The sequence below is a fragment of the Limnohabitans sp. INBF003 genome, assembly GCF_055396645.1.
Window position 1 is genome coordinate 1 of the sequence record NZ_AP029222.1, and the last position, 53,684, is coordinate 53,684.

Here is a 53,684-nt window from a genome sequence, read left to right on the forward strand (position 1 = left end):
GATGGCCATTCGAATGCGTTCCGGCATGTGGATAAGCTCTTGATAAGCCCAATCTCACTACCGTAGTTCTTGTCAACTGTCCACAAAAAATAAATACAACATGTCCGAGGGATTTCCCCCAGAATTTCAGGCCGAAGAAGGCCACTCCTTGTGGCAGGCGTGCGTGGATGAGCTGTCCCGCGAGCTGCCCGAGCAGCAGTTCAACACCTGGATCAAACCCCTGACCGCGCAGATCTCGGAAGACCAGCAGCGCCTCACTTTGTTTGTGGCCAACCGCTTCAAGCTCGACTGGATCCGGGCCCAATATGCGGGCCGTCTGGCCGCCATGCTGGAAAGCCTGCAAGGCCATCCAGTTCAAATAGAGTTAGTGATCACTCCTCGCGATAGCGCCGTCAGGCCTGCACGGCAGTCCACACCATCGTCGATGGAAAACGCGCCTGAGCCGATGGATTTGCCCGATGAACCCGCAGCCAACACCTTCCGCAGCCGACTCAACACCGCCCTGACTTTTGACAACCTGGTCGAGGGCACGGCCAACCGCATGGCGCGTGCGGCGGCCATGCACGTGTCGGGCTCGCCGGGGCACTTGTACAACCCGCTTTTCATCTATGGCGGTGTCGGTCTGGGCAAGACCCACTTGATGCACGCCATCGGCAACAAGCTGCTGGCCGACCGCCCCGAATCCAAGGTTCTCTACATCCATGCAGAACAGTTTGTGTCGGATGTGGTTAAAGCCTACCAGCGCAAGACTTTTGACGAGTTCAAACACCACTACCATTCGCTCGATTTGCTGCTGATTGACGATGTGCAGTTCTTTGCCAACAAAGACCGCACCCAAGAAGAATTCTTCAATGCCTTTGAGGCCTTGCTGGCCAAAAAGTCGCACATCGTGATGACCAGCGATACCTATCCCAAGGGCCTGGCCGACATACACGAGCGCTTGGTTTCCCGCTTTGATTCGGGCCTGACCGTGGCCATGGAGCCGCCCGAACTCGAAATGCGCGTGGCCATTCTGATCAACAAGGCCATCAGCGAAGGCAGCGAAATGCCCGAAGAAGTGGCGTTTTTCGTGGCCAAAAACGTGCGTTCCAACGTGCGTGAACTCGAAGGCGCGCTGCGCAAAATTCTGGCCTATTCGCGTTTCAACCAGAAGGAAATCTCCATCCAGCTGGCCCGCGATGCGCTGCGCGATCTGCTGTCCATTCAAAACCGGCAGATCAGCGTCGAGAACATCCAGAAAACGGTGGCCGACTATTACAAGATCAAGGTCGCCGACATGTACAGCAAAAAGCGCCCCGCCAGCATTGCCCGGCCGCGCCAGATTGCCATGTACCTGGCCAAGGAAATGACCCAAAAGAGCCTGCCCGAGATCGGCGAGCTGTTTGGCGGGCGTGACCACACCACCGTGCTGCATGCCGTGCGCAAAATCAACGCCGAGCGCCTGCAGCTGACCGAACTCAACCAGCAGCTGCACGTGCTGGAACAGACGCTCAAGGGCTGATGACAAGCCGTTTTCCCCCTGTGGGAGCTCGCCCCTGCGGCCGAATGGCAAATTTGGCCACTGGCCAGCACCAAGGCATTTGGTCGGGCGGGCATTCGCGAGCGGGGGCTCGCTCCCACACAGACCCCGCTTATCCCCGGCAAAAGAATGCCCAATCAGGGGTTTTGGGCAAAAAATCAGCCGAAAAACGGCGAAAATGTACCCTGTTTGCATCCATCAGCCCATCTTGGGCTGACGCCTCAAAAGAACCACCAAAGGTAGACAAATGATCGTCCTGAAGGCCACCCAAGACAAATTGCTGTCGGTCCTGCAATCCGTGTCCGGCATCGTCGAGCGCCGCCACACCCTGCCCGTGCTGGCCAACGTGCTGATCCGCAAAACCGGTCATGCCGTGCAGCTGACCACCAGCGATCTGGAAATCCAGATCCGCACCACCGCCGAGATGGACGGCGACCCAGGCGACTTCACCACCACCGTGGGCGCCCGCAAACTCATCGACATCCTGCGCACCATGCCCGCCGACCAAACGGTGAGCCTGGAGTCCTCGCAAGCCAAGCTGATCCTCAAAGGTGGCAAGTCCAAGTTCACCTTGCAGACCTTGCCTGCAGAAGACTTTCCGCTGGTGCAAGAAGCCGCCAGCTTCGGCCCCGTGTTCAGCGTGCCGCAAAAAACCCTCAAGACCCTGCTCGGTCAGGTTTCGTTTGCGATGGCCGTGCACGACATCCGTTATTACCTGAACGGCATCCTGTTCGTGGCCGAAGGCAACCGACTGAGTTTGGTTGCCACCGATGGTCACCGCCTGGCCTTCACGGCCGCCACGCTCGACGTGGAAGTGCCCACCAAACAAGAAGTCATCTTGCCGCGCAAGACCGTGCTCGAGCTGCAGCGCTTGCTGTCGGACGCCGACGGCGCGATCGAGATGCAATTCGCCAACAACCAGGCCAAGTTCAGTTTTGACGGCATGGAGTTCGTGACCAAGCTGGTCGAGGGCAAGTTCCCCGACTACAACCGCGTGATCCCCAAAGGCCACAGCAACAACCTGACCCTGGGCCGTCAAGCCCTGCTGTCTTGCTTGCAGCGCACCGCCATCCTGACCAGCGACAAGTTCAAGGGCGTGCGCCTGAACCTCGACCCCGGCAGCTTGCGCGTGGCCTCCACCAACGCCGAACAAGAAGAAGCCGTGGACGAACTCGACATCGACTACGGTGGCGACAGCATCGAAATCGGCTTCAACGTCACCTACATCATCGACGTGCTCAGCAACATGGGCCAGGACATGGTCCGCATCGATCTGGCCGACGCCAACAGCTCGGCGCTGATCACGATCCCCGAGAACGACAACTTCAAATATGTGGTGATGCCAATGCGCATTTAAGGCGAAAGCCCACAAGGCCCACCTTATCGAAACCCGCGACCTCTCGCGGGTTTCGGCCATTCAAGCGACAGAGAAAATTGAACATGACCGACGAAATCAACCCCAGCGAAGAAGCGTTCACCACCGCTCAACCCAAGATCGACGCCCACCAGGCGGGCGCATCCGAGGGCTACGGCGAAGGCTCCATCCAGATTCTGGAAGGCCTGGAAGCGGTGCGCAAACGCCCTGGCATGTACATCGGCGACACGTCCGATGGCACGGGTTTGCACCATCTGGTTTTTGAGGTCGTGGACAACTCGATCGACGAAGCGCTGGCCGGCCACTGCGACGACATCGTCGTCACCATCCACAGCGACAACTCCATCAGCGTCACCGACAACGGCCGCGGCATCCCCACGGGCGTGAAGATGGACGACAAGCACGAGCCCAAGCGCAGTGCGTCAGAGATCGCCTTGACCGAACTGCACGCAGGCGGCAAGTTCAACCAAAACAGCTACAAGGTCTCCGGCGGTTTGCACGGCGTGGGCGTGTCGTGTGTGAACGCGCTCAGCAAGTGGCTGCGCCTCACGGTGCGTCGCGAGGGCAAAGTCCATCAGATCGACTTTGCCAAAGGCTTTGTGCAAAACCGTTTGCTCGAAACCGTCGATAGCGTTGAAGTCTCGCCCATGCGCGTCACGGGTGCCACCGACAAGCGCGGCACCGAAGTGCACTTCCTGCCCGATACCGAAATCTTCACGCAGAACACGGATTTCCATTACGAAATCTTGGCCAAGCGTTTGCGCGAGTTGTCATTCTTGAATAACGGCGTGCGCATTCGCCTGAAAGACGAACGCAGCGGCAAAGAGGATGACTTCTCGGGCGCCGGTGGCGTCAAGGGCTTTGTCGACTTCATCAACGCCAACAAAAAAGTGTTGCACCCCAACGCCTTCCACGCCAACGGCGAACGCCCGGCCGACAGCTACGGCGGCATCCCCGGCACCAGCATCGGAGTCGAAGTGGCCATGCAATGGAACGACGGCTACAACGAATCGGTGCTCTGCTTCACCAACAACATCCCGCAGCGTGACGGTGGCACCCACCTGACCGGTCTGCGTGCGGCGATGACCCGCGTCATCAGCAAGTACATCGAGAAAAACGAGATCGCCAAAAAGCAAAAAGTCGAAGTCAGCGGCGACGACATGCGCGAAGGCCTGTGCTGCGTGCTGAGCGTGAAAGTGCCTGAGCCCAAATTCTCGAGCCAGACCAAAGACAAGCTGGTCTCCAGCGAAGTGCGTGCCCCGGTCGAAGACATCGTGGCCAAAGCGCTGACCGACTTTTTGGAAGAGCGCCCTAACGACGCGAAGATCATTTGCGGCAAGATCGTTGAAGCCGCTCGTGCCCGCGAAGCTGCTCGCAAAGCCCGCGAAATGACACGCCGCAAAGGCGTGCTCGACGGCATGGGCCTGCCCGGCAAACTGGCCGACTGCCAGGAAAAAGACCCAGCCCTGTGCGAAATCTACATCGTCGAGGGTGACTCCGCCGGCGGCTCGGCCAAGCAAGGCCGCGACCGTAAATTCCAGGCCATCCTGCCTCTGCGCGGCAAGATCCTGAACGTCGAAAAAGCCCGCTACGAAAAACTGCTCACCAGCAACGAAATCGTCACGCTCATCACCGCCTTGGGCACCGGCATCGGCAAAGCCACCGCCGAATCCGGCAAGAGCGGCACCGACGACTTCAACGTCGACAAACTGCGCTACCACCGCATCATCATCATGACCGACGCCGACGTGGACGGCGCGCACATCCGTACCCTGCTGCTGACCTTCTTCTACCGCCAGATGCCCGATCTGGTGGAGCGTGGCCACATCTACATTGCCCAGCCACCGCTGTACAAAGTCAAGGCCGGCAAAGAAGAGCTCTACCTCAAAGACGGCCCGGCGCTCGACGGCTTCTTGCTGCGCATCGCGCTCAAAGACGCCAGCATCAGCACCGGTGGCGCTGCGCCGCAAGTGCTGACAGGCGAGACTCTGGAAGCACTGGCCCGCAAACACCAAGTGGCCGAATCGGTCATTGCACGCCTGTCCAACTTCATGGACGCCGAAGCCCTGCGGGCCATGGCCGACGGCGTGTCACTCAACCTGGACACGCTGGAGCAAGCCGCCGAATGCGCCCCCGCGCTGCAAGCCAAACTGCGCGAACTCAACACCACCGGCATCCCCGCCGAAGTGGCCGCCGAGTTCGACGTGCGCACCGACAAACCCATTCTGCGCATCAGCCGCCGCCACCACGGTAACATCAAGAGCAGCATCATCACGCAAGACTTTGTGCACGGCGCTGACTACGGCGCACTGGCCGAAGCCGCCGAGACCTTCCGCGGCCTGCTCAGCGAAGGTGCCAAAGCCACACGCGGCGAAGGCGAGCGCCAAAAAGAAGAAAAAGTGAGCGACTTCCGCCAAGCCATGCATTGGCTCATCAGCGAAGCCGAACGGACCACCAGCCGCCAGCGCTACAAAGGTCTGGGCGAGATGAACCCCGCCCAACTGTGGGAAACCACCATGGACCCCACCGTGCGCCGCCTGCTGCGCGTGCAGATCGACGACGCCATCGAAGCCGACCGCGTGTTCACCATGCTCATGGGCGACGAGGTGGAGCCGCGGCGCCACTTCATCGAGAGCAACGCGCTGCGGGCGGGGAACATCGATATTTGATCAATCTTGTAGATGTGCCCATAACCTGAGAAAAAGGGGCCCATGAGTTGAGAAACTTATGGGCCCCTTGCTTTGGTCTGCCCGATTCGGCTGTTCAAGCTTCCTCAAAGTGCAGCAGAATGGATTTTTCTGCTTCCTTATAAAGAAGCAATTTATTGCAAATCACGCCCTAAGTTGGCCATCTTTCACACCCCTACCCTAGAAAGAAAGGGAAGGCTTGTGTGCGTACTGTTTTCACCCTGTCCCCGAAGACGAGGACGAATAAGCTTTCGGTGCTCTGATTGCTACAACCTCGACCAGTTTGACCTTGTTGGCATAATATGCCAATTCTGTTTCAACAAGGAGCCCTCCCATGCCCACCCGAAACGTCGTGCTGACTGATCACCAAGCTGCGCTGATCGAGCAGCTGGTCCAAAGCGGCCGCTATCAAAATGCCAGCGAAGTTCTGCGTGAGGGGCTGCGCATGGTGGAGCAGCGAGACACCGAGGACGCTTATCGACTTGCGGCTTTGCGAAAAGCAGCCCAAGAGGGCATTGCCGATATCGATGCGGGGCGTTTTAAGACTTTTGAATCCAAGCAAGGTTTGCGCGATCACATGCAGGGCATTGCAGCCAAAGTGCGCACTGTCCAATGAGTCCGGTATGGGCAGTTCGGTTGGCAGAAAAGGCCGAGCACGACTTGCTTGACGCGCTTGTTTGGACGACTGATCAGTTCGGTGCACTTCAGGCGGATGACTACCTTGAGACGCTGACGCTTGCATTGGAGGCGCTGACCGATGGCCCCAACATTGTGGGCAGCAAAGTCCGCGACGATATCGGGCTGGGTATTCGGACACTGCATGTCGCACGACTGGGCAGAAAAGGCCGCCATTTGGTGGTTTTCAGGTTGGCGGACGGTCAAGCCATTGATGTCATCCGCTTGCTTCATGACAGCATGGATTTGGCCAAGCATTTGCCGGATTGATGAGGCGGCTGTTGATATCGGGTGACGATCATGCCAACCCATCCACCACCATCACTCCCCGCAGGCCCACCCCAAAACTCTGAAAGCCTTGCGCGTCCCATTGGGCGCTGCTGTCAATGTTGTCGTGTTGGTGGCCGTGCACCGTCATGCGCACGCCCATGCGGCGGGCCAGTGAGTCCAGCTCTTTGAATCCGTGCTCGTGGTAGCCGGGCGCTTCGTGGGTGATGAGGATGTCGGCTTGCAGCGTGGCCAGTTGTTCCACCTCGTCGGGGTAGATGGTGGACCAGTGCTTGAGGTGCACGCCGCCTTGCCAGCGGTCTTGGCGCGGCGTGACTCGTGCGTGCGCTTCGCGGTTGCGAAACTTGGGGGCTTGTGCGTCTTTGGGGTACCACACCGCACCGCGAAACACGCCACCCAGCCCGGCGATGCGCGTGCCGCAGGGCAGCGTGACGACGCGGCCGTGCAGGCTCCGCACGGCCAGCTCAGGGTGCCACACGTTGGCAAAGTTGTCAGCGTGGTCGGTGTCGTGGTTGCCGTGGATGAACCAGACGCGCTCCCAAATGGCTTCCAGCTCAATGTGCAGCGGCCGTGCCGGCTCCAGATCGCCGAGCAGGATCACGGCGCGGGCGTGAGTTTGCAAGGCCGCATCGATGATGTGCTGCCATTGGCCGTGCGGGTCGCCGCAGAAGAGGATGGGGCCGGTCATGTGTGCGCAGCTTGGGGCGGTCAGTGTTGAACTGTCCAGGGGTTGATCACGGTGACGCCCGCCGCTTCAAACGGGCTGGCGTCGCGCGTGGCCACCATGAAGCCATGGCGCTTTGCCGTGGCGGCGATGTAACCGTCAGCGGTCGAGATGGCTCGGCCTTGGGTGCGAGCAGTCGAAAGAATGTCTGCATAGGCCTGAGACGCACTGGCGTCAAAAGGCAGGATTCGGTCAGCGAACAAGGGCAGGATGCGTTGCTCCAGACCCAGGTGCAGGGTCTCTTTGCGTTTGCCCGTTGGCAGTGCCGCGATGCCAAAGCGCAATTCGGCCAAGCTGATGGCGGACAGGTAAAGGGTGTCGATGGATTGCGCGTCGATCCACGCCAAAACGCCCGCATCCGCTGACAGTTTCAGTGGCTCCGAGATGACGTTGGTGTTGAGCAAGATCATTCAAACCCCATGGGTTCTGCGGGTGTTTTGTCGCGCTCCATATTCAAGTCAAAGCCGCCAGCCTCTTGGCCAATCTCGGCCAGCAGCGATCCCAGTTGGATGCGCCCTTGCGGGCGTGCGGCTTGCTCCAGAATGGCGCGCACTTCGGCCTCTGTGCTGCGGCCCGCCAACGAGGCGCGCAGGCGAAGGGCTCTGTGGGTTTCTTCGGGCAAGTTGCGGATGGTGATGGATGACATGGCAGGGTCTCCTGATTTGCGCCGAATGATATCACTTAATTAATTTTGATATCAAAGCTTGTTTTGCGAGTGGCAGCATGCTCATGGCAGTGAAAGCCGCCATTGGTGGTGTTGACCGGGTAACACCTTGGCTATACTGATGGCAACAGGAGCCTCAAAATGCCGACCTTTTCTGTCAAATTGGACGAACAATCCCGCGCCAAGGTGCAAGCTGCGGCCAGCCAACGTGGCGTGACGCCGCACGCCTTCATGGTGCAAGCCATTGAGTTGGCCGTGGCCCGCTCTGAAGAAGAGGACGCTTTGGTTCAGCGTGCGTTGCAGGCGCGGCAAAACTTGCTGCAAACAGGCCTGGTCGTGGATGGGCGGGCGATGGCCGAATACCTGAAAGACAAGGTGCGAGGCGGCACGCGCACGCGGCCAGCGGCACAAGGGCTTGAGCAGTTGCTGGCCCCGCGGTCATGACGCAGTTGGTGCATTCCCCGGAGGCGGCTAACGACCTCGAAGAGCTGGTAGATTTTTTGTTGGTGAGTCGACCTGAACACGCGGTTGAAACGGTGGACTTGGTGCTGGATGCTTTGTCAGTGTTAGAGCGCCATCCGTTGATGGGACGCCCCGTGGCACAGGGTATGCGCGAGCTTGTGATCTCACGCGGAAGATCGGGATATCTGGCGCTGTATGCTTTCGACGCCGCTGCCGATGTGGTGTTCGTGCTGGCCATCAAGCACCAGCGTGAACAAGACTATCACTGAACCCCCATGACCCCCATCGCCATCATCGACTTCGAAACCACCGGCATCTCGCCCAACATGGGCGACCGCGCCACCGAGGTGGCCATCGTCATGCTCGAAGGCGGGCAGGTGGTGGACCGCTATCAAAGCCTGATGAACGCCGGGGTGCGGGTCAACAGTTTCATCACCCAGCTCACGGGCATCACCAACGAGATGGTGCAGGCCGCGCCCCCGGCCGAGCAGGTCATGCGCGAGGCAGCCCGCTTTGTGGGCGGGCGGCCCATGGTGGCGCACAACGCGGCCTTTGACAAAAAATTCTGGCAGGCCGAGCTGGCGCGTTGCGGGCAAGACGGCTCGCACGCTTTTGCCTGCACTTTGCTGCTGTCGCGCCGCTTGTACCCGCAAGCGCCCAACCACAAGCTGGGCACGCTGGCGGCGCTGCACCATTTGCCGTCGTCAGGCCGTGCCCACCGTGCGTTGGCCGACGCCGAAATGGCCGCGCATTTGCTGGCGCAGATGCAGCACGACCTGAAAATCCGCTACGGCTGCACCCAGACAGACCACGCTTTGCTGATGGGCCTGCAGCGCACCAGCCGCCACCTGGTGGGCAACTATTTGAAGCAGCGGGCGGGGGCTTAAGCCTGCACCACGTCCAGATAAGCCTCTCGTGTTTCGGGGCTGACGGCGCTCAGGGCTTGTTCGTAGCGGGTCTGGTGTTGGGCCAGCATGCGGGCCGAGGCGATGGTTTTGGATTTGCAGAACCAGTGGCAGCTGTGCTGCATCAAAAACATCTCGCCCATCATGCGGAACGAGCGCTCTTTGGATGGCAAGCCTTGTGGGTTGCTTACCGCGAGGGTGATGCCTTGGGCGTGCACCTCGAGCATGCGGCGCATGTCGAACGTGGCTTTGGGCGAGAGCTGGTCGATGAAAGGCAGTGCCACCTTGAAGGCCCGTGTCACGGGGGCGGGCAGCTTGGCAAATTCGCGGGCCAGGTTCTGGAACTCGTTGGCCAGTTGCTGTTCGGCCGCTTCTTGCAGTTGCAAAATTTGCTGCTGCCGCTCGGGGTCACTTTCCCCCAGCGCCCGCATGTAGGCACTGGTGAGCTGTTCCATGTGTTTTTCGATTTGGTAGGGCCGTAATTGTTCGGCCAGCAGGGCGGTGCGTTTGCGCTGGCCTTGGGTGTTGAGCCAGTGGATGCCCGTGGCCAAAATGAACAGCAGACTGAGGAATTCCATAAATACAGTGTGTCTTGACCAGAATGGCCGTTGCGCCAAGTGTATGAGGTCAGGCCGCTGCCGCTGCAAAAGCACCGGATGTGCGCCTGAAACGAGCCTGAACACAAGGCGCCTGCTTGGTATGGGCGCTGACGCACACAGGCGGGCCAAAGAGGGCCAATTGGAGAGTGGACTCTAAAGTGCGGGTTTTCCCTTGTGTTGGTCCGGGTGAACTGTTCAAATTGCTGCATTGCAACAAACCTTTCCAAGGAACACACCATGAACTTCAACGCCGAACAATTCTCCGCTGCCCAACAAGCCAACCTGACTGCTGCTGCAGACCTGTCGCAAACCGCTTTCGCTGGTTTCGAGCGTCTGGTTGAGCTGAACATGGCCGCTGGCAAAGCCGCTGTGGGCGAGTCTTTCTCCAACGTGCAAGCCCTGATGGGTGCCAAGTCGCCTCAAGACCTGTTGGCTGTGCAAGCCGCTTTGGTGCAGCCTGCTTTCGAAAAGTCGGTGTCTTATGGCCGTCACCTGGCTGACATCGCCAACAGCACCAGCGCCGTGTTCACCAAAGCCGTCGAAGGCAAAATGGCCGAATCCGAAAAAGCTGTCAAAAGCTTGGTCGAAAACAGCCTGAAAAACGCACCTGCCGGTTCTGACGCTGCTGTGGCCGTGATCAAAACCGCTTTCGAAGCCAGCCAGACTGCTGCTGAAACCCTGAAAAAAGTGGCCAAGCAAGCTGCTGACACTGCCGAGTCCAACATCAAGGCTGCTACAGCCCAAGCCGAAGCTTCGGTCAAGGCCGCCATGTCCAAGGCCAAAGCCAAGGCCTGAGCTGCCGCTCAATGAGCAGGCGCTGGTCGCCTGCTTTCTACAATCAGGGTGTCTTCGGGCACCCTTTTTGTTTTGGATTGCACACATGTCACCTGCCTTGGCCCAAGCCTCTGCCCCCGTTCTCCACATCGAAGGCGGCGTGGCCACCCTCACCCTGAACCGCCCGGCCCAGCGCAACCGTCTGGAAAACGCCGACCTCAAGGCTTTGTTGGCCCATTTTGAAACCGTCAACCAGCAACCCGATGTGCGCGTGCTGGTGCTGACCGCCAACACGGCGGGCCAGCCCAAGCCGGTGTTTTGCGCGGGCTATGACATTGGCGGGTTCGACGAACCCGGCCATGGCTCGTCTTTTTTCGAAGAAATCCCCGACGCCCTGGCCGCGCTGCGCCCCGTGACCATTTGTGCCCTGAACGGCAGCGTGTACGGCGGTGCGACCGATGTGGTGTTGGCCTGTGATTTGCGCATCGGCTTGCAGGGCGTCGAGTGGCGCATGCCCGCCACGGCGCTGGGTTTGCATTACTACCCGAGCGGTTTGCAGCGTTATGTGAGCCGTTTTGGCTTGGCCGGTGCCAAACGCGCGTTTTTGACGGCCCGGCCTTTTTCTCCAGAGCAGCTGAATGCCATGGGTTTGTTTGAAGCGCTGGTGACGCCGCAAGAATGGACCGCCACGTTGCAGGCGCTGGTGCAGGACATTCTGGCCTTGGCCCCGTTGGCGGTGCAGGAAACCAAAAAGTCGCTGCGCGAGATCGAAACCGGGCAGGCCGACGTGGCCCGTTTGCGTGAGCGCGAGCACATGACCAGCTGCAGCGCCGACTTTGCCGAGGGCCGCGCTGCGTTTGCCGAACGGCGCAAGCCGGTTTTTGTGGGGCGGTGACGGGGCTATCAAGTATTGGCGATTCGAGCCGATGCTTATCTGTCATGCAATCAAATTCAATCCTCGGACGCGCCATGAAGGCGGGCCATCTGGCGGTCATCTCTTGGGGCTGGCTGGCTTTGGCCGCACCTGCCCAGGCCGGGCAATACCAGTTGTTGGCAGAGCAAGCCAACACGGTGGTGGTGGCTGCGCGCGTGCAGAACGCCGAGCAGGTGTGCAACCTTGAAATCACGGTTCAGGGGCAGACGGTCATGGAGCGCGAAGTGCAGGCGCCCTACTTTGAGGCCCGCATTGACATCACGCCGCAAGACGTTGAATCGGTCGCGGTCACTTGGCGCGGCAAGTCCAAGCGGGTCAACGATGTCGTGGTCAATGCCTGCCCCACACAGGGTGGGACGCAATACCCGGTGGTTTTTGACAATGCGCCCTTGCGTGCGGCTTGGGCCAGCTTGTTGTCGCAAATGAACCCGGCCAAGGCCGAATGCGTGCGCATGGCTTTGCAAGCAGATCGTGTGCGCTATGAGTGGTTTGATCTCAACGGCAGGCAGGTCAGCCCGGAGGATTGGCGTATCCAGCGGGCCTTGACCCAATGCGATGGGTTTGTGGAGCGCAAAAAGGCCTGGGGAGATCAAAACGCCAAAAACTTTGCCTGCGTGCTGCCCGGTGGTTTGAAAACCCGCTGCGAGGGTTATTACAGTGCCACCGAAAATGGCAAATCGCAGCCCATTTCATTGGCAACCGCAGTCCAGCGGCAACTTGAAAACCGGGCATGGAGCACAGGTGTGCGCGAAACGGCTGCAGCCAAAGGGGCACGCCAAAAAGAAGATCTGGCTGCGAAGGCCCGCATCGCCGCAGAAGAGGTTGCCAAAGTCAAAGCGGAAGAAGAAGCACGCATTCGCGAAGCCCAACTGGCGAAAGAAGCCATAGAGGCGCAAGCCCGGGAGCGCAAAGAAAAGGCCGAAGCCGATCATGTCCGGCGGTTGCAGGAACTTGAACGGCTGGAGCAAGTGCGTCTGGAAAAACGCAGCTGGTTGCTCAAGCAGCTGGAAAAGCTCAAGCGCGACCCCAAAACCGATGACAAGGCAGAAGACGCCAAATCCAAAGAAGATAAGTCCAAAGAGGCCAAAGCCGAGCCGGTCAAACCGGAAGTGGCTGCGCCCAAGGAAGTGAAACCTCAAGAAGCCAAGCCTGAAGAGGTCAAGCCAAAGTAAGCGCCGGCTCTTTGTGGGAGCGAGCCCCTGCTCGCGAATGCCCGTTAATCCCGGTTTGAGGCCGATCGCCCTGCCGACCAGGCTGTGCCCATGGACGCGGCCATCACCATCCCGATGGCTAGGCCCTGGAACGGCGTCAAGCGCTCGGACAGCACCAGCCAGCCCGCTAAGGCCCCCACAGCCGGTTCCAGGCTGAGCAAGATGCTGAAGGTGTTTTTGGGCAGGTGGTTCAGCGCAAACATCTCCAGCGCATAAGGAATCGCGCTCGACAGCAGCGCCACGGCCAGGCCTGCCAGCAGCCATTGCGGGTCAAACAGGGCGCTGCCCGCATGAAGCACGCCAATCGGTGCCACCACCAGGGCCGCCGCCAGCATGCCCAAGGGCGTGGCCATGCCCCCGTAGCGCATGGCCACGCGTTGGCCAAAGACGATGTAAAGCGCCCAGCAAATGCCTGCGGCCAGAGCAAGGCCCATGCCCAGCGGATCGAGTGCGGCGTCCGCCCCGGGCAGCGGCAACAGCAAGCCCAGGCCCAGAATGGCCAGCGCCACCCAAAGCCAGTCGCTGGCTTTTTTGGAGGTCCAGACCGCCACCGCCAGGGGGCCCGTGAATTCGATGGCAATGGCCACCCCAAAGGGGATGGTCTTGATGGCGCTGTAAAACAGCAGGTTCATGACGCCCAGCGTGACGCCGTACAAGCCCAGCGGCAGGGCGTCGGCCCAGACCCATTTCCGACGCCAGGGGCGGAACACGGCCATCAGCATCAGCATGGCAAACACGAGGCGATAAGCCGTGGTGCCCTCGGCCCCCAAGGCGGGGAACAGGCTTTTGGCAAACGAGGTGCCGATCGACAAAGACACCAGGCTGCCCAACAAGGCCAGCATGGCCCACAAACGCGAATTCAAGGGGGTGTCTCTTTCAGTGGGGCGCGGTTTGCGGGGGCATTCCGTCGGGTCAAAAGGCTTTTAGGCGGCATCATAGCGCCGCATACAATGGCGGCTTCGTCCGCGGGGCGCACATGCGCCACCCGATCAAACCCGAATTTGCCTTTTTGTGGAGCTTCCATGTTCATCTCTTCCGCTTTTGCCCAAACTGCTCCAGCTGCCGCCGCTGGTGGCGACATGCAGTCCACTTTGATGAGCATGCTGCCTTTGTTGCTGATGTTTGCGGTCTTGTATTTCGTCATGATCCGCCCCCAGATGAAAAAGCAAAAAGAGCACCGCAGCATGATCGACGCCTTGGCCAAAGGTGACGAAGTCGTGACCGCCGGTGGCCTGTTGGGCAAAGTCAGCAAAATTGGCGACGCCTACATTGGCGTGGAATTGACCGCTGGCGTCGAAGTGCAATTGCAGCGCAGCGCGGTGGTTCAGGTCTTGCCCAAAGGCAGCCTGAAGTAATTTTTCCGGGTTCATCCATGGGGCGTTGGCCGTTGCCAGCCCCGATTTTTCATCCTGCACGCGAGTCACTATGAACCGTTACCCGGTCTGGAAGTACGCGATCATCGTGATCGCCATGTTGCTGGGCGTGGTCTACACCCTGCCTAATTTTTTTGGTGAAGCCCCTGCGGTGCAGGTGTCTTCGGGCAAGGCGACCATCAAAGTCGACACCGCCACCCTGCAAAAGGTCGAGGACACGCTCAAGGCGGCTGCGCTCAATCCCCAGATGGTCACTTTGGAAGGGGGCTCGATCCGGGCCCGTTTCGAGAGCACAGACCAGCAACTGAAGGCCAAAGACGCCATTCAGAAGGCCTTGATCCCCGAGGGTGCTGACCCCCAGTTTGTGGTGGCCTTGAACCTCGTCTCGCGCTCACCGGCCTGGCTGACATCGCTGCACGCGTCCCCCATGTATTTGGGGCTGGACTTGCGCGGCGGCGTGCACTTCATGCTGCAAGTCGACATGCAGGCGGCGTTGACCCAGCGTGTGGAGTCCCTCACGGGTGACCTGCGCAGCCTGCTGCGCGAAAAAGACGTGCGCCATGGCGGCATCAGCCGCAATGGCCAGGCGATCGAAATCCGCCTGCGCGATGCGCAGCAACTCGAAGCCGCCAAACGTGTGATGTCGGCCCAGTTTGCCGACCTGCAAACCCAGGAAGTGGCCGAGGGCAGCGAATTCCGCCTGACTGCCAGCATCAAGCCCGAAGCCGCCCGCAAGGTGCAAGAGCAGGCGCTCAAGCAAAACATCACCACGCTGCACAACCGGATCAACGAACTGGGCGTGGCCGAACCGGTGATCCAGCAGCAAGGCCTGGACCGTATCGTGGTGCAGCTGCCCGGCGTGCAGGACACGGCCAAGGCCAAAGACATTTTGGGCCGCACCGCCACACTCGAAGTGCGCATGGTGGACGAAAGCACCGAAGCGCGTGGCGCTGAACAGGCTGGCGGCATCGTGCCTTTTGGCGCTGAACGCTATCTGGAGCGCGATGGCCGCCCACTGATCGTCAAAAAACAAGTGGTGCTCACGGGTGACAACCTGACCGATGCGCAACCCGGTTTTGATGGCCAGACACAAGAGCCCGTGGTCAACCTGACGCTGGACGCCAAGGGCGCCCGCATCTTCAAGGATGTGACGCGCGACAACGTTGGCAAGCGCATGGCCATCATCTTGTTTGAAAAGGGCAAGGGCGAAGTGGTGACGGCGCCTGTAATCCGCGCCGAGATCGGTGGCGGACGCGTGCAGATTTCGGGCCGCATGACCACAGCCGAAGCCAACGACACCGCCTTGCTGCTGCGTGCCGGATCGCTGGCCGCGCCGATGGAGATCATCGAAGAGCGCACCATTGGCCCGAGCCTGGGTGCCGAAAACATTGCCAAGGGCTTCAACAGCGTGACCTGGGGTTTCCTGGTGATCGTGGCCTTCATGGTGGTTTATTACGCGGTGTTTGGTTTGTTCTCTGGCATCGCGCTGGGCGTGAACCTGCTGTTTTTGGTGGCCATTTTGTCGATGCTGCAAGCCACTTTGACCCTGCCCGGCATGGCCGCGATGGCGCTCGCTTTGGGCATGGCCATTGACTCGAACGTGCTGATCAACGAGCGCGTGCGTGAAGAGCTGCGCAACGGGGCCAGCCCGCAAGCGGCCATCCATTCGGGGTATGACCGCGCCTGGGCCACCATTTTGGACTCCAACATCACCACCTTGATCGCGGGCGTGGCCTTGCTGGCCTTTGGCTCCGGCCCGGTGCGCGGCTTTGCGGTGGTGCATTGCATCGGCATTCTGACCAGCATGTTCTCTGCGGTGTTTTTCTCGCGCGGCTTGGTCAACCTTTGGTATGGCAGCAAGAAGAAACTGAAATCGGTGTCGATCGGCACGGTGTGGCGGCCTGAAGGCGGCTCGGCGGTGAAAGCCGACTAAGGGGAAAAGACCATGGAATTGTTCAAAATCAGAAAAGACATCCCGTTCATGAAGAACGCGTTGGTCTTCAACGCGATCTCCTTTGTGACCTTTGCGTTGGCCGTGTTTTTCTTGTTCAGCCGTGGCCTGCACCTGTCGGTGGAGTTCACTGGCGGCACCTTGATGGAAGTCAGCTACAGCCAGCCTGCAGACCTGCAAAAGGTGCGCGGCACGGTGGGCACGCTGGGGTTCAGCGAAGTGCAGGTGCAGAACTTTGGCACGGCCCGCGACGTGATGATCCGTCTGCCCGCGCAAAAAGGCGTGAGTTCGGCGCAGCAAAGCGAAAAGGTTTTGTCGGCCCTCAAGGCCAATGACCCGGACGTCACGCTGCGGCGCACCGAGTTTGTCGGCCCGCAAGTGGGTGACGAGCTGGCGCATGACGGACTCAAGGCCCTGGGCTTTGTGGTGTTGGGCATCATGGTTTACTTGGCCATCCGCTTCGAGTGGAAGTTCGCCGTCTCGGCCATCATCGCCAACTTGCACGACGTGATCATCATCCTGGGCTTTTTTGCCTTCTTCCAGTGGGAATTCTCATTGGCCGTGTTGGCTGCGGTGCTGGCGGTGCTGGGTTACTCGGTGAACGAGTCGGTGGTGATTTTTGACCGGATTCGCGAGAACTTCCGCCGTTACCGCAAGATGAACACGGTCGAGATCATCGACAACGCGATCACCTCCACCATCAGCCGCACAATCATCACCCACGGCTCCACGCAGATCATGGTGTTGTCGATGTTGCTGTTTGGCGGCGAGACGCTGCACTACTTCGCCATGGCCCTGACCATCGGCATCTGCTTTGGCATTTACTCCTCGGTCTTCGTGGCCGCTGCCATTGCCATGTGGCTGGGCATCCAGCGCGAAGACCTGATCAAGCCGCTCAAGAAAGACAACGACCCGGGCGACGAAAACGCGGGCGCGGTGGTCTGACCACCAGCAACGAAAGGGCCACAAGTGGCCCTTTTCTTTTTTGTGTTTGATTTTTTGGGGATTGCGCTCTTTGTGGGAGGTCGCCCCTGCGGCCGAATGACTGCATCACCCCTCCGGCTTTCGCGAGCAGGGGCTCGCTCCCACAAAAACAGGTGCAGGCAGGAGCTTCAGCTCAGGCGCTGCCTTTCGATGACTGCCTTGTCTGTGTCGAAGTCGTTGACCTAAGCGGCCCCGATGCGCTGAAACAGCCCGCCCGGCAAGCGACCGACCTGCCCCATCAGTTCCAGCTCCATCAGTTGGGCTTGCAGTCGGGCGGTGGCCCAGCCGCAACGTGCTTGCAGGGCGTCTAGGCTCACCGGGTCATGGCCGAGCGCTGCCAGCAGCTCGTCTTCGGGCAGGTCGTCAGATGCCGCAACCAAAGCCAGCGGCACTTGTGCCAATGCATCAGGCAGCCGCAATTCTTCCAGCACGTCTTGCGCCGACTCCACGAGTTTGGCCCCTTGCTTGATCAGCAGGTGGCAGCCCTTGGATTGGGCCGAGTGGATCGAGCCAGGGATGGCCATGACATCGCGGCCTTGCTCCAGTGCTTGTTTGGCCGTGATGAGCGAGCCCGATTGCAAGGCCGCCTCCACCACCAACGTGGCTTGCGACAAGCCCGAAATCAGCCGGTTGCGACGTGGGAAATTAGGCGCCAGAGGCGGCGTGCCCAGCGGGTATTCGCTGAGTATCAGCCCTCTTTGGGCAATCTGGTGCGCCAGATCGCGGTGCTGGCGCGGATAGACGCGGTCCAGCCCGGTGCCGACCACGGCGATGGTGGGCCAGGGGCCGCCGGGTGCGCTTCCGTCCTGTGCCCCCAACAGGGCACCTTCGTGGGCTGCACCATCGATGCCCAATGCCAAGCCTGAGATGACCGTCAGCCCGCTGCCGGCCAGGCTGCGGGCAAATTCACGGGCATTGATCAGGCCTTGCGGCGTCGGGTTGCGGCTGCCCACCATGGCCACGGTTTGCCCGGCTTGCAGGCCGCTCAGGGCCTTGGTTTGGCCCATGGCGTAAAGCATCAGCGGTGGATCGGGAATTTCCAGCAGTGCGCTGGGGTAGTCGGCATCGCCCAGCGTGACCACGGCACGGCCAATGCCGGTGTCGGTGCCGACTTGCAACCAGTTCCAGGTTTCGTCGGTCAGTTCGGGCCAGCCCAAGGGCGTTTCACGCAAGGCCTTGGCTTGCAGTACCGAAACAACTTGGCGCAAGGCCGTCTCGGTTTGCTCAAAGAGGGCATCGGGTTCGCCAAATGCCGCCAGCAAGCGCCTGGCGGCGTCCGGCCCGACGCCGGGTGTGAGCGCCAGGCGCAACCAAGAGCCCAACGCTTCGGGGGTGTTCACCATCATGTCTCCCTGCGCAGCCTTGGCGGCTGTCTGTGGAGCCATTGTGGGCCAAACCCGGCGTGCTGCCTAGGGTTCGGGGTGATGGTTCGGGCTTATGCGTGGCGGCTTTGCCGGTGGTGAGCCAGCCAGCCAAACAACAGGTGGTTGGCCAAAGCCACTGCCCAGCAGATGAAGCCTGTCCAGAGGGTATGGCTGGGGTAGTGCGCGCCCCTCAAGCTTTGGGTGAGCCCCAAAACCAGCCCGAGCAGCAGCACGCCGATCAGGATGCGCCGCCCGGTGCTGCGTTGAGTGGTCAGCCCCGAACCGAGCCAGGGCAGAGCCAGCCCGACAAACGCCAGGGCCGATGACGCGTGCCCACCAGGAAAGCAATGGCCCGCGCCACCGTCCAGCACGCCCCAATGCCAGTGCGAGACATAGATCGCCGCGCCGCCGAAATCCTGCAGATCCCAAGGGCAACTGGTCAGGCTGAAGCGCTTGAGCGTGCTGATGGTGATGAGCCCCAGCGTGATGCCCACCATGATTTCGGTGCGTTGCAAGCGGGTCAATTGGCGAAACGCGCCTTGCGGCCACCAGACCATGGCCAGCAGGCCGAGGTAGACCACGATGGCCAGTTGCTTGGCCCGGTTGTGCAAAATTTCTTCCATCCACCAGTTGCTGCGCAGGCTGAAGGCGCTGCCGTCGGCAATCCAGTGCATCACCGCCCTGTCGAGGCCGGAAAAATCCCAGGCCAGCAGGCACAACAGCGCGACCCAGGTGAACTGCCCCAGACGTCTGGAAGGACTGAGGTCGCCCGGTGTGGCGTAAGCGGGTGCTGGGGTCATGTGTCTTGAGGGCGTCAAAGTTGGAGCCCAGAATGTAATGGGGTTTGCTCGGTGCGTGGCAAGACAACCGGGTTTTGTCATGCCTTTGCCAGGCGCTTCAGCGCAACTTCATATGCCATGTCTAGAATCGAGCCCATTTTGTACCTTGGATCTATCTTGTGACAGACCCCATCAAGCTTCTTTCTGCGCGTTCTGCTTGGCACCCCACGGCCTTGCTGGCGGTCTTGACCGTCTGGCTGGGCACCGTGGGCAATGTCCCGTTCTGGATGGCTCTGTGGAAACTGCCCGAAACGCAAGGCTTGCGTGGGCTGACCACCACGGCCAGCCTCTGGCTGATTTTGCTGGGCTTTGTGGGCTGGTTTTTGTGCCTGTGGGTTTGGCCACGCTGGCTCAAGCCTGCGGCCGTGGTGCTGTTGCTGACGGTGACTTCCAGCAGTTATTTCATGCTGACTTATGGTGTGGTCATCGACCCCAGCATGTTGGCCAACGTGGTGCAGACCGATGTGCGTGAGGTGCGCGACCTGTTGTCGTGGCCCATGCTGGCGGCCTTGGTTGTGGGTGTGGTTCTCCCCGGCGTCTGGTTGTTGCGTCAGCCGGTTCGGGCGGTGAACGCCAAGCCGCTCATCTTGCGGCAATTGGGTGTGTCTTTGCTGGCCTTGCTGGTGGCCTTGGGCTTGTTCTGGATGTCGTTTCAGGACATTGCCTCGCTGACCCGCAACCACAAGCATTTGCGCTACATGATCAACCCGTTCAACAGCGTGTATGCGGTCACCCGTTTGTTTGTGGGGCAAGCGGCCCAGGCCAGCCAGCCTTTGCTGGCGATTGGCGATGACGCGCAAGGGGCGGCCGCTGTGGCCACGCCAGACCAAGCGCCCTTGGTGGTGTTTGTTTTGGGCGAGACGGCCAGAGCCGCCAATTTTGGTTTGAGCGGCTATGCGCGTGACACCACGCCGCAGTTGCGCAAGTTGCAAGCCCAGGGTGACCTGACCTATTTTTCGGACGTCACATCTTGTGGCACCAGCACACAGGCCTCGGTGCCCTGCATGTTCTCTCACTTGGGCAAGGCTGCGTATGAGGGCAATGGCCAGCGCTTTGAGAGCTTGCTGGATGTGTTGCAACGTGCGGGCTTGGCCGTGCTCTGGCTGGACAACCAGTCGGGCTGCAAGGGCGTGTGTGACCGGGTGCCCAATGTGGCGACCACGGCGCTGAACGTGCCCGAGTTTTGCAAAGACGGCGAATGTCTGGACGAAGTGATGCTGCACGAGCTGCCCAAGCAGCTGGCCGCGCTGGACCCTGCCAAGCGGGCCAAAGGCACGGTGGTGGTGATGCACCAGATGGGCAGCCATGGCCCGGCTTATTACAAGCGTTCGCCAGACGCGATCAAGCAGTTCCTGCCCGAGTGCAGCAGCCACGCCTTGCAAAATTGCCCACCCGAGCAGATCGTCAATGCGTACGACAACTCGATCCTCTACGCCGATCATTTCATCGCCAAAACGGTGCATTGGCTGCAAGCGCAGTCGCGCCCCACGGCGCTGATGTACATGTCTGACCACGGCGAGTCATTGGGTGAAAAAGGGCTTTACTTGCACGGCATGCCCTACAGCATGGCCCCCAAAGAGCAAACCCATGTGCCCATGGTGGTGTGGCTGTCCAAGCCCATGCAGCGCCAGCGGGGCTGGAGCATGTCGTGCTTGCAGGCGCAAAGCGGCAAGGCCTTGTCGCACGACAACCTGTTTCACTCGGTGCTGGGCTTGGCCCAGGTCAAAACCCGTCTGGCCAAGCCCGAACTGGACCTCTTTGCCGCGTGTGCAGCGGGGCACTGAGCGCGCAGGCCCCAAAAGAACGGGCCTGTCCCGGCAGGCGCATCGGAAATTGGGGACAATACAGCCCTGATTTCCTTTCCGTTTTGACCCCATGGCCCTGCTTCCCATCCTTTGCTACCCCGACCCACGCCTGCACAAGGTGGCCCAGCCCGTGCAAGCGGTGGATGACCGCATCCGCGCCTTGATCGACGACATGCTGGCCACCATGTACGACGCCAGCGGCATTGGCCTGGCGGCCACGCAGATCGACGTGCATGAGCGTTTGGTGGTGATTGACGTGTCTGAAGAGCGCAACCAGCCGCTGGTGCTGATCAACCCCGAAATCACCTGGATGAGCGACGAGCGTGTCAAGGGTGAAGAAGGTTGTTTGTCGGTGCCTGGTATTTACGACGGCGTCGAGCGGGCCACCGCCGTCAAGCTCACAGCGCTGGACCGCCACGGCAAGGCTCAAAACATCGAGGCCGAAGGCATGCTGGCCATTTGCATCCAGCACGAGTTGGACCACTTGAAGGGCAAAGTGTTCGTCGAATACCTGTCCCCCCTCAAGCAAGGCCGCATCAAGACCAAACTGGTCAAAGCCCAAAAAGCCGAGCGCTGAGCACGGCATGCGACTGATTTTTGCGGGCACGCCCGAATTTGCCCAAGTGGCCATGGCCGCCTTGCACGCCGCTGGCCACGATATCGCCTTGGTGCTGACCCAACCCGACCGGCCTGCCGGGCGCGGCATGAAGCTCCAGCCCTCGCCCGTGAAGCAATGGGCGCTAGACCACGCGGTGCCCGTGGCCCAGCCGCGCAGCCTGCGTCTGGACGGCAAATACCCCGAAGACGCCGCAACCGCCCGTGAGGCCCTGTTGGCGGCCGATGCCGACGCCATGATCGTGGCCGCTTATGGTTTGATCCTGCCGCAGTGGACGTTGGATTTTCCCCCGCGCGGCTGCCTGAACATCCACGCTTCGCTGCTGCCCCGCTGGCGCGGTGCGGCGCCCATCCACCGCGCCATCGAGGCGGGTGACACGCAGACGGGCATCACCATCATGCAGATGGACGCGGGCCTGGACACGGGCGACATGCTGCTGGTGCGCACCGAAGCCATCTTGCCGACCCACACCACCGCCGTGTTGCACGACCGTTTGGCGGCGTTGGGCGGCGAGGCGATTGTGCAGGCGCTGGCCTCGCTCGATGCTTTGCCGCACGAACCTCAACCTGTTGAAGGCGTGACCTACGCCCACAAGATCGAAAAAGCCGAAGCCGCGCTGGACTGGACCTTGAGCGCCGAGGTGCTGGCCCGGCGCATCCGTGCGTTCGACCCCTTCCCGGGCATGACGGTGCCGCTCACGACGGCATCCGGCACCGAAACCCTCAAGCTGTGGCAAGCCGTGGCTGAGCCTTTGGCCCAAGCCGCCGAGCCCGGCACCGTGCTCCGTGCCGACGCTTCGGGCGTCCGTGTGGCCTGCAGACAAGGGCAGTTATGCCTGACGCAATTGCAGCGGCCCGGTGGCAAGCGGCTGAACGCAGCCGACTTCCTGCACGGTTGTCCGTTGCAGGCCGGCCAGCGGCTGGTGGTGGCCTGATGTTTTTTCTTTCGCGCCTGTACCGTCACCCCGCTTTCTTGGTGGGCATGCGCGAGGTGTCGCCGCAGTCGCCGGGTATTGCCGCTTGGGGCCTCATGACCGGCGTGGCCATGGTCAAGTCGGGCATGAGTGTGTTCGAGGCCAGCGCCATGACGCTGCTGGTGTTTGCGGGCAGTTCGCAGTTGGCGGCGATCCCGCTCATCGTGGCGGGCGCGCCCGCCTGGGTGATTTTGGCCACCGGCTTTTGCGTCAACTTGCGCTTTGTGGTGTTCAGCCTGCACCTGCGCCAGTTCTTGATCCACCTGCCGCGCTGGCAGCGCATGGTTCATGGTTATCTGACGGCCGACATCAGCTATGTGCTCTTCGTGCGCAAATACCCCCACCCGGCCGAGACGCCGCATGGGCGGCTGGAACAAGAGGCTTATCTGGCGGGCAACGATTTCCTGAACTGGCTGTCGTGGATCGTGGCGAGTTTTGTCGGCATCGCGCTGGCCAACCTGATTCCGCCCAGCTGGGGTTTGGGGTTTGCGGGCATTTTGTGCCTGCTGGGCATTCAGTGTTCGCTGGCCAGCTCGCGCATGCGCATGCTGTCGGCCGCGGTGGCGGGTGTGGCTGCGGTGGTGGCCTACAGCCTACCGCTCAAGCTCAACATCGTGGTGGCGATTGCCGTGGCGGTGATCCTGTGCCTGACGGTGGAAAAACTCCGCCCTGCGCCCGGAGTTGCCGCATGAGCGCGAATGGAGGGGGCACCGATCTCTGGACTCTGGCCGTCATCGTGGGGCTGGCGCTGGTCACGGTGCTCACGCGCAGCTTCTTTTTCATTTCCAGCAAAAGCTGGCAGCTGCCGCACTGGGCGCAGCGCGGCCTGCAATACGCGCCCATTGCCGCCTTGTCGGCCGTGGTGGTGCCCGAAATCGTCACCGTGCAAGGGGTGTTGATCACCACCTGGCAAGACGCCCGTCTTTTTTCTGCCGTGGTCGGTGCTGCCGTTTATTTCTGGCGTCGTGATGTGCTCTTCACCATCATCGCGGGCATGGCGGTTTATTTGCCTTTGCATCTCGGCTTGGGTTGGTGATTTTGGCCCACTTCTTCGTGGGCGCAAGCGCTTGCCGATACTTTTGCCCGCGAATGCGTGCCGAGCCGCTTCAAACGTTCGGCCGCAGGGGCAGCCTCCCACACAGAGCAGGCATTGGCGCAGTGCCGGTGTTGGGTCTTTTGTGGGAGCGAGCCCCTGCTCGCGAATGTGCGCGCTGCCGCTGCTTTTAAAATCGAGTGTAATTTTTCCCGATACAGGACAAGTCCCCCATGAACGTCATCCGTTTTTCCGATCTGTGTGCCAACGGCCAAGCCGCAGGCCAACGCGTCTTCATCCGTGCCGACCTGAATGTGCCGCAAGCCGATGACGGCAGCATCACCGAAGACACCCGCGTGCGCGCCAGCGTGCCCTGCATCCAGATGGCGCTGGCCGCAGGTGCGGCCGTCATGGTGACCAGCCACCTGGGCCGCCCGACCGAGGGCGAGTTCAAGCCCGAAGACTCACTGGCTCCGGTGGCCAAGCGTTTGGGGGAGTTGCTGGGTCGTGAAGTTCCGCTGGTGGCCAACTGGGTCGATGGCGTGACCGTGGCCCCCGGCCAGGTCGTGCTGCTGGAGAACTGCCGCGTCAACAAGGGCGAGAAGAAGAACAACGAAGAGCTGGCCCGCAAGATGGCCCAGTTGTGCGACATCTATGTGAACGACGCGTTTGGCACCGCCCACCGCGCCGAAGGCACGACGTACGGCATCGCCCAGTTCGCCCCCATCGCTTGCGCGGGCCCTTTGCTGGCTGCCGAGATCGACGCCATTGGCAAGGCCCTGGCCAACCCGAAGCGCCCGCTGGCGGCCATCGTGGCGGGCAGCAAGGTCAGCACCAAGCTGACCATCTTGAAGAGCCTGTCGCAAAACGTGGACCAGTTGATTGTGGGTGGCGGCATTGCCAACACCTTCATGCTGGCGGCGGGCCTGAAGATTGGCAAGAGCTTGGCCGAAGCCGATCTGGTGAATGAGGCCAAAGCTGTGATCGAGGCCATGAAGGCGCGTGGGGCCGAAGTGCCGATCCCGACCGATGTCGTGACCGCCAAGACCTTTGCCGCCGACGCCGTGGCCACCGTCAAAAAAGCCACCGAAGTGGACGACGACGACCTGATCCTGGACATCGGCCCCGAGACCGCCGCTCAGCTGGCGGCCCAGCTCAAGCAAGCAGGCACCATTGTCTGGAACGGCCCGGTGGGTGTGTTTGAGTTCGCGGCCTTTGAAAACGGCACCAAGGTCATCGCCCAGGCGATTGCCGAGTCCAGCGCCTTCAGCATCGCAGGCGGTGGCGACACGCTGGCGGCAATCGCCAAATACGGCATCGAAAAACAGGTTGGTTACATCTCGACCGGCGGCGGCGCGTTCCTCGAAATTCTCGAAGGCAAAACCTTGCCCGCATTTGAAATCTTGGCCAAACGCGTTGCAGGCTGATCGGCTATTTCCCTTTGTGGGAGCGAGCCCCTGCTCGCGAATGCTGGCCTGAGCCACAGCATCCATTCGGCCGCAGGGGCGGCCTCCCACATGGAGGCAAGCTGATTTCCGACAACAAAAAACCCCGCACTGCGGGGTTTTTTGTTGTTGGGGGCAAAGACCCGTTCAGGCCTGCGCTGGTGGTGGCAAGTTGCCGCGCACCGGGCTGGTCATGTTGCCCTTGAAGTCGGTCCAGCACTCGCGTGTGAAGTCGTACATTTTGCAGTTCTTGGCGGTCTCGAAGTACCACTTCCACGAGAACGGCTGCACGATGATGCGGCCAGGCAGCATTTCTTCGAGCTTGGCCTGAGCCTGCTTCAAGCGGTACAAGGGGATGCTCATGTCCACATGGTGGGCGGTGTGCTCCATGATGTGGTGCATCAGCGCGCCAATGTTGAACGGGAAGGTCAGGTGCACGGTGGTCGACACGAACGGTGCGGCCTTGGTCCAGGCGGCCTTGTTGTCGTGCCAGGACACCTTGACGTGGGTGTGGTGCACATAGACCACGAAGCCGATCATGCTGTTCCAGAAGAAGAAGGGCACGGCAAAGCCCAGCAAAAGCGACAACCAGACCGATTGGCCGGTGTACACCGCAGCCGCTGCGATCGTGGCGATCCAGAACGCGGCAAACAGGCTCACCAGCATGCTGTCCTTGAAGAAGATCGGGCGGCGGGTGGGCATGTGGGTCTTGTTGGGGAAGAACTCGCGCTTCCACCAGATTTCGATCATGTAGTACAGACCGGGTGCCCAGCCGCTGCGGTAGGCGCGCTCCAGCAGCTTTTGCAGGGGATTCAAGGCTTCAAATTCGGTGGCCGTCAGCGGTGTCCAGACGAAGTCTACGCCCTTGAGGTTGGTGTAGCCGTGGTGCACCACGTTGTGGCCGGTGTCCCACAGGCTGTAGGGCGTGAGCGAGGGCAAAAACGCGATGCGGCCCAGCACCTTGTTGAGTTCGCGGTGGGGTGTCAGGCTCTGGTGGCAGGCGTCGTGGCCAATGATGAACAAACGGCCGATCACGAAACCAGCTGCCAGCGCGCACAGCACTTTGAGCCAAACGGACTCCAAGGCGATGGTGCCAGTGATCAGGCTGAAAAACAGGGCGTAGTCCACGATCAAGAGCACAAAGGCCCGGAAGGTGCTGCGCTCGGACAAGGGGATCAGCCACTCGCGCAAGGTTTTGCGGTGCGGCAGGGGCTGGTCCAGCCCAACAGGCTGGTGATCGGTCGGTGTATGCAATGCGGTCATGGTGTTTCTAGGTCAATCGCTTGGGCGTAAGTTTAGTCGCCCCGAAGCCTACTTGGGCTGACAAGGATCAATTCAGGGGGCTGAGAGGGGTCAATGGGTATATGCCGCTTGTTTGGGCATGGACCGTTGCACCCGCTAAAAGTTCCCGGCATGTAACTGATTTCGTGTGAAAATTGAAACCAAATTACATGGAGACTTCCCGAATGACACGCCGTGCCACCAAAATTGTTGCCACCTTAGGCCCTGCTTCCAGCGACCCTGCCTTGCTCGAAGCCATGATCCGCGCTGGCGTCAATGTGGTGCGCCTGAACTTCAGCCACGGCAAGGCCCAAGACCATGTGGACCGTGCCCGCCTGGTGCGCGAAGCCTCCCGGCGCGCTGGCCGTGAAGTGGCCATCATGGCCGACCTGCAAGGCCCCAAGATCCGCGTGGGCAAGTTTGCCGAGGGCAAAGTCATGCTCGAGCCGGGCGAGCCGTTTGTGCTGGACGCCTCGCGCACCGAGCCGGGCGACATTCAGGGCGTCGGCCTCGATTACAAAGAGTTGCCCCGCGACGTGAAAGCCGGTGATGTGCTCTTGCTCAACGACGGCCTGATCGTGCTCACCGTGAACGCCGTCAAAGGTGAGCAGGTGCACACCACCGTCAAGCTGGGCGGCGAGCTGTCCAACAACAAGGGCATCAACAAGCAAGGCGGCGGCCTGACCGCCCCGGCCTTGACCGCCAAGGACATGGACGACATCAAGACCGCCATGAGCTTGCTGGCCGACTATGTGGCGGTGAGCTTTCCGAAAAACGCCACCGACATGGAAATGGCCCGCCAGCTGTGCAATGTGGCGGGGGCCGAATACGGCCACAAGCCCGGCCTGATCGCCAAGATTGAACGTGCCGAAGCCATTCCGCACCTCGAAGCGATTCTCAAGGCCAGCGACGGCATCATGGTCGCCCGGGGTGACTTGGCCGTCGAAGTGGGCAACGCCGCTGTGCCTGCCCTGCAAAAACGCATGATCAAGCTGGCCAAGGTGCACGACAAGGTCGTCATCACCGCCACCCAGATGATGGAAAGCATGATCACCAACCCGGTGCCCACCCGCGCCGAGGTGTCCGACGTGGCCAACGCCGTGCTCGACGGCACCGATGCCGTGATGCTCAGCGCCGAGACCGCTGCGGGCAAATACCCGCTGGAGACGGTGGAGGAAATGGCCAAGATTTGCGCGGCGGCCGAAAGCGCTGAAGACCCGGCGCTCGATGCCGACTTCAAAGGCCAGATGTTCAGCCGCATTGACCAGTCGATCGCCATGGGCGCACTGTTCACCGCCCACCACTTGGGTGCCAAAGCCATTGTGGCCATGACCGAATCGGGCTCGACCGCCTTGTGGATGAGCCGCCACCGCGTGCACATCCCGATTTACGCCCTGACCACCAAGCTGACCTCGCAGCGCAAGATGGCGCTGTACCGCAACGTGCGTCCCCTGTTGATGGACACCAGCGCTGACCGCGATACCGCCTTGGCCGAAGCCGAAGCGCACCTGAAGATCCGCAACATTGTGGGTACGGGCGATGTGTATGCCATCACCTGCGGCGAGCCCATGGGCTCACCCGGCGGCACCAACATGCTGAAAATCTGCAAGGTCGCCTGAAGCCGAGGTGGCGACTGCCACCTCCGGCCCACCTACGACGCGCTCCACTGTCGCTGTTCAGAACTTCTGCGGCATGTGTTTCGGGGGGCGATGGGTTCAGGCCTGTGTCAGACCGAAACCTATAAAATCCGGGCTGTTGCTCGCCGGGTGCTGCCCGGTTGACCAGAATCTTCAACTTCCCGGGAACTCACCACCATGGCACTCGTTTCAATGCGCGAGCTGCTGGACCATGCGGCCGTCAACGGCTACGGCATTCCAGCTTTCAACGTCAACAACCTGGAGCAAGTCCAGGCCGTCATGACGGCAGCCGACGAAGTCGGTGCGCCGGTCATCCTGCAAGCGAGTGCCGGTGCCCGCAAATATGCCGGTGAGCCTTTCATCAAGCATTTGATTCAAGCCGCGACCGAACAGTGGCCGCACATTCCGCTGGTCATGCACCAAGACCACGGCCAAAGCCCAGCCGTTTGCCAAGGTGCCATGAACCTCGGTTTTTCATCGGTGATGATGGACGGCTCCTTGCTGGAAGACGGCAAAACACCCGCTGATTTTGCGTACAACGTCGACGTGACCCGCCGCGTGGTCGAGATGGCCCACAAGCTGGGCGTGTCGGTCGAGGGTGAGCTGGGCTGTTTGGGCAACCTGGAAACCGGCGAAGCCGGTGAAGAAGACGGCATTGGCGCCGTGGGCAAGCTGGACCACAGCCAGATGCTGACCGACCCCGAAGAAGCCGCCCAGTTCGTGAAAGCCACCGGTCTGGATGCCTTGGCCATCGCCATTGGCACCAGCCACGGTGCCTACAAGTTCAGCCGCAAGCCCACGGGCGACATTTTGGCCATATCGCGTGTGAAAGAAATCCACGCCCGCATTCCCAATACGCATTTGGTGATGCACGGCTCCAGCAGCGTGCCGCAAGAGCTGCTGGCCATGATCAACCAGTACGGTGGTCAGATGAAGCAAACCTACGGCGTGCCGGTGGAAGAGATTCAAGAAGCCATCAAGCACGGTGTGCGCAAGATCAACATCGACACCGACATCCGCCTGGCCATGACGGCTGCTTGCCGCAAGTTCTTGTTTGAAAACCCCGACAAGTTCGATGCCCGAGAATGGCTCAAGCCCGCCCGCGAAGCGGCCAAGCAGCTGTGCAAGCAGCGCTATCTGGAGTTTGGCTGCGAAGGCCAGGCCCCCAAGATCAAGGGCGAGACCCTGCAAGTGGTCGCTGCCCGCTACGCCAAGGGCGAGCTGGCCCAGGTGGTCCGCTGATTCGCGTGCCCTGCGGCACCGGAAGTGTGCCGCCGGTCCTGCGATAATTGACCCGAATGGCCCGTTGACTGTTCAACGGGCCTTTTTCTTTTTTGCTGTTGCTTGACTGTTTTTGCCATGACCTCTGCGCTTCACACCTCGGCCCTGACTTCCTTGCCCTTGCTGGCCCGTGGCAAGGTGCGCGACAACTACGCCGTGGGCGACGACCGCATCCTGATGGTGGCGTCCGACCGCATCAGCGCGTTCGATGTGATCATGGGCGAGCCCATCCCCGGCAAGGGCGTGTTGTTGACGCAAATGGCTTTGTTCTGGTTTGACCAGCTCGGCCCCAAGGGTTTGAACATCTGCCCGATCCACTTGACAGGCGATGCCCCCGAGAGCGTGGTGTCGGTCGATGAAGTGGCCCAGGTCAAAGGCCGCTCCATGCTGGTCAAGCGCCTCAAACCCATCCCGGTCGAGGCGGTGGTGCGCGGCTATCTGGCAGGCAGTGGCTGGAAGGAATACCAGGACAACCAAGCCGTGTGCGGCGTGAAGTTGCCTGCAGGCCTGAAAAACGCCAGCCTGTTGCCCGAACCCATTTACACCCCTGCAGCCAAGGCCGCGGTGGGCGAGCACGACGAAAACATCACCTTCGAGCAAACGGTGGACATGATCGGTGCCGATCTGGCCACCCGCATCCGCGACATCAGCATCCAGCTGTACAAGGCGGCCCGTGACATCGCTGCGACCAAAGGCATCATCATTGCCGACACCAAGTTCGAGTTTGGCCTGGATGCCGACGGCACGCTGGTGTTGATGGACGAGGTGCTCACGCCCGACTCTTCGCGTTATTGGCCAGCGGATAGCTATGTGGAAGGGGCCAACCCCCCCAGCTACGACAAGCAGTTTTTGCGCGACTGGCTGGAAACAGCCCAGGTCAATGGCAAGCTTTGGGACAAGACCCCGCCCGCACCGCGTTTGCCGCGTGAGGTGATTGAGAAAACAGCCGCCAAATACGAAGAAGCCATGACCCGGCTGATGGCCTGACCATGAAAAAAGGCGCTGCAATGCAGCGCCTTTTTCTTTTGCATGGGGTCGGGGCCGTTCAGCCCGGCAAGGCCAACAAAGTCATGGCATCCATCAGCAAAGTTGTGCTGGCCACCAGCATGGTGCCGCAGGCGACCGAGCGACCGCGTGGGTGCAGGCATGCACCCCAGAAAGCAGTCAGGCACAAGAGTTCCAGTGTCCCGCGCATCCCGAGGTAGCGGCTGCTGCCCATCAGGTTGGCCGCGTCGGCATGCATCAGCACCGCATACAGGAAAACACCCTTGACCAGCCAAAGCGCTGCGCCAAAATGGATGTTCTGCAGGTTGTTCCAAACACTGGTGCCGGGTGCGTCGGACCGCGCAGACGCACCACCGAGCAAGCATTGAAGCTCTTCAGGGGTGATCAGGGGTTCGGTGCGGGGCATGGTTCAGAAATGAATGCAAAAGTGATGGTTCAATTCTAGGGAGCTTCACACTTGAAAAGCGCCACCACAGCCCATTTGGACCGGTGAAACCGGTAAATGTCTGTAACGGCAAGTACTACATTGGGCGCTTGGATGGCCCGAACGAGAGGATCGAATGACGCTTTTTCGCCCTGCGACGCCGTTGATGGTGCAATACGCCCATTACCACCGTGATCGCCGCAACATCGCGACCCATTTGGTGGGCATCCCACTGATTTTTTTGTCGATCGGGGTGTTGATGCTGGGCCCGTTGTGGACGGTGGCGGGCCATGATCTGACGCTGGCTTGGGCCATGTGGGCACTGACGAGCCTGTGGTACCTGAGCCGGGGTGATCTCTTGTTGGGGGTGGCCACGTCGGGGGTCAACGGCTTGTTGATCGCGGCGGCCCATCAGGTGCCGACATGGTCTGCAGCCTGGGGTGTACCGGTTTGGCAAGCGGGTCTTAGCCTGTTTCTGATCGGCTGGATTTTCCAGTTTGTCGGCCATTATTTTGAAGGCCGCAAACCCGCATTTGTGGACGATCTGGTCGGCTTGCTGGTCGGCCCGATGTTCGTGGTGGGCGAACTGCTCATGGGCGTGGGGCTGCTGCAAAAAATGCGCAGAGACATCGAGCGTCAAGCCGGGCCTGCACGCTAAGCCGCAGCGTCAAAAAGCCCGGATGCCCTGCAGTTCATGCGGTGCAACCGGGCTTTTCGGTTTCAGACGCGGCTCGTGTTGCCGCTTTTGCCTGTGAAGTGTCAGTTCAGCATCATGCTCAGCTTGCGCCGGTAGCTGGAGATCATGGTCAGCAGCGGGTCTTCTTGCTGTGCGGCTTTGCCCATCAGCTCGATGCCACCGGCTGATTTGCCTGTGGCGTCTTGTGCCTTGGGCTTGGGTGGGGTCATCAGCTCCAACAGGGCCACAAAGCTTTTGCGCGGGGCTTCGTCGTCCCACTTTTTGTCGCGCATGATGATTTCGAGCAACTCGTCCATCGCCGCTTCCCACTGCCCAACGGCGATCAGCAGGCGACTTTTGGCAAAGCGGGTTTCAAAGTCGCGCTTGTTCTGGCCAATCAGTTCGTCAAATTTGGCCAGTTCCCATTGGCCACGCGGGTCGTTGGTCACAAATTCCAGGGCGTTGAGCCACTGGGTCTGGGCTTCAAAGCGCAAGGGCACCGGAATGCGGCTCATGGCCGGGGCCAGCAAGGCGGCGGCTTCGGCCAGCTCGCCCAGGCCGATCAGCAGCTTGACCAGGTCAAAACGGGCATCGTCGTTGCCGGGGTCGGTGGCCAGGGCTTGCTCTAGGGCGGCGCGGGCGCTGTGCTCGTCACCGGCTTGCAGGTGCTGCTGGGCCTCTTCAGCGGCCGCTTGGGCCTGCAGCTCTTCGGCGGCGGGCAGGTGTTTGTCCAGGAACTGTTTGACTTGGCCCTCGGGCAAGGCACCCATGAAACCATCGACCGGTTGGCCGTTTTTCAGCAAAACGCAGGTCGGGATGCTTTTGATACCAAAGGCCTGGGCCAGTTGCTGCTCGTCGTCGGAGTTGATTTTGACCAGTTTGAAGCGGCCTTCGTAGGCGGTCTCCACCTTTTCGAGGACGGGGCCCAGCGATTTGCAGGGGCCGCACCATGGCGCCCAAAAGTCCACCAGCACGGGCGTGGTCATCGAGGCTTCGATGACCTCGGCTTCAAAATTTTGTATCGTGACGTCCATCATGGTGGGCAGTGTTCCGGGTTGTGTTTCGGACCCGTGCGGGTGAAACCTTAAAATTCGACATTGATCACGAAAAGCACCCAATGACTCAAGCGCTCATCGGCGTCGTCATGGGTTCCAGCTCCGACTGGGACACCATGCAGCACGCAGTCCAGATTCTCCAACAGTTTGGCATCCCTCACGACGCCCGCGTGGTTTCGGCCCACAGAATGCCGGACGATATGTTTGCCTATGCACAGAGCGCAGCCGAGCGGGGCTTGCAGGCCATCATCGCGGGGGCAGGCGGCGCGGCCCATCTGCCCGGCATGATCGCGGCCAAAACCGTGGTGCCCGTGCTGGGCGTGCCGGTGCAGACCAAGGCCCTGTCGGGTGTGGATTCGTTGCACAGCATTGTGCAAATGCCCAAGGGCGTGCCGGTGGCGACCTTTGCCATTGGCGCAGCGGGCGCGGCCAATGCCGCCCTGTTTGCGGTGGCCATGCTGGCCAACCACGATGCGGCCTTGCGCCAAAAGCTTGAAGCCTTTCGCGCTGCGCAGACCGAAGCCGCACGCGCCATGACCTTGCCACCTGTTTCACCTTTGGGTGCCGCATGAGCCGGGCCATCTTGCCGGGAGCCATGGTCAATGGCCAGCCCGCCACGCTGGGCGTGATGGGCGGTGGCCAGTTGGGCCGCATGTTCGTGCACGCAGCGCAGGCCATGGGCTACTTCACGGCCGTGCTCGACCCGGATGTTGCTAGCCCGGCTGGCTTGGTCAGCCACCACCATGTGCAGACCGATTACCTGGACGAGCAGGGCCTGGCCCAGTTGATGCAGCGCTGCGCGGCCATCACCACCGAATTTGAAAACGTGCCTGCGCCCGCGCTGATGACCTTGGGCGCGCAACGCCCCGTGGCCCCAGCCGCCGACGCCGTGGCGATTGCGCAAGACCGCGCTGCTGAAAAAGCCCATTTTGTGCGCTGCGGCGTGCCCGTGGCACCGCACGCGGTGATCGCCACGCCCGCACAGCTGGCGGCGGTGGCCGACGATTTGCTGCCTGGCATCCTCAAGACCGCCCGCATGGGCTACGACGGCAAAGGCCAGATCCGCGTCAAGACCCGTGAGGAATTGACCGCCGCTTGGGACCAGCTCAAAAACGTGCCTTGCGTGCTCGAAAAAATGCTGCCTCTGAAGGCCGAGTGCTCGGTCATCGTGGCGCGTGGGGCCGATGGCCAGATCGTCAACTTCCCGGTGCAGCTGAATTTGCACCGCGAAGGCATTTTGGCTGTGACCAGCGTGTACGAAGGCGCGGTGCCTGCCGCACTGGCGGCGCAGGCGGTGGCTGCCACCCGTGCCATTGCCGAAGGCATCCACTATGTGGGCGTGCTGTGCGTGGAGTTTTTCATCCTCGAAAGCGGCCAGTTGGTCGTCAACGAGATGGCCCCGCGCCCGCACAACAGTGGCCACTACACGATGAACGCCTGCGACCAGTCGCAGTTCGAGCTGCAAGTGCGCACGCTGGCGGGCCTGCCGCTCACGCAGCCGCGCCAGCATTCACCCGCCATCATGCTCAACCTGCTGGGTGACCTGTGGCCTGAGGGTGCCAGCCCTGCTTGGGACCAGGTGTTGGCCTTGCCCGGCACGCACCTTCACCTGTACGGCAAGCTCTCGGCCCGCCCGGGCCGCAAGATGGGCCACCTGAACATCACCGGTGCCACGCCCGAGGCGGTGCGCGCCACGGCCTTGCAAGCGGCTGCTTTGCTCGGCATCGAAGCGTTTTAAGGCTGCTCATGATCCTCGCTGCAGACGATCGGGCCATTGCGCAGGCGGCGCAAGCTTTGCGTGACGGCCAATTGGTGGGCATGCCGACCGAGACGGTTTACGGCCTGGCCGCCAACGCCACGGACGACGCGGCCGTGGCGAAAATCTTTGTGGCCAAAGGCCGCCCGGCCGATCATCCACTCATCGTGCATGTGGCCAGCGCTGCGCAGGTGCCACTGTTTGCCGCGCAGGTGCCCGATTTCGCGCAAGGCTTGATCAATGCTTTCTGGCCCGGCCCTCTCACTTTGATCTTGCCGCGCCAAAGTGGTGTGGCCACGGCTTCGGCCGGGGGGCAAGACTCGATTGGTTTGCGCTGCCCTTCGCACCCGGTGGCACAGGCGCTGCTCCAGGCGTGCACTGCGCTGGGCGTGCAAGGTGTTTCGGCCCCCAGTGCCAACCGCTTTGGCCGGGTTAGCCCGACCACGGCGGCGCATGTGCAGTCTGAGCTGGGCCCTGATTTGTTGATTCTGGACGGCGGTGAATGCGATGTGGGCATCGAGTCCACCATCATCGACTGCACCCGGGGCGAGCCGGTGCTGCTGCGCCCGGGGCACATCACGCGGCCGCAGATTGAAGCCGCTTGCGGGCGCGCCGTGCTGGACAAGGATGCCGTGGTGCAGCCTGCGCCTCGCGCCTCGGGCACGCTCGAATCACATTACGCGCCCCGCGCCAAAGTGCGCTTGATGTCGGCGCAAGACATCGCGGCCAAGCTGCAGGCTTTGGGTCCGCACGCCAACAACCTGGGCCTGTGGTCTGCTGTGCGCCCTGATGACGGCGCAGGCTTGGGTGCCGGGGTGCTCTGGCGTGCCCAGCCGCAGATGGCCGAGCAGGCGGCACATGCGCTGTTCAGTGTGTTGCGCGATCTGGATGCGTGTGGTGTGCAGCAAATTTGGGTGCAGTTGCCACCCGACACCCCCGAGTGGGAAGGCGTGCGCGACCGCTTACAGCGGGCAGCGGCCTGAAACCGTTTCAGCGGTAACGCAGCTTCATCACCAGAATCATCAGCGCGAGGCTGGTGGTGATGACGTTGGCGATGATGATGGGCCAGGCCACCATCAAGATGCCGTAAACCAGCCACAAAGTCACGCCGACGGTGAACAGGCTGTACATGCCCAGAGAAATGCCGCTCACATCGCGTGTGCGAAAGGTGTGCCAGGCTTGGGGCACAAAGCTGGCGGTTGTGAGGATGGCGGCCAAAGAGCCGACCCAGTCAATCAGGTTCATGGGCCTATTGTCGCTGGCGCTGCAAGGCGGCGGATGTGCTGCCCGGGTTGTTCTGGTCATGTACCGTCCATTCCAGCAGCTGGTCCAGTGCGGGGCGGGCTTGGCTGGCATTGGGGTGGTTCACGATGGCGACCACGGTGTAGCGCTGGCCGCTTTGGCCTTGCACATAACCGGCCACAGACACCACATCGCGCAGTGATCCGGTTTTGAGCCATGCGTTGCCGATCACCGGGGACTGCGGATTGCGCTCTTTCAGGCGTGCGGTGGTGCCGTCGATGCCCGCTTGAGAGAGTGATTTGACAAAAGCCTGCGCGTACGGGCCGGTGTGGGCCGCTTGCAGCAATGCCGTCAAAGACGCGGCGGAGCTGCGCTCGGTGCGTGACAGGCCCGAGCCGTTGTCCAACACCGGTTCTTCTTGTCCGGGCAAGGCGCTGCGCCACCATTGCAACACCCGAAGGCGCGATGCCTCGAAGCGGCCGGGTGCGCCCAATTCGCTCGACAGCGTCAGGAACAGCTGCTGCGCCATCACGTTGTTGGAGAACTTGTTGATGTCCTGAATGACCTCGGCCAGGGGCAAAGAGGGCGCATCCACCAGCAGCCGAGCGGACGCAGGCCGCAAGCCATAGCGCACCTGACCGCTCAGGCGGCCCCCTGCGGCCAGCCACAACGCTTGCATGACGCGGGGTGCATATTGTTCGGGGTCTGGATAGGCCACGGGCCACTCGCGTTCGCCACAGCGGGTGGGGTAGCTGCCTGCAAAACGCACTTGCAGCGTCTGGCTGAAGTCGGCTTTGAGCTGGCTGCGCCAGTCGTTGCAGGCGGCGTTGCTGGCAGGCAGTTGTGTCTGCGCATCCATGCCGGCCAACGGCGGCTCGAAGCGCACCTGCACTTGTCCGCTGGCCGCGTTGGGGGTGAACTTGTAAACCACCGCTTTGAAGTTGAGCAGCAGCCCGTCTGGTGACACGTTGTAGGGACGCAGTGGTTCGTCGTCAAACGGTTCGCTCCGCTCACGCACGTCAAACACACTGCGGTCCAGCACGATGTCGCCGCGCACCTCGCGCACGCCTGCGGCGACCACCTGGCCCAGAAGGTCTTGCAGGCGCTCCAGCACCAGTTTGGGGTCGCCGCTGCCGCGCACAACCAGGTTGCCGTGCAGCACGCCGTCCCGCACCGCACCATCGGCATAAACACGGTTGCGCCAGACGTGGTCGGGGCCCAGCAAGCTCAAGCCGGCATAGGTGGTGAACAGCTTCATGACCGAGGCCGGATTGCTGGCCGCTTGTGGGCGGTGTGACAGCCGCGGGATGGCCATCTCGGCGGCGAGGCCAGGGGCATTCGCGGCAGGCAAAGGGGTGATCAACACGCTCACTGCCGATGGGGCCACTTGCGCCTGGCGCAGGGTTTTCAACACGGCAGGGGGCAAACCGGCTTGGGCGGCATGCGCCAAGGCATCTTGGTTGAGGGCTGCAGGCGCAGTTTGGGCGCTGGCGGGTATTGGCCGTGTTCCGGTCCAGGCCAGCACAGTGAACAGGGCCAGCCACCAGATGGGCAACAGAGGGCGCGGTGCGCGGGTCAAGGTCATCCGGTGAGTCTAATGGCCAGAGCCTGGCACGGCGGGGCCGTATCATTCGGGCCATGCGATTTTCTTCAAAAACCGTGGGCTTGGCCTCAGCGGTCATCACGGTGCTCATCTGGACGGGCTTCATCGTCATTGCGCGGGCTTCGGCGTCGCGGGGCTTGTTGCCGCTCGACATTGCTTTGGCCCGCATTGTGGGCGCCAGCAGCATCTTATTGCCATGGGCCTGGTGGCTGATGCGCCCGGCGCGCAAAGCGGGTCAAAAAACCGGCTCACTGGGGGGCTTGTCGCCCTTGCCATTGACGCCCACCGTGCAGGCGGGCTTTTTGGGCGGCATGCTCTATGCCGTGCTGGCCTACAGCGGGTTCTTTTTTGCACCCGCTTCGCATGCCTCGGTTCTGATGCCGGGCAGCTTGCCCTTGTGGACCACTTTGCTGGCCTGGCTGGTGTTGCGCGAAAAAATCTCAACAGTCCGTGCGGTGGGTTTGGGCTTCATTGTGTTGGGCGATGTGTTGGTGGGTGGTGCGAGTTTGCTCAAGGCGTTTGAGGGCGGCGAGGTCTGGAAGGGCGATTTGCTGTTCATGACAGCGGCTTGCTGTTGGGCCGGTTACAGCGTCACGGTGCGGCGCCATGGCCTGGACGCCGTGCGGGCCACCATGGCCATCACCGCCTTTGCTTTTGTGAGCTTTGTGCCGGTGTATCTGGTTTTGATCGGCGTGGGGGTCTTGCCCACCCATTTGCCGCAAGTGCCGTGGACCGAGATCGTGTTTCAGGCGGTTTTCCAAGGGGTGGGGTCGGTGGTTATTTCAGGCATCACCTTCACGCAAATGGTGCGCCACTTCGGCCCTGTGCGCTCGACCATGATCACGGCCCTGGTGCCGGGGCTGTCGGCCTTGGGCGCTGTGTGGTTTTTGGGTGAGCCCATGCACTGGAACTTGCTGGCCGGGCTGGCGCTGGTGACCAGCGGCATTTTGTTCGGCGTGCGTCAGGCCAAGCCGGTGGTCGTTTTGCCCAACGTGGCCACAGCCGGAGGCAAGCCATGAGCACCGGCACCAAAGAATGGCGTTGGCTGGCTTTTGACACCAGCACCGATGTGCTGTCTTTGGCCGTGGCTCGGGGAGACCGCGTCTGGACCCAAACCTTGCCCGGTGGCGCACAGGCTTCGAGTGGCTTGATCCCGGCGGTGCTGGCCATGTTGGCCGAGGCCGACATGCCGCTCACTTCCTTGGACGCTATCGTGTTTGGCCGGGGGCCGGGCTCGTTCACCGGTTTGCGCACGGCCTGTGCCGTGGCGCAGGGTCTGGCGTTTGGTGCCGATGTGCCGGTGTTGCCCGTGGACACTTTGCTGGCCGTGGCCGAAGAGGCGCGGTGGGCGCAGGTGCAAGCGGGCGAGCTTTCAACCGACACCGACTTGACGGTGCTGACGCTGCTCGATGCCCGCATGGACGAGGTGTACAGCGCCGCTTACCGCTGGCCGTCTTTGCCCGGCGACGTCCATGGGCGCTGGCAAGAAGCATCGCCTTTGCAGGTCAGCGCGCCTGAAAAAATCCAGATGCCCGAGGGGGGCCCCGTGTTGCTGGCAGGCAATGCGTTTGTCGCTTATGGCGAGCGCCTGCCCGTGGGCGAGCGTTGTGTGGCCTTGCCTACCGCAGCGGCTTTGCTGCGCTTGGCACCTGCTTTGTGGGCGCAGGGTCTGGCTGTGCCGGCCGATCAGGCCATGCCGCTGTACATCCGCGACAAAGTGGCCAACACCACCGCCGAACGAGAGGCCATGAAGGCTCAAGTGGCCCTGGCCAAGGCGGCTTTGCAGCCATGACTGCTGTGAACACGAAGCCCGGCACCACGGCACGCGCCCAGCCCTCCGAAGCGCAGCGCAGCGCCGTCACTCTGGCCCCCATGACGCAAGACAACCTCGACGCGGTCATGGCCATCGAGCAGAGTGCTTACAGCCACCCATGGTCGCGGGGCAATTTTCGGGATTCGCTCAACCCGCTTTTCGATGCCCAATGCCTCTGGCTGGAGGGCGAGTTGCTGGGCTACTTTTTGGCCATGCGCGGTTTTGAAGAGATGCACTTGCTCAACATCACCGTGGCACCCGCCCGCCAAGGTCAAGGCTGGGGCCACATGATGCTGGACGCCTTGTCGCTCATGTCGCGCCATGAGGGCGCGCAATGGCTTTGGCTGGAGGTGCGCCAAAGCAACCAGCGTGCCTTGCAGGTGTATGAGCGATACGGCTTCCGGCAAGTCAGCATCCGCAAGGATTACTATCCTGCAGACCGCCAGCAGCGTGAGCATGCGGTGGTGATGAGTTTGAAACTGTGAGCCCGAACATGAGCGACCCCACCCGATTTGACCTTGACGACCGCCAGCGCGCCATGCTGGCCGAAATGGGCGTGCGCGTGTGGTGGCCACAGCGCACAGACGATGCGGCATCAGCCGCCCCCGTGCAGACCGTGGCTGAGCTTGAGCCGGTGACCCCAAGCGCAGGCACTGTCTTGGCCTCGGCTGTTGCGCCCCTTGTCCGCCCCCCCGTTGCCCCGCATCCGACACTCGTAACCGTCGCGCCACCCACCACGCGCCCTGCTCCTGTGGCCCCGGCGCAGCCTGCCGTGATCGTGGCAGGCCAGCCATTGGCCGAAGGTGTAGACCGTATGGACTGGACCACCCTGCAAGACACGGCGGCCACTTGCCAAGCCTGCGATTTGTGTGGCCAGCGCAAAAAATCGGTGTTTGGTGTGGGCGATGTGCAGGCCGATTGGATGGTCATTGGCGACCCGCCGGGTGAAGACGAAGAGCAACAAGGCGAGCCTTTTGCCGGTCCGGCCGGGCAGTTGCTCGACAACATGCTCAAAGCGGTGGGCTTGGCACGCAAGGCGCAAGGCGCAGGCGGCGTTTACATCACCAGCGCCGCCAAGTGTCGCCCGCCTGGGCGCAACCCGACGCCGCAAGAACTGAGCACCTGCGCGCCTTATCTGGCACGACAAGTGGCCCTGGTTCAACCCAAAGTCATTTTGGTCATGGGCCGCTTTGCCGTGCAATCGGTGTTGCAAAGCTCGGAACCTCTGGGCAAGTTGCGCGGGCAATTGCACACTTACCAAGGCGTGCCTGTGGTGGCGACCTACCACCCGAGCAGCTTGCTGCGCACCCCGGCAGACAAAGCCAAAGCCTGGGTCGATCTGTTGCTGGCGCTCAAAACGGTGCAGGGCTGACTTTCGGGCTTTGTGAGAGGCCGCATCTTCCCCTTGCCCTTCCCCTGTCTTCGCGTTTTGTAGGAGGCTGCCCCTGCGGCCGAATGTGTGCAGCTGCTTCGGCAGTCATTCGCGAGCAGGGGCTCGCTCCCACAAATAGGCGACTTGTCCTTGTGGGCGCTTGCCCCTGCAAGCGAATGGCTGACGGTTCAGCTCGCTTGGCGCTTGGGCCACAGCACGGCCGCGATCGACAACATCATCAAACCCACAGCAGCCCAGTCTTGCCAATGCAAGACTTCGCCAAGCCACACCGCACCCGTGAACACGCCCAACACCGGAATCAGCATCACGCTGAGCGTCGAGGCCACGGGCGGCAGGCTGCGTGCCAAATAAAACCAGGCGGCTTGGGCAAAGCCAAAGACCAGCACCGCGTTGAAGGCGATGGACCCCCATGTGGCTTCCGAGGGCGCATGCCATTGATCACGTTCCAGTAAAACGGCGAGCACGGTCATCAGCCCGGTGGTCATGAAAGCCATCCAGAAAGAAATGGTCAGCGTGGGCACGGGCATTTTTGTGCGGCGCAGCAGCTGTGTGCCCAAGGCCCAGGTGCTGGCTGCGCCCAAGGCCAGCAACACGCCCATGGGCTTGCCGCTCAGGTTGGACAGTTCGTGCCACAGCAGCAACACCACCCCCAGCGAGGCAGCGGCCACGCCACCCCATGCGCGTTGGGCCAGACGGTCGCCAAACACCAGCGCGCCCAGCACCGCAGAAAACATGGGCATGGTGTAACCCAAAATGGCCGCCCGCCCGCTGGACAACGACTGCACCGCCACGATGATCAGGCCGTGCCAGAAAAACATGTTGAAAGTGGCCAGCAAAAGCAACTCGCGCCAATGTTCGCGCCCGATGCGAAACGGCACGCGTTGCGCCACCAGCACCAAAGCCAAAACCGGCGTGCCCAGCCACATGCACAAAGCACGAAAGGTCAGCGGCGGAAAGCCTGTGACCCCGATTTTCATGATCGGCCAGTTGATGCCCCACACCAGGGTGAGCAAGACCAGAACCGTCCATTGTCTGGATGAGAGTTTGTGCATGGCGGTCATCTTAGCCTTGGCCGTGTGCGCCAAGGTGTCGCCATCAGCGCCCTACGGCCAACGTCCAGCCGCCGCTTAAAATGCCCGGATGACCTTTCTCGACATGTTGCGCACCGCCGAGCGCCAAAACGGCTCCATGCTTTGTGTGGGCCTGGACCCTGAACCCACCAAGTTCCCGGACCGCATCAAAGGCGACTCCAACAAGATTTACGACTTCTGCGCCGCCATCGTCGACGCCACTGCGGATTTGGTTAGCAGCTTCAAGCCCCAAATTGCCTACTTTGCGGCCCACCGCGCCGAAGGCCAGCTGGAGCGCCTGATGGAACACATGCGCCGCGTGGCCCCCAATGTCCCCATCATCCTGGACGCTAAACGCGGCGACATCGGCTCCACGGCCGAGCAGTACGCCATCGAAGCCTTTGAGCGCTACGGTGCCGATGCGGTGACCCTGTCGCCCTTCATGGGCTGGGACTCGGTGGCCCCGTATTTGAAGTACCACGGCAAAGGCGCTTTCTTGCTGTGCCGCACCTCCAACCCCGGTGGGGACGACCTGCAAAACCAGCGCTTGGCCTCGGTCGAAGGGCAGCCGCTGCTGTACGAGCATGTCGCCCGCCTGGCCCAAGGCCCCTGGAACCTGAACGGCCAGTTGGGCTTGGTGGTGGGCGCGACCTACCCCAAAGAAATTGAACGTGTGCGCGAACTCGCACCCACCGTGCCCCTGCTGATCCCCGGCGTGGGCGCACAAGGCGGCGATGCGGTCGCCACCGTCAAGGCAGGCTGGCGCGCCAACCAGGATGGCTCCAGCGCGGGGTCGATCATCGTCAACTCCTCGCGTGCGGTGCTCTATGCATCGAGTGGCGACGACTTTGCAGCGGCTGCGCGCAAGGTGGCCGTGCAGACACGGGACACGCTGGAAGCGGCCAAGGCCTGAGCCTTGACACTGAACCAGACCTCCAGCGCAAGGGGGCTGGTTGACTGGGCGTGTGCCATCAGCCCTGCGCCGCCTTTTGTGCCTTGTGCACCAGCTTGCGCGCCATGCTCCAGCGGTGCACTTCGCTTGGGCCGTCATAAATCCGGAAGGCGCGCATGTCCATGAAGATGCGCATCACCGGCGTTTCGGTGGTCACGCCCTGACCGCCCAAAATCTGCACACAGCGGTCCACCACGCGCCACTCGGCTTCGGAGCAGGCCACTTTGGCGCGGCTCGATTCGTAGCCGCCTTTTTGGCCTTGGTCCAGCAGCCAGGCGGTGTGCCAGATGTGCAGGCGGGCGGTGTGCAGATCGATGTCGTTGTCGGCCAGCATGAAGCCCACACCTTCGTGCTCGGCCAGAGGTTTGCCAAAGGCGTGGCGGCGGCTGGCGTAATCCAGCGCGATGTCGTGCGCGCGGCGCGCCTGGCCCAGCCAGCGCATGCAGTGCGTGAGCCGTGCCGGTGCCAGCCGCACCTGGGCATAGCGAAAGCCCTGACCCACTTCGCCCAGCACATCGGTGGCTGGCACGCGCAAATTGTCAAAACACAGCACCCCATGGCCGCCGGTGAAGCAGTTGTCCATGGCGTCCATGCTGCGCTCCAGCCGGATGCCCGGTTGGTCCATGTCGGTCAAAAACATGGTGGCGGTGCCGTCTTCCATTCGCGCCATCACGATGGCGTAATCGGCCCCTTCGGCCCCGGTGATGAACCACTTGCCGCCGCTGATCAGGTAGTCGTCGCCGTCCTTGACGGCGGTGGTGGTCAGCATCGACGGGTCGGCCCCCGCGCCGGGTGCGGGTTCGGTCATGGCAAAGCATGAGCGGATTTGCCCAGCCACTTGCGGGCGCAGCCAGCGTTCTTTTTGCGCCGGGGTGGCGACTTCTTCCATCAGGTGGATGTTGCCTTCGTCGGGCGCGTGGATGTTGAGCGCGGTCGGCCCCAGGTTGGAGTAACCGGCTTCTTCAAACACCACCGCCTTGGCGATGTGGCTCAGGCCCAGTCCGCCCATCTCGACCGAGGCGTGGGGCGTGAGAAGGCCCGCAGCGCGTGCGCGTGCCACCAATTCGCGGCGCAGCTCTTCGGACGGGCCATGCGCGCCGTGGCGTGGATCACCTTCCAGCGGGATCACCTGTTCGGTGATGAATTGGCGGGTGCGCTCGCGCAGGGCTTGCAGGTCGGGGGAGATGTCAAAGTTCATAGGCCGAGCGTTTTTGAAAAGGGGTCGAAGAAGCTGTCATGCCCCTATTGGAAAGGCTGCAGCGGCCTTGATCTGTCCGCCCCGTGACCCGCTGTCGCCAAGGCGGCGTTGTTTTGAAAGTCAAGCGGGCTGTCATCTGCGCGCCAGCGTGCTGTGCGCATGGCTGCTAGCCTGCGCCCATGATCGACCTCTACACCGCCGCCACGCCCAACGGGCACAAAGTCTCCATCGCACTCGAAGAGCTGGCGCTGCCCTACACGCTCAAGGTGCTCGACTTGTCCAAGGGCGAGCAGAAGCAGCCCGACTTTTTGGCCATCTGCCCCAATGGCCGCATCCCGGCCATCGTGGACCGCGATGCCGATGACTTTGCGGTGTTCGAGTCGGGCGCCTGCCTGATTTATTTGGCTGAAAAAACCGGGCAGCTCATGCCCACCGATGCCAAGGGCCGCTCGCGTGTGCTGCAGTGGCTGATGTTTCAGATGGGCGGCATCGGGCCGATGATGGGGCAGGCCAATGTGTTTTTTCGCTACTTTCCGGAAAAAATCCAGCCCGCGATCGACCGCTACCAAGGCGAGAGCAAGCGCCTGTTCACGGTGCTCGACAGCCACCTCAAGGACCACGAATACCTGGCCGGTGATTACTCGATTGCCGACATCGCCAACTGGGCCTGGGTGCGCACGCACCGCTGGTCGGGCGTGGCGGTGGATGATTTGCCGCACCTCAAGCGTTGGCTGGATGCGATCCGCCAACGCCCCGCCGTGCAGCGTGGCATCGAAGCGCCGCCTTCCAGAATCAACCTCACCCAAGACGGCGACGATGCCGCCAAAAAGTTTTCAGAGGAAGCCCGCAAGATGGTCGAGATGGGTCAAAACAAAAAGGAGGCGTCATGAAGCTCTATACCGCCCACCGCGCCCCCAGCCCGCGCCGGGTGCTGATGTTCCTGGTGGAGAAAAACATCACCGGCATCGAGATGGTCAACATGGACCTGAACGGTGGCGAGCACCGCCAGCCTGAATACCTGGCCAAAAGCCCGCTGGCCAAAGTGCCCGCGCTGGAGCTGGATGACGGCCGCGTGATCACCGAAACCCGGGCGATCTGCACCTTGCTGGAGGGCCGTTACGCCGAACCTAACCTGATGGGCGTGGATGGCGATGAGCGCGGCTTCATCGAGATGGCCGACCGGCAGGTGGAGTTGTATTTGCTGGGGGGTATCGCCAACGCGATCCGCCACAGCCACCCGGGCTTGGCCGCTTTAGAGAAACCGCAGTTCCCTGAGTTTGGCCGTTCGCAAGCCGAGAAGGTGCGCGATGTGGCCCGCTGGTTTGACCAAACCCTGCAAAGTCAGCCCTGGATCGCGGGTGAGCGTTTCACCATCGCAGACATCACCGCGTTTTGTGCGCTGGAGTTTGCGCGGGGCCTGATGAAGTTCGTGCCCGGTGACGAGGGCATGAGCGCCTTGCAGGCCTGGCGCGACCGGGTGAACGAGCGGCCAAGCGCCAAGGTTTGAAGGGGGCCATGTGGGAGCGAGCCCCTGCTCGCGAAGGCTGTTGCATTGTGCAAGCTTTCAAGTGCGCCGACATTCGGCCGCAGGGGCAGCCTCCCACAGGGAAAGGCATTCGGCCGCAGGGGCGGCCTCCCACAGAGATGCAAATTCAGCTGAACACGCCGCCGTATTCCTTGCGCAGGTCGTTCTTTTGCACCTTGCCGGTGCCGCCCACGGGCAGGGATTCGAGGAAGACCACGTCGTCAGGCACCCACCACTTGGCCACCTTGGTGGCCAGGAAGTCGAGGATTTCTTGTTTCTCCACCGACTGCCCCGGTTTGCGCACGATGAACAGCAGGGGGCGCTCGTCCCACTTGGGGTGCTTGACGCCGATCACGGCGGCCATGGCCACAGCGGGGTGACCCACCGCTGCGTTTTCCAGGTCGATCGAGCTGATCCATTCGCCGCCGGTCTTGATCACATCCTTGGTGCGGTCGCGGATCTGCATGGTGCCGTGCGCGTCGATGGTGGCGATGTCACCCGTGGGGAACCAGCCGTCCACCAGCGCGGTTTTCTCGGCCTTGAAATAGCGCTCCACGATCCACTGGCCGCGCACCATCAGCTCGCCTTGCGAACTGCCGTCGCGGGGCAGGTCGTGGCCGTTTTCATCGACGATCTTGATCTCGATGCCCGAGACGGTTTTGCCTTGTTTGGCCACGATGGCGTGCTGCTCGGCGGCGGGTTTGAGGCGGTCGGCGCGGCCCAGGTTGCTCATGGTGGCCACGGCGGTGGTCTCGGTCATGCCCCAGCCGTGGCGCACTTCCACGCCATAGGTGTCCATGAACTTGGCGATCAGCGCCATCGGCATGGCCGAGCCACCCACGCAGGTGCGCTTCATGTGGGCAAAGCGCAAGTTGTTTTGCTCGACGTGCTGGATCAGGCCCATCCAGATGGTGGGCACGCCTGCGCTGATGGTGACTTGCTCGGTGTCCATCAGCTCAAACAGGCTCGGGCCGTCGAGCTTGGGGCCAGGCAACACCAGCTTGGTGCCTGCCACCAGCGCGGCATAGGGGATGCACCAGGCGTTGATGTGGAACATGGGCACCACGGGCAAGATGGTCTCTTGGGTGGACAGGCCCAGCACATCGGGCATGCAGGCGGTGGTGGCGTTCAGCACGATGGCGCGGTGCGTGTACAGCACGCCCTTGGGGTTGCCGGTCGTGCCCGAGGTGTAGCACAGCGCTGCGCCGGTGTTTTCGTCCAGTGCGGGCCAATTGAAGCTGTCAGACTGGCCACTGATCAGGCCCTCGTAGTTCATCACATTCGCCACGCCCTCGATGGCGGGTGTGTTGCCCGCATCGGCCAGGCACACCCAGGCGCGGACTTTGGGGCAATGCGCGGCAATGCCTTTGACCAGCGGCGCAAAGGTGGCGTCAAACAGCACCACTTCGTCCTCGGCGTGGTTGATCACATAGATCAGCTGCTGCGGGTGCAGGCGGGGGTTGCAGGTGTGCATGACCATGCCGCTGCCCGAGACGGCGTAATAGGCCTCAAGGTGGCGGTGGTTGTTCCAGGCGATCGAGCCGACCGCGCTGCCTGCTTTGAGGCCCATTTGCGCCAAGGCGTTGGCCAGCTGGCGCGAGCGTTTGGCCGCGTCGGCATACGTATAGCGGTGCAGCGGGCCGTGCGTCTCGCGCGAGACGATTTCCTGGTCACCGAACTGCGCAGCGCCGTGTTCGAGGATGCCCGAAATGAGCAGTGGGCGGTTCATCATGAGGCCGGGTTGGGGCATGGATTTGTCTCCTGGAGATGCGATGGGAATGCAAGGCTTGGTGCCAACGATAACAGCGGATGCTATCGCTTATTCGGGTCGCACCCAGGCAGTACCCGGGCTGTGCCCGGGTATTTTTGACGCCCGCTGAAAAGACGCAGGGTTTTGAAAACCAGCGCTCAGATCACGTAGCCGCCATTGGGGCTGATGACCTGGCCGACCAGGTAATGGTCTTGCGCCGCCAGAAACACAGCCACATTGGCGTATTCCTCGGGGCGGCCGAGTCGCCCGCTGGGCACCATTTGGTAGAGGCTGTTTTTTTCTGTTTCGCTGGCGTTGGCCAGATACGACTCGAACGGTGGTGTGAGCACGCCGCCGCAGGCGATGGCGTTGACGTAGATGTTGGCACCGGCCACATCGAGCGCCGTGGTTTTTGTCAGGCTGATCACGCCCGCCTTGGTGGCCGAATAGCCCGGGCTGTGCGTGCTGCCTGCACTCAGCCCGGCAATCGACGCGATGTTGATGATGCGCCCCGACTTTTGTGGCTGCATGAAGCGCAAGGCGGCTCGCGTGCAATAGAACACACCGTGCATGTTCACGCCCCACCACTTGAGCCAGTCCTCGTCGGACAGCGAGGCCACGATGCCCAGCGCCTGCCGGGGCATGGGCGTGGTCATGTAGGCGTAATGCCGGTTGCGCCGCTCGGTCTCGGCGGGCGAGTTGGGGATGCGTGCCGCGTTGTTGACCAGCACATCCACCGTGCCAAAGCGTTGCCCGGCCTCAGCAAACATGCGGTCCACCGCCGCGCTGTCAGACACGTCGCATTCGAGCGCCAGGCAGTTTGCACCCAGGGCCTGCACCGCCGCTTGCGTGGCGTGCAGGGCGTCCATGTTCACATCGCAAATGACCAGCGATGCGCCTTGCTTGGCCATGGCCTGGGCGATGGTGCCGCCCAAACCCAGACCGGCCCCGGTGACCAGCACCACTTTGCCTTGCAGTGACAGGGATGTCGTCATGGTGATTCACTCGGGCTTGTAGTTGACCGATTTGAGGATAACGCCCACCGACTCGTAGTCTTCTTGCAGGCTTTTGGCCATTTGCTCGGGTGTGGGAGGGTTCTGGGTGTTCACGTTCAGGCCCACGGCCATCAGGCGGTCACGCACGGCCGGGGTGGCCAGGGCTTTGAGCGTTTCTTCGCGGATGCGTTTGAGCGCGGCATCGGGGTGGCCGGGCACGGCCCACAAGCCCATCCAGGCGGTGCGGGTCATGTCCTTGAAGCCCAGCTCGGCCAGAGTGGGCACATCGGGCAGGGCGTGCGAACGCTGGGGTGACGTGACGGCAAAGGCGCGCAATTTGCCGCCCTTGATGTTGGGGATGGACGTGGCCAAGCCGTCAAACATGAACTGGACAGAGCCGCCCATCACATCTTGCAGTGCCGGTGGTGAGCCTTTGTAGCCCACATGGTTCATGTCCAGCCCCGCCAGTTTGTTGAGCTGCAGACCCATCACATGGGACATCGTGCCCGGTGTGTAAGACGCGAAGTTGATTTTGCCCGGGTTGGCTTTCACGTAAGCGATCATTTCTTTCAGGTCCTTGGGCGGCAGCGCGGCGTTGCCCACCAGCACCAAGCCACTGCCCGCCAACTCCACCAAAGGCTTGAGGTCCTTGAAGGGGTCGTATTTGGGCTTGATCGAATAAGGCAACTCGGTCACCAGCGCGTTGACCGACAGCAAATAAGTGTGGCCGTCCTTGGGGGCGGACAGCATGGCGTCCATGGCAATGGCGCCACCTGCGCCGGGCTTGTTGTCCACCACCACCGGCTGGCCCATGCTGGTGGAGATGGCATTGCCCACCAGGCGGGCAATGATGTCGGCCGTGCCACCTGCAGGTGCGCCGACCACGATCTTGATGGGGCGATCCGACAGGGGCTGGGCTTGTGCGCCCGCGCCGAATGTGCCGAAAGCGCTGAGCGCTAGCCCCAGTGAAAGCAGGGCGCGGCGGTGTGCAGATGAAGGACGTGTGGTGGTGTTCATGTGTGTCTCCTGTGTGTTTGGGGTAGGGGTCAGATGGACTGGACGTGTCGCACCGGGGTGCCGCGTTCGCCGGGTCGGCGGTTGGGGGCGTAACCCAAACGGGCCAGGGTGTCATCGGTGTCCTTGTAGAACTGGCCGATCTGGTAAATCTCGCGGGCTTCGTCGCCGTTGGCCACGTCGCGGTTGAGCAGTCGCGCCTGCTTGACCATGTGCTCGACCTGTTGCACCGAGGTCATGCGTTCGCGGTGCGGGCCATTGAGCGTGTCTTCAATGCCGCAGCGCACATGCAAGCCCAGCGCAATCGCCACGGCCGTCATGGGGTACACATGGCGGTTGAGGGTTTCAATCGTCAGCACGGCGCCATCGGGCACGCGGCGCACGAACTCCAGCATGTCGACCGGGTTCAGGCCCGCTGCCCCGCCGCCAATGGCCACGTAATTCAAGATCAGTGGGCCGTTGTAATGGCCACGGCGGATCAGGCGCTCGACCGTTTCGAGCTGGTGGATGGTGCCCAGCATGAAGTGCGGCTGGATGCCCGCACCCACCAGGCGGCGGATGTGTTCCTTGTGCCAGCTGGGGTTGGACGGGACGATCATGTCCTGGTAGGCGGCCTGCAGTTGCGGATTCTCAAATGAAGTGCCCGTGAAGTCGCCGTCCATCATCAATTCCATGATGTTCATCTGGCTGGTGTTGATGGCCACGGTCACCTGATCCGGGATGGGGTTCAATTCGGCCAGCATGTGCCGCGTGTCGTCCGACAGCCATTTGGCGGTTTGCCCATCGTCCTCGGGGGCGAACGAGATCGAGCCGCCGACCTGCAAAATCATTTTGGGCACGGCTTCGCGCAGGCGGGCCAGCATCTCGTTGAACATGGACAGGCGCTTGCTGCCCTTGCCATCGGCCTCGCGCACATGCACATGCAGCACGGTGGCACCCGCGTTGTAGCAATCGACGGCTTTCTGGATCTGGTCATCCATGGTGACCGCGATGTCATCGCTGTCGCCCGGCACCCATTGGGGGCCATAAGGCGCGACCTGGATCACGAGTTTTTGTTGATTTTCAGGCAGAAGGGAATCGTCAAGGAAATGCATGGGAGTGACCTTTTTAAAAATTCAGACTGGGTTTGGGGTTTGGCGGGCTGCGACTTCTTCGAGCAGGATGGGCGCGCCCATGCTCATGGTGTGGACACCCAGCACCGAGGTCAGCTGCAGCACGGCCGCGATTTCTTCCTTCGTCACACCCAGCGCCAGGGCTTTTCGGATGTGTGTGCGCACGCCGGGGGCATACATGTGGGTGCACGAGGCATCGACCGCGATGGCGATCAATTCGAAAGTCTTGGGGTCGAGCACATGTTGGCCGTGCAGTCCCATGTTCAGGAACTTTTCCATCCAGACCTTGTCGACTTCGGCGATCGGGTCCCAATTGGGATTCCAGTAGCCGTTGGCGTGCAATGCATCGCTGATGGGGGTTGGGAACGAATCGGGGGTGTCTTGAGTGGACATGCGTGTGTGGTGTTTTGAAACTGAACCCAGTATTCAAAAAACGAAGCCATCCCAGTTGACAAAATGGGACATTGAATTACCATTTTGGGACTTTACGGGAATCCCCTATGTCCACCCTGATCCGCAGCGCCAGCCTGACCAATTTCGCAGAAATTGCGCAGCAATGCGGCCTGGACCCTGTGGCCTTGGTGAGAACGGTGGGCTTGCCCGTCAAATGCCTGACCGATCCGGACTTGAAGATCGACACCAACGCGGTGGTGCGGCTGCTGGAGATGGCGGCGCGCGATGCGGCGGAACCCGCTTTCGGTTTGCGCATGGGCGAATCGCGCAGGTTGTCCAATCTGGGGCCTTTGGGTTTGCTGTTGCGCGATGAACCCACGTTGCGCCATGCGCTCGACGCCATCGTGCGCCACATCCGGGTGCACAACGAAGCCTTGGTGATTCGCATCGAGGAGGTGGACAAGCTGGTGTTGATTCGCGAAGAGTTCGCCATGGGCCTTTCAGAAGCCAAGCGGCAGGCGGCTGAGTTGGCCATGGCTGTGACTTACCGCATCCTTAGCCTGTTCATGGGCGCGGCATGGCGGCCGCGTCTGGTTTGCTTCTCTCACAGTGCGCCCGCCAATCGCGCAACGCACCACCGTGTTTTTGGTGACCAAGTGGCGTTCAACCACGAGTTCATTGGTTTGATGTGCAGCCAGTCCGACCTAGACCAACCCAACCCCAGTGCCGACCCGGTGATGGCGCGTTATGCGCAGGAATTGATCGCCTCCAAGGCGGTGGATGCGCCTTCCTTCGCGCACCAGGTTCAGCAACTGATTTTGTTGCTGCTGCCGCTGGGGCAGTGCACCGCCGATGTGGTGGCGCAGCATCTGGGCTGCGATCGGCGCACCATCATGCGGCGGCTCGCGGCAGAAAATACCGGCTTTCATCAACTGGTGGATGAACACCGCCGCCAGATCGTGGGGCAGTACCTGCTGGACAAATCCAGACCACTGGCGCAGGTGTCTAGCCTGTTGGGTTTTTCGGCTCCCAGCGCGTTCTCGCGTTGGTACCGCGATCAGTTTGGCGCTCGTGCGCGCGATGCTTGAGCGCGTTGGGCGCCTCGCACTTGTCTTCACTCAAAGCAGCGCTGCGTACACCAAGTCCCTGAAGAGCGGCCGATAGTAATCGCGCTGGTTGGGCGCCTGGATCATCAACATCGCCACCATGTCGAGCGCCGGGTCCACAAAGAAGGTGGTGCCTGCGATGCCGCCCCAGTAATACAGACCCACGGAGCCGGGCACGGGCGACAGGCCCAGGTGGGTGCGCACCGCAAAGCCCAGGCCAAAGCCATGGCCCGGTGGCAGCAAGGTGCCGTCGGCCGGGATGCCGCCCAGGTGGTCGGCGGTCATGAAGTCCACCGTGTGCGGGCCCAGCAGGCGCACGCCGTTCAGCTCACCCCGGTTGCGCAGGCATTGCAAGAAGCGGGTGTAGTCCATGGCGGTGGACATGAGACCACCGCCGCCGCCTTCCATGGCGGGCACCTGGCGCGGCTCCAGCACTTTCATCGGCACGCCACCGTCAGGGTCGTGCGCAAAGGGCTCGGCAATGCGGTGCTGCTGATCGGGCGGCACGGCAAAGCCGGTGTCCACCATGCCCAGCGGGCCAAAAATTTCGGCTTGCAAAAATGCGCCCAAGCCTTGGCCGCTGACCACCTCAACCAGCCTGCCCAGCACATCGGTGGCGCGGCTGTAGGCCCACACGGTGCCGGGCTGGAACTGCAAAGGCAGCGCGGCCAGCGTTTGCGAAAACTCGGCGTTGCTTCGATCACGCGAGGCGATCTTCACCTGCCCGTATTGCTGCTGCACGGGCGATGTGCCCAAAAATTCATAGGTCAACCCGGCCGTGTGGCGCAGCAGGTCTTGTACGGTAGCGGTGTTGCGCACCGGCTCCAGCCCGTGGGCGGTGGCGACTTGCTGGTTGGCAAATTCGGGCAGCCAGCGGCTGACCGGGTCGCTCAGCAGCAACTGCCCGCGTTCGACCAGCATCATCACCGCCACCGACACCACCGGCTTGGTCATCGAATAGATGCGAAAGATGCTGTCGGTCTGCATGGGCGTGCCCGTGGCGGAGTTTTGCTGGCCCACCGCCTCGAACAAGGCGATCTGCCCGCGCCGGGCGACCATGGCCACAGCCCCGGGCAGCCTGCCGCTGGCCACTTCGCGGCGCAGCACGTCCATCAGCCGCTGTGTGCGGTCAGGACACAGGCCCACGTCAGCAGGGAGGGCTTGGGGCAAAGCGGGGTGAGTGGTCATCGGGTGCTCCTGAAGAAGGGTGTTTTGTACACCAGCACGGTGCACAGGGGTATCACCTGCGGCGCAGACGCCCGCCTGGCTTGTCGCCCATGCGTCAAAGAGATGAACCTTTGCATTGAGCGAGCGTTGCTAGACTGAATTCATGCGCATTTCAGAACTTTCAGCCAAGACCCAGGTGTCGGTGCATCGCTTGCGGCGCTATGAAGCGGCTGGCTTGATCGTGAGCCAGCGATTGCCCAACGGCTACCGCGACTACGACGAGAAAACCGTCAAGCACGTCATCTTCATCGCCATGTCGCGGGAGATGGGTTTCTCGCTGAGCTTCATCGCCGAGTATTTGCCCAAATTCCAAAATGGCAAGTTGACGCCTCAGGAAATGATTGAGGCGATTCATCAGCGTGTGGCCGACATCGACAAGGTCATTGCAGAACACAAAGCGCTTCGCAAGAGGCTGATCGACCACATCGGCTGGTTTGAAACCAAGCAAAGGAAATTGAAATGAGTCCACTCGACATGTTGAAAAAAATCAATGCCATGGCCGAATTCAATCGGTGGTGCGGCATTGAAGTGACGGTGGCCGAATCGGGTGTGGTGGAAATTCAAATGCCTTGGCGTCCGGAGGTCGGGCAGTATTCGGGTTTCTTGCACGCGGGTTTGATCGGCACATTGATCGATACCGCCTGCGGGTTTGCTGCCGCCACTGTGGCGGGGCCGAATGTGTTGGCCGCTAATTTTTCAGTGAACTGCTTGCGGCCTGCTGTGGGACAAAAGTTCATTGCTCGGGCACGGGTGGTCAAGCCCGGTAAAGCACAAATTTTCACAAGCTGTGATTTGTTTGCAGTGGTTGCAGTGGTTGCAGAGGGTGAGAAACTGGTGGCCAATGGCCAAACCTTGCTCACAGTAATTCAAGCCGCGTGAGCCAGGATGTGCCAAGGCTGAAGGATCAGTGTGGCAAGTGCCAAAGCTCCATCCCCCGCTGCGCCTTGCTGGCATCGCTGGGCGTGAGCGTCACGGG

Annotated in this window: 58 protein-coding genes (1 of these 58 running past the window's edge); 37 read left to right on the top strand and 21 right to left on the bottom strand. The window is 61.7% G+C overall.

What is annotated here, in order from left to right; all coding sequences use genetic code 11:
- Positions 1–100: 100 nt before the first annotated feature.
- The 5 genes from dnaA (at position 101) to ACZ5VE_RS00025 (ending at position 6,526) form a co-directional block, all read left to right on the top strand.
- A complete protein-coding gene (dnaA, locus tag ACZ5VE_RS00005) occupies positions 101–1,501 on the top strand; it encodes a chromosomal replication initiator protein DnaA (protein ID WP_464456061.1) in 1,401 nt (466 codons plus the stop codon).
- Between the two features lie 265 nt (positions 1,502–1,766).
- Positions 1,767–2,876, top strand: a complete 1,110-nt coding sequence (gene dnaN, locus ACZ5VE_RS00010) for a DNA polymerase III subunit beta (RefSeq protein ID WP_108312392.1) — start codon at positions 1,767–1,769, stop codon at positions 2,874–2,876.
- 83 nt (positions 2,877–2,959) lie between these two features.
- Complete coding sequence (gene gyrB, locus ACZ5VE_RS00015; protein ID WP_464456062.1) at positions 2,960–5,563, top strand: DNA topoisomerase (ATP-hydrolyzing) subunit B; 2,604 nt, start codon at positions 2,960–2,962, stop codon at positions 5,561–5,563.
- Positions 5,564–5,915: 352 nt separating this feature from the next.
- Positions 5,916–6,197, top strand: a complete 282-nt coding sequence (locus tag ACZ5VE_RS00020; RefSeq protein ID WP_464456063.1) for a type II toxin-antitoxin system ParD family antitoxin — start codon at positions 5,916–5,918, stop codon at positions 6,195–6,197.
- Positions 6,194–6,526: a type II toxin-antitoxin system RelE/ParE family toxin gene (locus tag ACZ5VE_RS00025; protein ID WP_464456064.1), complete on the top strand. Its 333-nt coding sequence runs from the start codon at positions 6,194–6,196 to the stop codon at positions 6,524–6,526. The genes ACZ5VE_RS00020 and ACZ5VE_RS00025 overlap by 4 nt, the downstream gene beginning before the upstream one ends.
- Positions 6,527–6,554: 28 nt before the next feature.
- On the opposite strand, the gene ACZ5VE_RS00030 is transcribed toward ACZ5VE_RS00025, so the two are convergent.
- Genes ACZ5VE_RS00030 through ACZ5VE_RS00040 form a run of 3 tightly spaced genes read right to left on the bottom strand, consistent with a single transcriptional unit; the run spans position 6,555 to position 7,914 of the window.
- Entirely contained in the window at positions 6,555–7,232 is a 678-nt protein-coding gene (locus tag ACZ5VE_RS00030) for a metallophosphoesterase family protein (protein WP_464456065.1), read from the bottom strand.
- A 20-nt stretch (positions 7,233–7,252) separates the two neighbouring features.
- Entirely contained in the window at positions 7,253–7,678 is a 426-nt protein-coding gene (locus ACZ5VE_RS00035) for a PIN domain-containing protein (protein ID WP_464456066.1), read from the bottom strand.
- Positions 7,675–7,914, bottom strand: coding sequence for a FitA-like ribbon-helix-helix domain-containing protein (locus ACZ5VE_RS00040; RefSeq protein WP_464456067.1), 240 nt, complete (start codon positions 7,912–7,914; stop codon positions 7,675–7,677). Before ACZ5VE_RS00040 ends, ACZ5VE_RS00035 begins: the two co-directional genes overlap by 4 nt.
- A gap of 159 nt (positions 7,915–8,073) precedes the next feature.
- On the opposite strand from ACZ5VE_RS00040, the gene ACZ5VE_RS00045 reads away from it, so the two are divergent.
- Genes ACZ5VE_RS00045 through ACZ5VE_RS00055 form a run of 3 tightly spaced genes read left to right on the top strand, consistent with a single transcriptional unit; the run spans position 8,074 to position 9,281 of the window.
- Positions 8,074–8,376, top strand: coding sequence for a CopG family ribbon-helix-helix protein (locus ACZ5VE_RS00045; RefSeq protein ID WP_464456068.1), 303 nt, complete (start codon positions 8,074–8,076; stop codon positions 8,374–8,376).
- Positions 8,373–8,663, top strand: coding sequence for a type II toxin-antitoxin system RelE/ParE family toxin (locus ACZ5VE_RS00050; protein WP_464456069.1), 291 nt, complete (start codon positions 8,373–8,375; stop codon positions 8,661–8,663). Before ACZ5VE_RS00045 ends, ACZ5VE_RS00050 begins: the two co-directional genes overlap by 4 nt.
- Before the next feature lie 6 nt (positions 8,664–8,669).
- A complete protein-coding gene (locus ACZ5VE_RS00055) occupies positions 8,670–9,281 on the top strand; it encodes a 3'-5' exonuclease (protein ID WP_464456070.1) in 612 nt (203 codons plus the stop codon).
- Here ACZ5VE_RS00055 and ACZ5VE_RS00060 read toward each other — a convergent pair.
- Complete coding sequence (locus ACZ5VE_RS00060; RefSeq protein ID WP_464456071.1) at positions 9,278–9,877, bottom strand: hypothetical protein; 600 nt, start codon at positions 9,875–9,877, stop codon at positions 9,278–9,280. The genes ACZ5VE_RS00055 and ACZ5VE_RS00060 overlap by 4 nt on opposite strands.
- 258 nt (positions 9,878–10,135) lie before the next feature.
- Here ACZ5VE_RS00060 and phaP point away from each other — a divergent pair, with 258 nt between their 5' ends.
- From phaP to ACZ5VE_RS00075, 3 genes are all read left to right on the top strand, one after another.
- A complete protein-coding gene (phaP, locus tag ACZ5VE_RS00065) occupies positions 10,136–10,693 on the top strand; it encodes a TIGR01841 family phasin (RefSeq protein ID WP_464456072.1) in 558 nt (185 codons plus the stop codon).
- Between the two features lie 85 nt (positions 10,694–10,778).
- Complete coding sequence (locus ACZ5VE_RS00070) at positions 10,779–11,567, top strand: enoyl-CoA hydratase/isomerase family protein (RefSeq protein ID WP_464456073.1); 789 nt, start codon at positions 10,779–10,781, stop codon at positions 11,565–11,567.
- A 44-nt stretch (positions 11,568–11,611) separates the two neighbouring features.
- A complete protein-coding gene (locus ACZ5VE_RS00075; protein WP_464456074.1) occupies positions 11,612–12,778 on the top strand; it encodes a hypothetical protein in 1,167 nt (388 codons plus the stop codon).
- 44 nt (positions 12,779–12,822) lie between these two features.
- Here the strand turns inward: ACZ5VE_RS00075 and ACZ5VE_RS00080 are convergent, their stop codons facing one another.
- Positions 12,823–13,659 carry an EamA family transporter gene (locus ACZ5VE_RS00080; RefSeq protein WP_464457523.1) on the bottom strand — a complete coding sequence of 279 codons (837 nt, stop codon included), beginning with the start codon at positions 13,657–13,659 and terminating at the stop codon, positions 12,823–12,825.
- A 180-nt stretch (positions 13,660–13,839) separates the two neighbouring features.
- Between ACZ5VE_RS00080 and yajC the strand changes: the two genes are divergently transcribed.
- The 3 genes from yajC to secF all read left to right on the top strand — a co-directional run bounded on the left by yajC (position 13,840) and on the right by secF (position 17,086).
- The gene (gene yajC, locus ACZ5VE_RS00085; RefSeq protein WP_108286098.1) at positions 13,840–14,172 is read left to right on the top strand and encodes a preprotein translocase subunit YajC; all 333 of its coding nucleotides are present in this window, start codon (positions 13,840–13,842) and stop codon (positions 14,170–14,172) included.
- Between the two features lie 70 nt (positions 14,173–14,242).
- Positions 14,243–16,123 carry a protein translocase subunit SecD gene (gene secD, locus ACZ5VE_RS00090; protein ID WP_464456075.1) on the top strand — a complete coding sequence of 627 codons (1,881 nt, stop codon included), beginning with the start codon at positions 14,243–14,245 and terminating at the stop codon, positions 16,121–16,123.
- Positions 16,124–16,135: 12 nt separating this feature from the next.
- Positions 16,136–17,086, top strand: coding sequence for a protein translocase subunit SecF (secF, locus tag ACZ5VE_RS00095; RefSeq protein ID WP_464456076.1), 951 nt, complete (start codon positions 16,136–16,138; stop codon positions 17,084–17,086).
- 221 nt (positions 17,087–17,307) lie between these two features.
- On the opposite strand, the gene dprA is transcribed toward secF, so the two are convergent.
- On the bottom strand, positions 17,308–18,468 hold the full coding sequence (dprA, locus tag ACZ5VE_RS00100; RefSeq protein ID WP_464457524.1) for a DNA-processing protein DprA: 1,161 nt from the start codon (positions 18,466–18,468) through the stop codon (positions 17,308–17,310).
- A 92-nt stretch (positions 18,469–18,560) separates the two neighbouring features.
- On the bottom strand, positions 18,561–19,289 hold the full coding sequence (locus ACZ5VE_RS00105; protein WP_464456077.1) for a phosphatase PAP2 family protein: 729 nt from the start codon (positions 19,287–19,289) through the stop codon (positions 18,561–18,563).
- A gap of 158 nt (positions 19,290–19,447) precedes the next feature.
- On the opposite strand from ACZ5VE_RS00105, the gene ACZ5VE_RS00110 reads away from it, so the two are divergent.
- From ACZ5VE_RS00110 to ACZ5VE_RS00135, 6 genes are all read left to right on the top strand, one after another.
- Positions 19,448–21,112: a phosphoethanolamine transferase gene (locus ACZ5VE_RS00110; RefSeq protein WP_464456078.1), complete on the top strand. Its 1,665-nt coding sequence runs from the start codon at positions 19,448–19,450 to the stop codon at positions 21,110–21,112.
- A gap of 91 nt (positions 21,113–21,203) precedes the next feature.
- Positions 21,204–21,710 carry a peptide deformylase gene (gene def / locus ACZ5VE_RS00115; RefSeq protein ID WP_464456079.1) on the top strand — a complete coding sequence of 169 codons (507 nt, stop codon included), beginning with the start codon at positions 21,204–21,206 and terminating at the stop codon, positions 21,708–21,710.
- A 7-nt stretch (positions 21,711–21,717) separates the two neighbouring features.
- Positions 21,718–22,683 carry a methionyl-tRNA formyltransferase gene (gene fmt / locus ACZ5VE_RS00120; RefSeq protein ID WP_464456080.1) on the top strand — a complete coding sequence of 322 codons (966 nt, stop codon included), beginning with the start codon at positions 21,718–21,720 and terminating at the stop codon, positions 22,681–22,683.
- Complete coding sequence (locus ACZ5VE_RS00125; RefSeq protein WP_464456081.1) at positions 22,683–23,414, top strand: AzlC family ABC transporter permease; 732 nt, start codon at positions 22,683–22,685, stop codon at positions 23,412–23,414. Before fmt ends, ACZ5VE_RS00125 begins: the two co-directional genes overlap by 1 nt.
- Positions 23,411–23,758, top strand: coding sequence for an AzlD domain-containing protein (locus tag ACZ5VE_RS00130; RefSeq protein WP_464456082.1), 348 nt, complete (start codon positions 23,411–23,413; stop codon positions 23,756–23,758). The genes ACZ5VE_RS00125 and ACZ5VE_RS00130 overlap by 4 nt, the downstream gene beginning before the upstream one ends.
- A 230-nt stretch (positions 23,759–23,988) precedes the next feature.
- The gene (locus ACZ5VE_RS00135) at positions 23,989–25,182 is read left to right on the top strand and encodes a phosphoglycerate kinase (protein ID WP_464456083.1); all 1,194 of its coding nucleotides are present in this window, start codon (positions 23,989–23,991) and stop codon (positions 25,180–25,182) included.
- A gap of 165 nt (positions 25,183–25,347) precedes the next feature.
- Here ACZ5VE_RS00135 and ACZ5VE_RS00140 read toward each other — a convergent pair whose 3' ends face one another.
- A complete protein-coding gene (locus ACZ5VE_RS00140; RefSeq protein WP_464456084.1) occupies positions 25,348–26,463 on the bottom strand; it encodes a fatty acid desaturase in 1,116 nt (371 codons plus the stop codon).
- A gap of 203 nt (positions 26,464–26,666) precedes the next feature.
- Between ACZ5VE_RS00140 and pyk the strand changes: the two genes are divergently transcribed.
- The 3 genes from pyk (at position 26,667) to ACZ5VE_RS00155 (ending at position 30,386) form a co-directional block, all read left to right on the top strand.
- Complete coding sequence (gene pyk / locus ACZ5VE_RS00145; RefSeq protein WP_464456085.1) at positions 26,667–28,100, top strand: pyruvate kinase; 1,434 nt, start codon at positions 26,667–26,669, stop codon at positions 28,098–28,100.
- A gap of 195 nt (positions 28,101–28,295) precedes the next feature.
- Positions 28,296–29,360: a class II fructose-bisphosphate aldolase gene (gene fba / locus ACZ5VE_RS00150; RefSeq protein ID WP_464456086.1), complete on the top strand. Its 1,065-nt coding sequence runs from the start codon at positions 28,296–28,298 to the stop codon at positions 29,358–29,360.
- Between the two features lie 117 nt (positions 29,361–29,477).
- Positions 29,478–30,386 (top strand): phosphoribosylaminoimidazolesuccinocarboxamide synthase, encoded by a 909-nt coding sequence (locus ACZ5VE_RS00155; RefSeq protein ID WP_464456087.1) that lies wholly within the window; start codon positions 29,478–29,480, stop codon positions 30,384–30,386.
- 58 nt (positions 30,387–30,444) lie between these two features.
- On the opposite strand, the gene ACZ5VE_RS00160 is transcribed toward ACZ5VE_RS00155, so the two are convergent.
- A complete protein-coding gene (locus ACZ5VE_RS00160) occupies positions 30,445–30,810 on the bottom strand; it encodes a hypothetical protein (protein ID WP_464456088.1) in 366 nt (121 codons plus the stop codon).
- Between the two features lie 154 nt (positions 30,811–30,964).
- On the opposite strand from ACZ5VE_RS00160, the gene ACZ5VE_RS00165 reads away from it, so the two are divergent.
- A complete protein-coding gene (locus tag ACZ5VE_RS00165; RefSeq protein WP_464456089.1) occupies positions 30,965–31,486 on the top strand; it encodes an Mpo1 family 2-hydroxy fatty acid dioxygenase in 522 nt (173 codons plus the stop codon).
- A gap of 101 nt (positions 31,487–31,587) precedes the next feature.
- Here the strand turns inward: ACZ5VE_RS00165 and trxA are convergent, their stop codons facing one another.
- Positions 31,588–32,541 carry a thioredoxin gene (trxA, locus tag ACZ5VE_RS00170; protein ID WP_464456090.1) on the bottom strand — a complete coding sequence of 318 codons (954 nt, stop codon included), beginning with the start codon at positions 32,539–32,541 and terminating at the stop codon, positions 31,588–31,590.
- An 80-nt stretch (positions 32,542–32,621) separates the two neighbouring features.
- On the opposite strand from trxA, the gene purE reads away from it, so the two are divergent.
- Genes purE through ACZ5VE_RS00185 form a run of 3 tightly spaced genes read left to right on the top strand, consistent with a single transcriptional unit; the run spans position 32,622 to position 35,298 of the window.
- The gene (purE, locus tag ACZ5VE_RS00175; RefSeq protein ID WP_464456091.1) at positions 32,622–33,131 is read left to right on the top strand and encodes a 5-(carboxyamino)imidazole ribonucleotide mutase; all 510 of its coding nucleotides are present in this window, start codon (positions 32,622–32,624) and stop codon (positions 33,129–33,131) included.
- Positions 33,128–34,297: a 5-(carboxyamino)imidazole ribonucleotide synthase gene (locus tag ACZ5VE_RS00180; protein ID WP_464456092.1), complete on the top strand. Its 1,170-nt coding sequence runs from the start codon at positions 33,128–33,130 to the stop codon at positions 34,295–34,297. The genes purE and ACZ5VE_RS00180 overlap by 4 nt, the downstream gene beginning before the upstream one ends.
- A gap of 8 nt (positions 34,298–34,305) precedes the next feature.
- A complete protein-coding gene (locus ACZ5VE_RS00185) occupies positions 34,306–35,298 on the top strand; it encodes an L-threonylcarbamoyladenylate synthase (RefSeq protein ID WP_464456093.1) in 993 nt (330 codons plus the stop codon).
- Between the two features lie 7 nt (positions 35,299–35,305).
- Here the strand turns inward: ACZ5VE_RS00185 and ACZ5VE_RS00190 are convergent, their stop codons facing one another.
- Both ACZ5VE_RS00190 and dacB read right to left on the bottom strand, forming a co-directional pair.
- Complete coding sequence (locus tag ACZ5VE_RS00190; RefSeq protein WP_464456094.1) at positions 35,306–35,560, bottom strand: SemiSWEET transporter; 255 nt, start codon at positions 35,558–35,560, stop codon at positions 35,306–35,308.
- Between the two features lie 4 nt (positions 35,561–35,564).
- The gene (dacB, locus tag ACZ5VE_RS00195; protein ID WP_464456095.1) at positions 35,565–37,142 is read right to left on the bottom strand and encodes a D-alanyl-D-alanine carboxypeptidase/D-alanyl-D-alanine endopeptidase; all 1,578 of its coding nucleotides are present in this window, start codon (positions 37,140–37,142) and stop codon (positions 35,565–35,567) included.
- 53 nt (positions 37,143–37,195) lie between these two features.
- Between dacB and ACZ5VE_RS00200 the strand changes: the two genes are divergently transcribed.
- Genes ACZ5VE_RS00200 through ACZ5VE_RS00215 form a run of 4 tightly spaced genes read left to right on the top strand, consistent with a single transcriptional unit; the run spans position 37,196 to position 40,345 of the window.
- On the top strand, positions 37,196–38,179 hold the full coding sequence (locus ACZ5VE_RS00200; protein ID WP_464456096.1) for a DMT family transporter: 984 nt from the start codon (positions 37,196–37,198) through the stop codon (positions 38,177–38,179).
- Positions 38,176–38,952: a tRNA (adenosine(37)-N6)-threonylcarbamoyltransferase complex dimerization subunit type 1 TsaB gene (tsaB, locus tag ACZ5VE_RS00205; RefSeq protein ID WP_464456097.1), complete on the top strand. Its 777-nt coding sequence runs from the start codon at positions 38,176–38,178 to the stop codon at positions 38,950–38,952. Before ACZ5VE_RS00200 ends, tsaB begins: the two co-directional genes overlap by 4 nt.
- Positions 38,949–39,458, top strand: coding sequence for a ribosomal protein S18-alanine N-acetyltransferase (gene rimI / locus ACZ5VE_RS00210; RefSeq protein ID WP_464456098.1), 510 nt, complete (start codon positions 38,949–38,951; stop codon positions 39,456–39,458). Before tsaB ends, rimI begins: the two co-directional genes overlap by 4 nt.
- An 8-nt stretch (positions 39,459–39,466) precedes the next feature.
- On the top strand, positions 39,467–40,345 hold the full coding sequence (locus ACZ5VE_RS00215; protein WP_464456099.1) for a uracil-DNA glycosylase: 879 nt from the start codon (positions 39,467–39,469) through the stop codon (positions 40,343–40,345).
- Between the two features lie 188 nt (positions 40,346–40,533).
- Here the strand turns inward: ACZ5VE_RS00215 and ACZ5VE_RS00220 are convergent, their stop codons facing one another.
- The gene (locus ACZ5VE_RS00220; RefSeq protein WP_464456100.1) at positions 40,534–41,418 is read right to left on the bottom strand and encodes a DMT family transporter; all 885 of its coding nucleotides are present in this window, start codon (positions 41,416–41,418) and stop codon (positions 40,534–40,536) included.
- An 88-nt stretch (positions 41,419–41,506) separates the two neighbouring features.
- Here ACZ5VE_RS00220 and pyrF point away from each other — a divergent pair, with 88 nt between their 5' ends.
- On the top strand, positions 41,507–42,349 hold the full coding sequence (gene pyrF / locus ACZ5VE_RS00225; protein WP_464456101.1) for an orotidine-5'-phosphate decarboxylase: 843 nt from the start codon (positions 41,507–41,509) through the stop codon (positions 42,347–42,349).
- A gap of 58 nt (positions 42,350–42,407) precedes the next feature.
- Here the strand turns inward: pyrF and ACZ5VE_RS00230 are convergent, their stop codons facing one another.
- Positions 42,408–43,586, bottom strand: a complete 1,179-nt coding sequence (locus ACZ5VE_RS00230) for an acyl-CoA dehydrogenase family protein (protein ID WP_464456102.1) — start codon at positions 43,584–43,586, stop codon at positions 42,408–42,410.
- 179 nt (positions 43,587–43,765) lie between these two features.
- On the opposite strand from ACZ5VE_RS00230, the gene ACZ5VE_RS00235 reads away from it, so the two are divergent.
- Both ACZ5VE_RS00235 and ACZ5VE_RS00240 read left to right on the top strand, forming a co-directional pair.
- Positions 43,766–44,476, top strand: a complete 711-nt coding sequence (locus ACZ5VE_RS00235; protein WP_464456103.1) for a glutathione S-transferase family protein — start codon at positions 43,766–43,768, stop codon at positions 44,474–44,476.
- Complete coding sequence (locus ACZ5VE_RS00240) at positions 44,473–45,093, top strand: glutathione S-transferase family protein (protein WP_464456104.1); 621 nt, start codon at positions 44,473–44,475, stop codon at positions 45,091–45,093. The genes ACZ5VE_RS00235 and ACZ5VE_RS00240 overlap by 4 nt, the downstream gene beginning before the upstream one ends.
- Before the next feature lie 145 nt (positions 45,094–45,238).
- On the opposite strand, the gene ACZ5VE_RS00245 is transcribed toward ACZ5VE_RS00240, so the two are convergent.
- The 5 genes from ACZ5VE_RS00245 to ACZ5VE_RS00265 form a co-directional block, all read right to left on the bottom strand.
- Entirely contained in the window at positions 45,239–46,861 is a 1,623-nt protein-coding gene (locus ACZ5VE_RS00245; protein ID WP_464456105.1) for a long-chain-fatty-acid--CoA ligase, read from the bottom strand.
- A gap of 158 nt (positions 46,862–47,019) precedes the next feature.
- Complete coding sequence (locus tag ACZ5VE_RS00250; RefSeq protein ID WP_464456106.1) at positions 47,020–47,856, bottom strand: SDR family NAD(P)-dependent oxidoreductase; 837 nt, start codon at positions 47,854–47,856, stop codon at positions 47,020–47,022.
- Between the two features lie 6 nt (positions 47,857–47,862).
- A complete protein-coding gene (locus tag ACZ5VE_RS00255; RefSeq protein ID WP_464456107.1) occupies positions 47,863–48,873 on the bottom strand; it encodes a Bug family tripartite tricarboxylate transporter substrate binding protein in 1,011 nt (336 codons plus the stop codon).
- Positions 48,874–48,902: 29 nt separating this feature from the next.
- Positions 48,903–49,964 (bottom strand): beta-keto acid cleavage family enzyme, encoded by a 1,062-nt coding sequence (locus tag ACZ5VE_RS00260; RefSeq protein WP_464456108.1) that lies wholly within the window; start codon positions 49,962–49,964, stop codon positions 48,903–48,905.
- A gap of 21 nt (positions 49,965–49,985) precedes the next feature.
- The gene (locus ACZ5VE_RS00265; protein WP_464456109.1) at positions 49,986–50,375 is read right to left on the bottom strand and encodes a carboxymuconolactone decarboxylase family protein; all 390 of its coding nucleotides are present in this window, start codon (positions 50,373–50,375) and stop codon (positions 49,986–49,988) included.
- Positions 50,376–50,482: 107 nt separating this feature from the next.
- Here ACZ5VE_RS00265 and ACZ5VE_RS00270 point away from each other — a divergent pair, with 107 nt between their 5' ends.
- Positions 50,483–51,463, top strand: a complete 981-nt coding sequence (locus ACZ5VE_RS00270) for an AraC family transcriptional regulator (RefSeq protein WP_464456110.1) — start codon at positions 50,483–50,485, stop codon at positions 51,461–51,463.
- 30 nt (positions 51,464–51,493) lie between these two features.
- Here the strand turns inward: ACZ5VE_RS00270 and ACZ5VE_RS00275 are convergent, their stop codons facing one another.
- Entirely contained in the window at positions 51,494–52,669 is a 1,176-nt protein-coding gene (locus ACZ5VE_RS00275) for a serine hydrolase domain-containing protein (RefSeq protein ID WP_464456111.1), read from the bottom strand.
- A gap of 142 nt (positions 52,670–52,811) precedes the next feature.
- Here ACZ5VE_RS00275 and ACZ5VE_RS00280 point away from each other — a divergent pair, with 142 nt between their 5' ends.
- The gene (locus ACZ5VE_RS00280; RefSeq protein WP_464456112.1) at positions 52,812–53,171 is read left to right on the top strand and encodes a MerR family transcriptional regulator; all 360 of its coding nucleotides are present in this window, start codon (positions 52,812–52,814) and stop codon (positions 53,169–53,171) included.
- Positions 53,168–53,587 carry a PaaI family thioesterase gene (locus ACZ5VE_RS00285; RefSeq protein WP_464456113.1) on the top strand — a complete coding sequence of 140 codons (420 nt, stop codon included), beginning with the start codon at positions 53,168–53,170 and terminating at the stop codon, positions 53,585–53,587. The genes ACZ5VE_RS00280 and ACZ5VE_RS00285 overlap by 4 nt, the downstream gene beginning before the upstream one ends.
- 25 nt (positions 53,588–53,612) lie before the next feature.
- On the opposite strand, the gene ACZ5VE_RS00290 is transcribed toward ACZ5VE_RS00285, so the two are convergent.
- A protein-coding gene (locus ACZ5VE_RS00290; protein ID WP_464456114.1) for a CYTH domain-containing protein crosses the window boundary here: on the bottom strand, positions 53,613–53,684 show its 3' portion. The gene runs 543 nt beyond the window's last position; only the last 72 of its 615 coding nucleotides appear in the window; its start codon lies beyond the right edge, outside the window — the gene reads right to left on this strand; it ends in the stop codon at positions 53,613–53,615.

Bases quoted from the DNA above. Each gene is read 5' to 3' on its own strand.
- ACZ5VE_RS00215 (WP_464456099.1), top strand. From the start codon at position 39,467: ATGAGCGACCCCACCCGATTTGACCTTGACGACCGCCAGCGCGCCATG.
- ACZ5VE_RS00050 (WP_464456069.1), top strand. From the start codon at position 8,373: ATGACGCAGTTGGTGCATTCCCCGGAGGCGGCTAACGACCTCGAAGAG.
- ACZ5VE_RS00240 (WP_464456104.1), top strand. From the start codon at position 44,473: ATGAAGCTCTATACCGCCCACCGCGCCCCCAGCCCGCGCCGGGTGCTG.
- pyrF (WP_464456101.1), top strand. From the start codon at position 41,507: ATGACCTTTCTCGACATGTTGCGCACCGCCGAGCGCCAAAACGGCTCC.
- ACZ5VE_RS00035 (WP_464456066.1), bottom strand. From the start codon at position 7,678: ATGATCTTGCTCAACACCAACGTCATCTCGGAGCCACTGAAACTGTCA.
- ACZ5VE_RS00275 (WP_464456111.1), bottom strand. From the start codon at position 52,669: ATGACCACTCACCCCGCTTTGCCCCAAGCCCTCCCTGCTGACGTGGGC.
- secF (WP_464456076.1), top strand. From the start codon at position 16,136: ATGGAATTGTTCAAAATCAGAAAAGACATCCCGTTCATGAAGAACGCG.
- ACZ5VE_RS00260 (WP_464456108.1), bottom strand. From the start codon at position 49,964: ATGCATTTCCTTGACGATTCCCTTCTGCCTGAAAATCAACAAAAACTC.
- ACZ5VE_RS00105 (WP_464456077.1), bottom strand. From the start codon at position 19,289: ATGACCCCAGCACCCGCTTACGCCACACCGGGCGACCTCAGTCCTTCC.
- dnaA (WP_464456061.1), top strand. From the start codon at position 101: ATGTCCGAGGGATTTCCCCCAGAATTTCAGGCCGAAGAAGGCCACTCC.
- ACZ5VE_RS00125 (WP_464456081.1), top strand. From the start codon at position 22,683: ATGTTTTTTCTTTCGCGCCTGTACCGTCACCCCGCTTTCTTGGTGGGC.
- ACZ5VE_RS00230 (WP_464456102.1), bottom strand. From the start codon at position 43,586: ATGAACTTTGACATCTCCCCCGACCTGCAAGCCCTGCGCGAGCGCACC.
- ACZ5VE_RS00235 (WP_464456103.1), top strand. From the start codon at position 43,766: ATGATCGACCTCTACACCGCCGCCACGCCCAACGGGCACAAAGTCTCC.
- ACZ5VE_RS00285 (WP_464456113.1), top strand. From the start codon at position 53,168: ATGAGTCCACTCGACATGTTGAAAAAAATCAATGCCATGGCCGAATTC.
- ACZ5VE_RS00165 (WP_464456089.1), top strand. From the start codon at position 30,965: ATGACGCTTTTTCGCCCTGCGACGCCGTTGATGGTGCAATACGCCCAT.
- ACZ5VE_RS00270 (WP_464456110.1), top strand. From the start codon at position 50,483: ATGTCCACCCTGATCCGCAGCGCCAGCCTGACCAATTTCGCAGAAATT.
- ACZ5VE_RS00200 (WP_464456096.1), top strand. From the start codon at position 37,196: ATGCGATTTTCTTCAAAAACCGTGGGCTTGGCCTCAGCGGTCATCACG.
- def (WP_464456079.1), top strand. From the start codon at position 21,204: ATGGCCCTGCTTCCCATCCTTTGCTACCCCGACCCACGCCTGCACAAG.
- ACZ5VE_RS00185 (WP_464456093.1), top strand. From the start codon at position 34,306: ATGATCCTCGCTGCAGACGATCGGGCCATTGCGCAGGCGGCGCAAGCT.
- dacB (WP_464456095.1), bottom strand. From the start codon at position 37,142: ATGACCTTGACCCGCGCACCGCGCCCTCTGTTGCCCATCTGGTGGCTG.
- gyrB (WP_464456062.1), top strand. From the start codon at position 2,960: ATGACCGACGAAATCAACCCCAGCGAAGAAGCGTTCACCACCGCTCAA.
- ACZ5VE_RS00025 (WP_464456064.1), top strand. From the start codon at position 6,194: ATGAGTCCGGTATGGGCAGTTCGGTTGGCAGAAAAGGCCGAGCACGAC.
- ACZ5VE_RS00075 (WP_464456074.1), top strand. From the start codon at position 11,612: ATGCAATCAAATTCAATCCTCGGACGCGCCATGAAGGCGGGCCATCTG.
- pyk (WP_464456085.1), top strand. From the start codon at position 26,667: ATGACACGCCGTGCCACCAAAATTGTTGCCACCTTAGGCCCTGCTTCC.
- ACZ5VE_RS00245 (WP_464456105.1), bottom strand. From the start codon at position 46,861: ATGCCCCAACCCGGCCTCATGATGAACCGCCCACTGCTCATTTCGGGC.
- ACZ5VE_RS00250 (WP_464456106.1), bottom strand. From the start codon at position 47,856: ATGACGACATCCCTGTCACTGCAAGGCAAAGTGGTGCTGGTCACCGGG.
- ACZ5VE_RS00060 (WP_464456071.1), bottom strand. From the start codon at position 9,877: ATGGAATTCCTCAGTCTGCTGTTCATTTTGGCCACGGGCATCCACTGG.
- ACZ5VE_RS00070 (WP_464456073.1), top strand. From the start codon at position 10,779: ATGTCACCTGCCTTGGCCCAAGCCTCTGCCCCCGTTCTCCACATCGAA.
- ACZ5VE_RS00155 (WP_464456087.1), top strand. From the start codon at position 29,478: ATGACCTCTGCGCTTCACACCTCGGCCCTGACTTCCTTGCCCTTGCTG.
- fmt (WP_464456080.1), top strand. From the start codon at position 21,718: ATGCGACTGATTTTTGCGGGCACGCCCGAATTTGCCCAAGTGGCCATG.
- phaP (WP_464456072.1), top strand. From the start codon at position 10,136: ATGAACTTCAACGCCGAACAATTCTCCGCTGCCCAACAAGCCAACCTG.
- yajC (WP_108286098.1), top strand. From the start codon at position 13,840: ATGTTCATCTCTTCCGCTTTTGCCCAAACTGCTCCAGCTGCCGCCGCT.
- secD (WP_464456075.1), top strand. From the start codon at position 14,243: ATGAACCGTTACCCGGTCTGGAAGTACGCGATCATCGTGATCGCCATG.
- tsaB (WP_464456097.1), top strand. From the start codon at position 38,176: ATGAGCACCGGCACCAAAGAATGGCGTTGGCTGGCTTTTGACACCAGC.
- ACZ5VE_RS00190 (WP_464456094.1), bottom strand. From the start codon at position 35,560: ATGAACCTGATTGACTGGGTCGGCTCTTTGGCCGCCATCCTCACAACC.
- ACZ5VE_RS00140 (WP_464456084.1), bottom strand. From the start codon at position 26,463: ATGACCGCATTGCATACACCGACCGATCACCAGCCTGTTGGGCTGGAC.
- ACZ5VE_RS00130 (WP_464456082.1), top strand. From the start codon at position 23,411: ATGAGCGCGAATGGAGGGGGCACCGATCTCTGGACTCTGGCCGTCATC.
- ACZ5VE_RS00045 (WP_464456068.1), top strand. From the start codon at position 8,074: ATGCCGACCTTTTCTGTCAAATTGGACGAACAATCCCGCGCCAAGGTG.
- rimI (WP_464456098.1), top strand. From the start codon at position 38,949: ATGACTGCTGTGAACACGAAGCCCGGCACCACGGCACGCGCCCAGCCC.
- ACZ5VE_RS00055 (WP_464456070.1), top strand. From the start codon at position 8,670: ATGACCCCCATCGCCATCATCGACTTCGAAACCACCGGCATCTCGCCC.
- ACZ5VE_RS00080 (WP_464457523.1), bottom strand. From the start codon at position 13,659: ATGCTGGCCTTGTTGGGCAGCCTGGTGTCTTTGTCGATCGGCACCTCG.
- ACZ5VE_RS00280 (WP_464456112.1), top strand. From the start codon at position 52,812: ATGCGCATTTCAGAACTTTCAGCCAAGACCCAGGTGTCGGTGCATCGC.
- purE (WP_464456091.1), top strand. From the start codon at position 32,622: ATGACTCAAGCGCTCATCGGCGTCGTCATGGGTTCCAGCTCCGACTGG.
- ACZ5VE_RS00265 (WP_464456109.1), bottom strand. From the start codon at position 50,375: ATGTCCACTCAAGACACCCCCGATTCGTTCCCAACCCCCATCAGCGAT.
- ACZ5VE_RS00220 (WP_464456100.1), bottom strand. From the start codon at position 41,418: ATGCACAAACTCTCATCCAGACAATGGACGGTTCTGGTCTTGCTCACC.
- ACZ5VE_RS00020 (WP_464456063.1), top strand. From the start codon at position 5,916: ATGCCCACCCGAAACGTCGTGCTGACTGATCACCAAGCTGCGCTGATC.
- ACZ5VE_RS00180 (WP_464456092.1), top strand. From the start codon at position 33,128: ATGAGCCGGGCCATCTTGCCGGGAGCCATGGTCAATGGCCAGCCCGCC.
- ACZ5VE_RS00030 (WP_464456065.1), bottom strand. From the start codon at position 7,232: ATGACCGGCCCCATCCTCTTCTGCGGCGACCCGCACGGCCAATGGCAG.
- dnaN (WP_108312392.1), top strand. From the start codon at position 1,767: ATGATCGTCCTGAAGGCCACCCAAGACAAATTGCTGTCGGTCCTGCAA.
- ACZ5VE_RS00160 (WP_464456088.1), bottom strand. From the start codon at position 30,810: ATGCCCCGCACCGAACCCCTGATCACCCCTGAAGAGCTTCAATGCTTG.
- ACZ5VE_RS00040 (WP_464456067.1), bottom strand. From the start codon at position 7,914: ATGTCATCCATCACCATCCGCAACTTGCCCGAAGAAACCCACAGAGCC.
- ACZ5VE_RS00255 (WP_464456107.1), bottom strand. From the start codon at position 48,873: ATGAACACCACCACACGTCCTTCATCTGCACACCGCCGCGCCCTGCTT.
- trxA (WP_464456090.1), bottom strand. From the start codon at position 32,541: ATGATGGACGTCACGATACAAAATTTTGAAGCCGAGGTCATCGAAGCC.
- ACZ5VE_RS00135 (WP_464456083.1), top strand. From the start codon at position 23,989: ATGAACGTCATCCGTTTTTCCGATCTGTGTGCCAACGGCCAAGCCGCA.
- fba (WP_464456086.1), top strand. From the start codon at position 28,296: ATGGCACTCGTTTCAATGCGCGAGCTGCTGGACCATGCGGCCGTCAAC.
- dprA (WP_464457524.1), bottom strand. From the start codon at position 18,468: ATGGTGAACACCCCCGAAGCGTTGGGCTCTTGGTTGCGCCTGGCGCTC.